55 protein-coding genes and 1 pseudogene (2 of these 56 running past the window's edge) are annotated in these 55,670 nt (G+C 70.3%); 28 read left to right on the forward strand and 28 right to left on the reverse strand.

The genetic code is table 11. The features are described from left to right. Both FHS13_RS09455 and FHS13_RS09460 read right to left on the reverse strand, forming a co-directional pair. Window positions 1–781: the 5' portion of a sugar porter family MFS transporter gene (locus FHS13_RS09455; protein WP_184290543.1), read on the reverse strand. 704 nt of this gene lie to the left of the window's left edge; the window shows 781 of its 1,485 coding nt (coding positions 1–781); its start codon is at window positions 779–781; its stop codon lies off the left edge, out of view. 85 nt (window positions 782–866) lie between these two features. Beyond that, window positions 867–1,394, reverse strand: coding sequence for a hypothetical protein (locus FHS13_RS09460; RefSeq protein ID WP_184290545.1), 528 nt, complete (start codon window positions 1,392–1,394; stop codon window positions 867–869). Between the two features lie 179 nt (window positions 1,395–1,573). Between FHS13_RS09460 and FHS13_RS09465 the strand changes: the two genes are divergently transcribed. Genes FHS13_RS09465 through FHS13_RS09475 form a run of 3 tightly spaced genes read left to right on the forward strand, consistent with a single transcriptional unit; the run spans window position 1,574 to window position 2,731 of the window. Beyond that, window positions 1,574–1,810, forward strand: coding sequence for a helix-turn-helix domain-containing protein (locus tag FHS13_RS09465; RefSeq protein ID WP_221442605.1), 237 nt, complete (start codon window positions 1,574–1,576; stop codon window positions 1,808–1,810). Between the two features lie 25 nt (window positions 1,811–1,835). Further along, window positions 1,836–2,234, forward strand: coding sequence for a hypothetical protein (locus tag FHS13_RS09470; RefSeq protein WP_184290547.1), 399 nt, complete (start codon window positions 1,836–1,838; stop codon window positions 2,232–2,234). A 44-nt stretch (window positions 2,235–2,278) separates the two neighbouring features. Then, entirely contained in the window at window positions 2,279–2,731 is a 453-nt protein-coding gene (locus tag FHS13_RS09475; RefSeq protein WP_184290549.1) for a DUF6292 family protein, read from the forward strand. 19 nt (window positions 2,732–2,750) lie between these two features. Here FHS13_RS09475 and FHS13_RS09480 read toward each other — a convergent pair whose 3' ends face one another. Next, entirely contained in the window at window positions 2,751–3,875 is a 1,125-nt protein-coding gene (locus FHS13_RS09480) for an NAD(P)/FAD-dependent oxidoreductase (protein ID WP_184290551.1), read from the reverse strand. A gap of 129 nt (window positions 3,876–4,004) precedes the next feature. Beyond that, complete coding sequence (locus FHS13_RS09485) at window positions 4,005–5,036, reverse strand: Gfo/Idh/MocA family protein (protein ID WP_184290553.1); 1,032 nt, start codon at window positions 5,034–5,036, stop codon at window positions 4,005–4,007. Window positions 5,037–5,157: 121 nt separating this feature from the next. On the opposite strand from FHS13_RS09485, the gene FHS13_RS09490 reads away from it, so the two are divergent. Beyond that, window positions 5,158–5,565: a hypothetical protein gene (locus tag FHS13_RS09490; RefSeq protein WP_184290555.1), complete on the forward strand. Its 408-nt coding sequence runs from the start codon at window positions 5,158–5,160 to the stop codon at window positions 5,563–5,565. Here the strand turns inward: FHS13_RS09490 and FHS13_RS09495 are convergent. Continuing rightward, entirely contained in the window at window positions 5,542–6,513 is a 972-nt protein-coding gene (locus FHS13_RS09495) for a DUF4097 family beta strand repeat-containing protein (protein WP_184290557.1), read from the reverse strand. The genes FHS13_RS09490 and FHS13_RS09495 overlap by 24 nt on opposite strands. Window positions 6,514–7,209: 696 nt before the next feature. On the opposite strand from FHS13_RS09495, the gene FHS13_RS09500 reads away from it, so the two are divergent. Further along, the gene (locus FHS13_RS09500) at window positions 7,210–8,025 is read left to right on the forward strand and encodes a class I SAM-dependent methyltransferase (protein ID WP_184290558.1); all 816 of its coding nucleotides are present in this window, start codon (window positions 7,210–7,212) and stop codon (window positions 8,023–8,025) included. A 58-nt stretch (window positions 8,026–8,083) separates the two neighbouring features. Further along, window positions 8,084–8,503 (forward strand): MarR family winged helix-turn-helix transcriptional regulator, encoded by a 420-nt coding sequence (locus FHS13_RS09505; protein ID WP_184290560.1) that lies wholly within the window; start codon window positions 8,084–8,086, stop codon window positions 8,501–8,503. 4 nt (window positions 8,504–8,507) lie between these two features. On the opposite strand, the gene FHS13_RS09510 is transcribed toward FHS13_RS09505, so the two are convergent. Both FHS13_RS09510 and FHS13_RS09515 read right to left on the reverse strand, forming a co-directional pair. Beyond that, a complete protein-coding gene (locus FHS13_RS09510) occupies window positions 8,508–9,071 on the reverse strand; it encodes a GNAT family N-acetyltransferase (protein WP_184290562.1) in 564 nt (187 codons plus the stop codon). 103 nt (window positions 9,072–9,174) lie between these two features. Further along, on the reverse strand, window positions 9,175–9,807 hold the full coding sequence (locus tag FHS13_RS09515; protein WP_184290564.1) for a TetR family transcriptional regulator: 633 nt from the start codon (window positions 9,805–9,807) through the stop codon (window positions 9,175–9,177). Between the two features lie 70 nt (window positions 9,808–9,877). On the opposite strand from FHS13_RS09515, the gene FHS13_RS09520 reads away from it, so the two are divergent. Both FHS13_RS09520 and FHS13_RS09525 read left to right on the forward strand, forming a co-directional pair. After that, window positions 9,878–10,573 carry a GAP family protein gene (locus FHS13_RS09520; protein WP_184290565.1) on the forward strand — a complete coding sequence of 232 codons (696 nt, stop codon included), beginning with the start codon at window positions 9,878–9,880 and terminating at the stop codon, window positions 10,571–10,573. Window positions 10,574–10,726: 153 nt separating this feature from the next. Beyond that, on the forward strand, window positions 10,727–12,625 hold the full coding sequence (locus FHS13_RS09525) for an ABC transporter ATP-binding protein (RefSeq protein WP_184290567.1): 1,899 nt from the start codon (window positions 10,727–10,729) through the stop codon (window positions 12,623–12,625). Window positions 12,626–12,674: 49 nt separating this feature from the next. Here the strand turns inward: FHS13_RS09525 and FHS13_RS09530 are convergent, their stop codons facing one another. The 5 genes from FHS13_RS09530 to gdhA form a co-directional block, all read right to left on the reverse strand. Continuing rightward, window positions 12,675–13,205: a sugar O-acetyltransferase gene (locus FHS13_RS09530; protein ID WP_184290979.1), complete on the reverse strand. Its 531-nt coding sequence runs from the start codon at window positions 13,203–13,205 to the stop codon at window positions 12,675–12,677. A 366-nt stretch (window positions 13,206–13,571) separates the two neighbouring features. Further along, window positions 13,572–14,714 carry an acyltransferase family protein gene (locus FHS13_RS09535; RefSeq protein WP_184290569.1) on the reverse strand — a complete coding sequence of 381 codons (1,143 nt, stop codon included), beginning with the start codon at window positions 14,712–14,714 and terminating at the stop codon, window positions 13,572–13,574. 510 nt (window positions 14,715–15,224) lie between these two features. Beyond that, the gene (locus FHS13_RS09540) at window positions 15,225–15,836 is read right to left on the reverse strand and encodes a class F sortase (RefSeq protein ID WP_184290571.1); all 612 of its coding nucleotides are present in this window, start codon (window positions 15,834–15,836) and stop codon (window positions 15,225–15,227) included. 204 nt (window positions 15,837–16,040) lie between these two features. Next, window positions 16,041–16,631: a hypothetical protein gene (locus tag FHS13_RS09545; RefSeq protein ID WP_184290573.1), complete on the reverse strand. Its 591-nt coding sequence runs from the start codon at window positions 16,629–16,631 to the stop codon at window positions 16,041–16,043. Between the two features lie 370 nt (window positions 16,632–17,001). Beyond that, window positions 17,002–18,360: an NADP-specific glutamate dehydrogenase gene (gene gdhA, locus FHS13_RS09550; RefSeq protein WP_184290575.1), complete on the reverse strand. Its 1,359-nt coding sequence runs from the start codon at window positions 18,358–18,360 to the stop codon at window positions 17,002–17,004. 363 nt (window positions 18,361–18,723) lie between these two features. Here gdhA and FHS13_RS09555 point away from each other — a divergent pair, with 363 nt between their 5' ends. The 4 genes from FHS13_RS09555 (at window position 18,724) to FHS13_RS09570 (ending at window position 22,703) form a co-directional block, all read left to right on the forward strand. After that, a complete protein-coding gene (locus FHS13_RS09555; protein ID WP_184290577.1) occupies window positions 18,724–19,683 on the forward strand; it encodes an EamA family transporter in 960 nt (319 codons plus the stop codon). A gap of 129 nt (window positions 19,684–19,812) precedes the next feature. Continuing rightward, on the forward strand, window positions 19,813–20,817 hold the full coding sequence (locus FHS13_RS09560) for a DUF2804 domain-containing protein (RefSeq protein WP_184290579.1): 1,005 nt from the start codon (window positions 19,813–19,815) through the stop codon (window positions 20,815–20,817). A gap of 228 nt (window positions 20,818–21,045) precedes the next feature. After that, window positions 21,046–22,590: a sodium-dependent transporter gene (locus FHS13_RS09565; protein WP_184290581.1), complete on the forward strand. Its 1,545-nt coding sequence runs from the start codon at window positions 21,046–21,048 to the stop codon at window positions 22,588–22,590. Further along, window positions 22,590–22,703, forward strand: a complete 114-nt coding sequence (locus FHS13_RS09570) for a methionine/alanine import family NSS transporter small subunit (RefSeq protein ID WP_184290583.1) — start codon at window positions 22,590–22,592, stop codon at window positions 22,701–22,703. Before FHS13_RS09565 ends, FHS13_RS09570 begins: the two co-directional genes overlap by 1 nt. A 64-nt stretch (window positions 22,704–22,767) precedes the next feature. Here FHS13_RS09570 and FHS13_RS09575 read toward each other — a convergent pair whose 3' ends face one another. Together FHS13_RS09575 and FHS13_RS09580 are read right to left on the reverse strand one after the other, a co-directional pair. Continuing rightward, window positions 22,768–23,313, reverse strand: coding sequence for a type 1 glutamine amidotransferase domain-containing protein (locus tag FHS13_RS09575; RefSeq protein WP_184290585.1), 546 nt, complete (start codon window positions 23,311–23,313; stop codon window positions 22,768–22,770). A 144-nt stretch (window positions 23,314–23,457) separates the two neighbouring features. Continuing rightward, complete coding sequence (locus FHS13_RS09580; protein WP_184290587.1) at window positions 23,458–24,828, reverse strand: FAD-linked oxidase C-terminal domain-containing protein; 1,371 nt, start codon at window positions 24,826–24,828, stop codon at window positions 23,458–23,460. 253 nt (window positions 24,829–25,081) lie between these two features. Here FHS13_RS09580 and FHS13_RS09585 point away from each other — a divergent pair, with 253 nt between their 5' ends. Then, complete coding sequence (locus tag FHS13_RS09585; RefSeq protein ID WP_184290589.1) at window positions 25,082–25,504, forward strand: DNA-binding protein; 423 nt, start codon at window positions 25,082–25,084, stop codon at window positions 25,502–25,504. A gap of 130 nt (window positions 25,505–25,634) precedes the next feature. Next, the gene (locus FHS13_RS09590) at window positions 25,635–26,363 is read left to right on the forward strand and encodes a Mut7-C RNAse domain-containing protein (protein WP_184290591.1); all 729 of its coding nucleotides are present in this window, start codon (window positions 25,635–25,637) and stop codon (window positions 26,361–26,363) included. A 203-nt stretch (window positions 26,364–26,566) separates the two neighbouring features. Here FHS13_RS09590 and FHS13_RS09595 read toward each other — a convergent pair whose 3' ends face one another. Beyond that, the gene (locus tag FHS13_RS09595) at window positions 26,567–27,055 is read right to left on the reverse strand and encodes a GNAT family N-acetyltransferase (protein ID WP_184290593.1); all 489 of its coding nucleotides are present in this window, start codon (window positions 27,053–27,055) and stop codon (window positions 26,567–26,569) included. 223 nt (window positions 27,056–27,278) lie between these two features. Here FHS13_RS09595 and FHS13_RS09600 point away from each other — a divergent pair, with 223 nt between their 5' ends. Beyond that, window positions 27,279–27,653 (forward strand): VOC family protein, encoded by a 375-nt coding sequence (locus FHS13_RS09600; protein WP_184290595.1) that lies wholly within the window; start codon window positions 27,279–27,281, stop codon window positions 27,651–27,653. 81 nt (window positions 27,654–27,734) lie between these two features. Here the strand turns inward: FHS13_RS09600 and FHS13_RS09605 are convergent, their stop codons facing one another. After that, complete coding sequence (locus FHS13_RS09605; RefSeq protein ID WP_184290597.1) at window positions 27,735–28,274, reverse strand: MOSC domain-containing protein; 540 nt, start codon at window positions 28,272–28,274, stop codon at window positions 27,735–27,737. A gap of 223 nt (window positions 28,275–28,497) precedes the next feature. Between FHS13_RS09605 and FHS13_RS09610 the strand changes: the two genes are divergently transcribed. After that, complete coding sequence (locus tag FHS13_RS09610; protein ID WP_184290599.1) at window positions 28,498–29,160, forward strand: class I SAM-dependent methyltransferase; 663 nt, start codon at window positions 28,498–28,500, stop codon at window positions 29,158–29,160. 32 nt (window positions 29,161–29,192) lie between these two features. Here FHS13_RS09610 and FHS13_RS09615 read toward each other — a convergent pair whose 3' ends face one another. Further along, the gene (locus tag FHS13_RS09615) at window positions 29,193–29,666 is read right to left on the reverse strand and encodes a peroxiredoxin (protein WP_184290601.1); all 474 of its coding nucleotides are present in this window, start codon (window positions 29,664–29,666) and stop codon (window positions 29,193–29,195) included. A 353-nt stretch (window positions 29,667–30,019) separates the two neighbouring features. On the opposite strand from FHS13_RS09615, the gene FHS13_RS21865 reads away from it, so the two are divergent. Next, window positions 30,020–32,695 (forward strand): AAA family ATPase, encoded by a 2,676-nt coding sequence (locus FHS13_RS21865; protein ID WP_184290603.1) that lies wholly within the window; start codon window positions 30,020–30,022, stop codon window positions 32,693–32,695. A gap of 3 nt (window positions 32,696–32,698) precedes the next feature. Continuing rightward, window positions 32,699–33,577, forward strand: coding sequence for an alpha/beta fold hydrolase (locus FHS13_RS09625; protein ID WP_184290605.1), 879 nt, complete (start codon window positions 32,699–32,701; stop codon window positions 33,575–33,577). A 166-nt stretch (window positions 33,578–33,743) separates the two neighbouring features. Here the strand turns inward: FHS13_RS09625 and FHS13_RS09630 are convergent, their stop codons facing one another. Then, window positions 33,744–35,708 carry a heavy metal translocating P-type ATPase gene (locus FHS13_RS09630; protein ID WP_184290607.1) on the reverse strand — a complete coding sequence of 655 codons (1,965 nt, stop codon included), beginning with the start codon at window positions 35,706–35,708 and terminating at the stop codon, window positions 33,744–33,746. Then, window positions 35,701–36,084: an ArsR/SmtB family transcription factor gene (locus tag FHS13_RS09635; RefSeq protein ID WP_184290609.1), complete on the reverse strand. Its 384-nt coding sequence runs from the start codon at window positions 36,082–36,084 to the stop codon at window positions 35,701–35,703. The genes FHS13_RS09630 and FHS13_RS09635 overlap by 8 nt, the downstream gene beginning before the upstream one ends. A gap of 110 nt (window positions 36,085–36,194) precedes the next feature. On the opposite strand from FHS13_RS09635, the gene FHS13_RS09640 reads away from it, so the two are divergent. The 3 genes from FHS13_RS09640 (at window position 36,195) to FHS13_RS09650 (ending at window position 39,002) form a co-directional block, all read left to right on the forward strand. Further along, entirely contained in the window at window positions 36,195–36,803 is a 609-nt protein-coding gene (locus FHS13_RS09640) for a methyltransferase family protein (protein ID WP_184290611.1), read from the forward strand. A gap of 817 nt (window positions 36,804–37,620) precedes the next feature. After that, complete coding sequence (locus FHS13_RS09645; protein WP_184290613.1) at window positions 37,621–38,319, forward strand: class I SAM-dependent methyltransferase; 699 nt, start codon at window positions 37,621–37,623, stop codon at window positions 38,317–38,319. A 107-nt stretch (window positions 38,320–38,426) separates the two neighbouring features. After that, the gene (locus FHS13_RS09650) at window positions 38,427–39,002 is read left to right on the forward strand and encodes a DUF4334 domain-containing protein (protein ID WP_184290615.1); all 576 of its coding nucleotides are present in this window, start codon (window positions 38,427–38,429) and stop codon (window positions 39,000–39,002) included. Window positions 39,003–39,198: 196 nt separating this feature from the next. On the opposite strand, the gene FHS13_RS09655 is transcribed toward FHS13_RS09650, so the two are convergent. Beyond that, on the reverse strand, window positions 39,199–39,984 hold the full coding sequence (locus FHS13_RS09655) for a MerR family DNA-binding transcriptional regulator (RefSeq protein ID WP_184290617.1): 786 nt from the start codon (window positions 39,982–39,984) through the stop codon (window positions 39,199–39,201). Window positions 39,985–40,246: 262 nt separating this feature from the next. Between FHS13_RS09655 and FHS13_RS09660 the strand changes: the two genes are divergently transcribed. The 6 genes and pseudogenes from FHS13_RS09660 to FHS13_RS21940 form a co-directional block, all read left to right on the forward strand. Then, on the forward strand, window positions 40,247–41,380 hold the full coding sequence (locus tag FHS13_RS09660; RefSeq protein WP_184290619.1) for a serine hydrolase domain-containing protein: 1,134 nt from the start codon (window positions 40,247–40,249) through the stop codon (window positions 41,378–41,380). A 4-nt stretch (window positions 41,381–41,384) separates the two neighbouring features. Beyond that, entirely contained in the window at window positions 41,385–41,789 is a 405-nt protein-coding gene (locus FHS13_RS09665) for an HIT family protein (RefSeq protein ID WP_246405000.1), read from the forward strand. A gap of 245 nt (window positions 41,790–42,034) precedes the next feature. Next, the gene (locus tag FHS13_RS09670) at window positions 42,035–43,282 is read left to right on the forward strand and encodes an MFS transporter (RefSeq protein ID WP_184290621.1); all 1,248 of its coding nucleotides are present in this window, start codon (window positions 42,035–42,037) and stop codon (window positions 43,280–43,282) included. A 284-nt stretch (window positions 43,283–43,566) separates the two neighbouring features. Beyond that, window positions 43,567–44,340, forward strand: coding sequence for a dienelactone hydrolase family protein (locus FHS13_RS09675; RefSeq protein ID WP_246405002.1), 774 nt, complete (start codon window positions 43,567–43,569; stop codon window positions 44,338–44,340). Window positions 44,341–44,572: 232 nt separating this feature from the next. Continuing rightward, entirely contained in the window at window positions 44,573–44,755 is a 183-nt protein-coding gene (locus tag FHS13_RS09680; protein ID WP_184290623.1) for a hypothetical protein, read from the forward strand. A gap of 138 nt (window positions 44,756–44,893) precedes the next feature. Then, window positions 44,894–47,309, forward strand: a pseudogene (locus tag FHS13_RS21940) (Tn3 family transposase); the annotation flags it as partial. A gap of 92 nt (window positions 47,310–47,401) precedes the next feature. Here FHS13_RS21940 and FHS13_RS09690 read toward each other — a convergent pair. The 7 genes from FHS13_RS09690 to FHS13_RS09720 form a co-directional block, all read right to left on the reverse strand. Beyond that, window positions 47,402–48,028: a LysE family transporter gene (locus FHS13_RS09690; RefSeq protein WP_184290625.1), complete on the reverse strand. Its 627-nt coding sequence runs from the start codon at window positions 48,026–48,028 to the stop codon at window positions 47,402–47,404. A 46-nt stretch (window positions 48,029–48,074) separates the two neighbouring features. Next, entirely contained in the window at window positions 48,075–49,028 is a 954-nt protein-coding gene (locus FHS13_RS09695) for a quinone oxidoreductase family protein (RefSeq protein WP_184290627.1), read from the reverse strand. A gap of 8 nt (window positions 49,029–49,036) precedes the next feature. Further along, complete coding sequence (locus FHS13_RS09700; RefSeq protein WP_246405011.1) at window positions 49,037–50,128, reverse strand: pyridoxal-phosphate-dependent aminotransferase family protein; 1,092 nt, start codon at window positions 50,126–50,128, stop codon at window positions 49,037–49,039. A gap of 68 nt (window positions 50,129–50,196) precedes the next feature. Beyond that, a complete protein-coding gene (locus FHS13_RS09705; protein ID WP_184290631.1) occupies window positions 50,197–50,571 on the reverse strand; it encodes a cupin domain-containing protein in 375 nt (124 codons plus the stop codon). A gap of 16 nt (window positions 50,572–50,587) precedes the next feature. Next, the gene (locus tag FHS13_RS09710; protein ID WP_184290633.1) at window positions 50,588–51,451 is read right to left on the reverse strand and encodes a hypothetical protein; all 864 of its coding nucleotides are present in this window, start codon (window positions 51,449–51,451) and stop codon (window positions 50,588–50,590) included. Between the two features lie 28 nt (window positions 51,452–51,479). Then, window positions 51,480–52,727: an MFS transporter gene (locus FHS13_RS09715; RefSeq protein ID WP_184290635.1), complete on the reverse strand. Its 1,248-nt coding sequence runs from the start codon at window positions 52,725–52,727 to the stop codon at window positions 51,480–51,482. Window positions 52,728–52,872: 145 nt separating this feature from the next. Continuing rightward, a complete protein-coding gene (locus FHS13_RS09720; RefSeq protein ID WP_184290637.1) occupies window positions 52,873–53,325 on the reverse strand; it encodes a VOC family protein in 453 nt (150 codons plus the stop codon). Between the two features lie 157 nt (window positions 53,326–53,482). Here FHS13_RS09720 and FHS13_RS09725 point away from each other — a divergent pair, with 157 nt between their 5' ends. Beyond that, on the forward strand, window positions 53,483–54,997 hold the full coding sequence (locus FHS13_RS09725; protein ID WP_184290639.1) for an FAD-dependent oxidoreductase: 1,515 nt from the start codon (window positions 53,483–53,485) through the stop codon (window positions 54,995–54,997). Between the two features lie 25 nt (window positions 54,998–55,022). On the opposite strand, the gene FHS13_RS09730 is transcribed toward FHS13_RS09725, so the two are convergent. After that, on the reverse strand, window positions 55,023–55,670 hold the final stretch of the coding sequence (locus FHS13_RS09730) for an ATP-binding cassette domain-containing protein (RefSeq protein WP_184290641.1). The gene runs 1,728 nt beyond the window's last position; 648 of the gene's 2,376 nt are visible here — the last part of the coding sequence; its start codon lies off the right edge, out of view — the gene reads right to left on this strand; the stop codon is at window positions 55,023–55,025.

The raw sequence follows: 55,670 nt of genomic DNA on the forward strand, positions 1-55,670 counted from the left end.
TGCGCTGGTCGATCCTCCGCTCGCCTCCGCCCTCCACGTCGGCCAGGATCTCGCGGGCCCGGTCGGCCCTGCCCACCCGCACCAGGTAGCGGGGCGATTCGGGGATGAGCAGGCTCAGCATCAGGTAGACCAGGGCGGGCACGACCTCGGCGCCCAGCATCCACTGCCAGGCCTGGAGGGGGCCGATCGTGTTCTCGGCACTGCCGTCGGCGATCTGGGCGATGCCGTAGTTGACCAGCTGGGAGGCGGCGATGCCCAACACGATGGCCAGCTGCTGGAGCGAACCCAGGCGCCCCCGGTAGGAGGCCGGGGACACCTCGGCGATGTAGGTCGGCGCGATGACCGAGGCCAGGCCGATGGCGGCTCCGCCCAGGATGCGCCAGAACGTCAGGTCCCACACGGTGAAGGGCAGGGCGGAGCCGATGGCGCTGATGGCGAAGAGCACGCCGGCGATCTGCATGACCCGGATGCGCCCGAGCCGGTCGGCCAGCGAACCGGCTGCTGCCGCACCGACCACGCAGCCGAGCAGGGCCGAGGCGATCGTGAATCCCAGGACCGCCGCGTTCACGTCGAACCTGTTCTCGATGGCTCCGACGGCGCCGTTGATCACCGCGCTGTCGTAGCCGAAGAGGAAGCCGCCCATGGCCGCGGCCATGGCGATCATCGTCACGTGGACGATGTTGGCCTCTCCCTCCGGAGCACCTCTGCTGTGACTGGCCTGGCTCACGCGTGTCCCCCCGGCGAAGTGATCGACGTTCGTTTCCAGGGTGACCACGGTCATGACAGCTAGTCACGGACAAAACGCCCACAGTCCCAAAGATGTTCGCTTTTTGGCTCACAGCAGGCCGTGTCTGTACCTCCGGACCTCAGGGCTCGTCATCGGTGACCAGTTCCAGGGTCTCGCGCAACTGCTCGTGCGCGGCCTGGACGCTGCGTCGCAGGGAGCGCAGGTAGAAGCGCTCCAGGCGCTGTTTCTGCTGGGGACTCAGGGAGGTACGGCGTATCTCCTCCACACCCTGGGTGAGGATCTGCAGGATGTCGGCGCCGGGGGCGGCGGTCCGGTCGCCGTCCCGGCGCGGGGCTAACGGGCTCTCGCTGCTCTGCCGGCGGTGCAGCAGCATGGCGGCGTCGGGGCGTCCGGAGTCCTGGAGCTCGTCGGCTCCTATGCCCAGGGCCTGGGCGAGGGCGACCAGGGTCTCGGCGCGCGCACTGGTGCGCGCGCCGGTCTTGGTGCGGCCGTGCTCGATCTCCCGGATGCGTTTGCCGCTGAGCCGGGCGCCGTTCTCCCTCAGCAGGCGCTCCAACTGTTCGGGGCTCATCTTGAGGGCGAGTCTGCGACAGCGGAGCAGGGTTGCCTCGGGTGGGGGCGCCGCATCGGTGGGCTCGTCGCGCATACCGCTGCCTCTCCTTTTTCTCTTTCGAATCTCGCAAAGGCTCGCAGCCCCTGCAAAGGTTAACACCTCCATGACCTGTACTACCAAAGTCCTGAATTAGTACATATAACGTTCGCTATGTTGAAGAAAGTTCAGAGAAAGTCTTGCACTTCGTTCACACCTGTTGCTAGGTTCACCACATGACCGAGTATCGGGAAACGCGCGTCACCGAATTGCCAAAACTGCTGGTCAGCGTGCGCAAGGCCGCTGAAATACTGGACATTTCCGAACGAGTTGTCTACGAGCTCTGCTACGCCAATGAACTCGAGTCGGTCAAGGTCGGACCCAAGAAGTGGATCCGCCGCATCACCTGCGAGTCCCTCAACAAATACGTCGAGAAGGCGCGCCTGGACGCGTACGCGCTCGACTCCGAATGAGGAAGAACCGAGAAAGGACGCCTCTGTGAGCGCCATTTCCGCCGCCGGCGGCACACTTTCCCTGCCCAGGAACAGGGCCGCCGCCGAACCTCTTCTCCGCGGTCCCCGCAAGGTGATCGCCGGCGCGCGCAGCGTGGCAGGCCTGCTGGAACAGGACCCGGCCCTGTGGCCCTGCCTGACCACGTGCGTGACCGACACCGACGGCCGCGTGATCGTCCACTACGCCGCCAGCGGTGACAGCGGCGAGGCCGCCTGCCTGTTCGGACCCGACGGCGTGGTCGCCCGCTGGAGATCGGTGCTGACCCAGGACCGCGAGGCCCGGCGCGAGCGCGACAAGGGACGTGAACGCGTGGTCACCGTGCACGGCCACCACTGCGGCCACCCCGTCACCGTCCTGTTCACCGTCATCGGCGCACATCCCTGAACCGCCGCACCAGAGCAACACCCCGGCAAGAGACAAGGAAGACGATGCACAGCCCACGGCGCGACACCAGATTGGTCTACCCCGACGCCAACACGGTCCCCTGGCCGCTCAACCACCATGCCTACGTGCGCATCTGCGCGGCCCGCCTCAGGAAGGAGGTCAGCCACGAGCCCCAGATCCTCCTTCCTCAGTGCCACGTCCAGCGCGGCGACATCCGCAGGGCCCTGCTGCGCCTGCAGGCCACCGAGGAGACGCCCGGCCTCGTCCTTGCCTGGAACGAGGTCCACGGCTGGTCCCGCCAGGACGAGACCGGACGCCAGGCCCTGGTCCTGGGAGCCGAACCGCTGCTGCCCCCCGACGCCTTCGCCCGCGCCGTGACGGCACTGCTGGCCCCCGAGAACCAGAGGATGATGATGGTCCAGGACCGCAGCCGGGGCAGCGCCCACCCCGCCGACCCCCGCTTCGAGCGGCGACTGGCCGCCTACCGGGAACTGTGAGAGCGCTCCCGGACCGGGCCTATCCGCCGCCCGCGCGGGTGTCGCGGTCGGGGCGAAAGGCCGACAGGTCCACACCGGGGTCCTCTCCCAGGGCCAGACGCGAGGCCACCAGCCCCTGGAAAGCGCCCAGCGTGAGCCCTTGGGATCCCAATCCGGTGGCAACCACCGCCCCGGGGGCGCTCTCCACCTCCCCCAGGAGCTGCCTGCCGTCTCCGGTCCCGGGCCGCAGGCCCGCACTCGCGCCGGCCACCGTGGCCTCCCCCAGCCCGGGCATGGCCTCCAGTGCGGCAGTGAGGTTGCGGGCCTGCCCCGAGGCCGTCACCCGGCAGTCGAACCCCGCCTCGGGTTCCTCCGTGGCGCCGAAGACCACCCGGTTGGGCCCGAAGGCCACCGCGTAGCGGTCGCGCTCACCGAAGCGCACCACGGGCCAGGGCCGGGTGTCGGTACCGGGCAGCGCGAAGTGGGTGGCCTGCCCGCGCACGGGCAGCACGGGCAGCGCCACCCCGGCCCCGGCCAGCACCTGGGCCGACCACACCCCCGCCGCCACGATCACTGAGGAGGCCTCCATGTCCTGACCGCCGACCCGGACCCCTCTCACCCGGCGGCCGTCCCACAGCAGGCGCGCGTCCCCCGGGAAACGGCGCAGCCCACGTTCCAGGGCCGCTTCCAGCAGCGCCGCCCGCGCCATACTTCCGTTCAGGCGCGCCATTTCCTCGATGTACACCCCGCCGTATTCCTCGGGCACCAGGGGGAACAGCTCCCGGGGCCGTCCCTGCCCCAGGCGCTCCACCCTGCCCATGCCTTCGAATCCCGGAAGGCGGGAGAGGGTCTCCATCAGTTCGTGGCCGGCGTCGTCGCCCTCCCGGTCCACCGACATGCCCCCGCACACCTCGTACCCGGTGGCCTGCCCGTCCTCGTCCAGTTCGGCCATCAGCGAGGGCAGGTGCGCGGCCGCGGCCGCCTTGAAATCCTGGACCGGTGGCTCCTCCCAGGGCAGCGGCCAGGGAAAGACCACCCCCATCCCGGCCCCGGTGGCCCCGCCGGTGTGCGAGGAGTCCACCAGAGCGGTGGACACGCCCCTCCTGGCCAGGTGGAACGCCGCACTGGTCCCCACGATCCCGCCGCCCACAACGATCACGTCCATGTCCCCACCCTGCCCCCGCCGGCCCCGCGGTACAAGCCGCTCGCCCCGGTCGGGGCGAGCGGGTCCGAGAATTCCTGCCGGGGACCGGCAGCCGCCGGCGGAACCGGTCGGCGGGCGGGAGCCCGGGGCTCAGTCCTGGGAACTGTCGGGAAGCGGGACGGCCTTGACGGTGGGCGGGCTGTAGACGAGCCCGCCCATGTCGCGGATCCGGTCCGTCAGCGTCGCCAGGTGCAGGCTCTCGGACCACGGGATGTCGGGGCTCTCCGGCAGGCCGGCGGCCACGCACCGGGCGACCTCCTCGGCCTCGTACTCGTAGCCGTTGGCGCGCAGGGGCCGGCGGATCTCCTCGGGCTCGTGGCCGTTGCGGTGCAGCACCGCGCTGGTCCCCGCCCAGAACTGGGGGATCTCCAGCCAGCCCCGGGACCCGGCCAGCACCGCCCGGCCGGGGGTGGAGGTCAGCGAGGCGCACGAGAGCAGCCCCGCGGCGCCACCGGAGCCGCGCACCAGCACGGTCGTCTGCGTGTCGACCATCCGGTCCGGTGACAGCCGGCGGGTGGCGCCCACCACGGTCAGCTCACCCAGGTACCAGGAGGCCAGGGCCAGCGGGTAGACACCCAGGTCCAGCAGGGCGCCGCCGCCCAGGTCGGCGTTGAAGAGCCGGTGGTCGGGGTCGTAGGGGGCACTGACTCCGAAGTCCGCCGACAGCTGGTGCAGTTCGCCGATGGCCCCGTCGTCGACCAGTTCACGCACCCTGCGGTGCAGGGGGAGGAAGCGCGTCCACATCGCCTCCATCAGGAAGCGGCCGCTCTCGCGGGCCGCGGCCGTCATCTCCGCGACCTGCAGGGCGTTCATCGCCATGGGCTTCTCGACCAGCACGTGCTTGCCGGCTCGCAGGCACAGGAGCGTGTGGGGGTGGTGCCAGGGGTGGGGGGTGGCGACGTAGACCACGTCCACGTCGGGGTCGGCGGCCAGGGAGGCGTAGTCGCCGTGGCTGCGGGGGAGGCCCCAGTCCTTGGCGAACTGCTCGGCCCGCTCGGGGGTGCGCGAGCCCACCGCGGTGACCTGCGCCGTCGGGGTGGCGCGCAGCCCTTCCATGAAGGAGTGCGCGATGCCTCCGGTGCCCAGGATGCCCCAGCGCAGCACGCCGTTCTCATCTGTCATGGAACTCATCCTAAAAAGACAGCCATGGTGCGGTCGAGCGGGGCAAAGTACTCGGCTTCGGGGACGGAGCCGCCTACGGTGGCCACAGGTACCGAACACGGACGGCGACGGAGGGGAACACATGACTCTCGCCCACAGGCTCGGGGTGCGCCCCGGGGACAGGCTGCTGCTCCTCAACGCCCCCGAACGCTACCTCCGGCTCCTGGAACTGCCGCCGGAGGTACACATCGACCTGGGGCCTCTCCCGGGCTCCCGCTACGACCACGTCCACCTGTTCGCCCTGGACGAGGGCACGGTCAGACGCGAGGCCGGCCCCACCCTGGGGCTGGTGGGGCCGGACACCCTCCTGTGGATCTGCTACCCCCGGCGGGGCGGCACCATCATCACCGACCTGAGCGCGGACAAGGGATGGGACGCGGTCACCGAGCAGGGGTGGCGCAGCACCGCCCAGGAGATGGTCGACTCCGACTGGGCGGCGCTGCGTTTCGAACGCTTCCGGCAGACGTCAGAAGGCGTCGATCGAGAGTGATCCGCTGACGGTGTCGGCGGTGATGCGCGGCCCCTCGGGAGAGGTGCCCACCCCGATGTCGCGTCCCCCCGAGACCGACTCGCCGCCGATGTCGTAGGAACCCTCGGGCACCTCCAGGTCGATGTCGCCGCTGACGGTCTCCACCGCCAGCGTCTCGAAGGAGGTGTCGGTGACCGCCTCCACCTTCCCCGAGACCGCCGATATCTCCGCGGTGGCAAAACCCGGGCCCACCCGGATCCGGCCGCTGGTGGTCTCGGCGGTCACCTCCTGGGCCGCGAACTCCGCCGCGTCCACCTCACCGGAGGTGGACGAGACCGACAGGTGCTCTCCCTCCCCGGCGACGGTGATGCCCCCGCTGGTCGTGTGGGCCTGCACCGATCCGGTCACGTCTCCCAGGGAGATGTCCCCGCTGGTGGTCTCGGCCGCCACGGGACCGTCCGCGCCCTCGACCTCCACGCCGCCGCTCAGGGTGGACAGCTCCAGGCTCCCCTCCAGGCCGACCACGCTGATCTGCCCGCTGCTGGTCTCGACCTCCACGGACACCCCGGCGGGTACCGCGACCTCGTAGTCGACGCGGCAACCACCGAAGAGGGCCAGGCCCCGGCAGCGCGCCTCCACGTCCAGGGTGCCGTCCGAACTCTCGACCTCCTCGCCGGGCTCGCTCACGGGAGTGCCGTGCATGGTGCGCTCCAGCACCACCTGCGGGCCCTCGGCCGCGAACACGTGGACCTGCCCACCGGTGAGGTTGTCGATCTCCACCGTCTCCACCGACGCGAAGGCGTCGCTGTGCGCCCCCCGGTCCACGTTCGTGTTCCCCAGGACCAACAGGACGGCCGACGCGACCGCGCCCAGGACCAGGACCGCGCCCAGGACGAGCCAGGGGCCCCGGCGCGACCCCCTGGACTCCTTGCTCGACGAGGCGTACAGGCCCCGCGTCTCGAATGTCACTTCTCTTCCTCTCGGGGTCGTCTCGGCAGGCCGGGAATCAGGCCTGGTCGGTGCCGCGCAGACTGCGCGGGACCGCCTGCACACTGCGGTGTTCGCGGCCGTCCCGGCCCAGGTGGCTCCGGTCACCACCAGCGGGGCGGGTACGAGGCAGAACAGGGTGAGGGAGGCCATCAGGTGCACGACCTCGACGAGTCGGGCATGCCGGGCCGCCCCGGATCTCCGGGGCAGGACGGCGGCGGAGGGCATCGCACCTGCGAACGGGGTGTGGCCGGCCACACCCTCCAACCTAGGTTCGACCGGGTCGATGCCGCGAGGCCGCCAACACGTGAGGTGGAGGTGGTGCTGCCACCACCTCCCGCAGGTTCCGGCTGCCGACGCTGTCCCAGGCCTCGCTGGAGAAAGGGGACGACTCCGGGTCCCACCACGCCCAGGGGCGGGAGGAGCGGCTGCCGGACAACCCCGGCTTTCCCGGTGCGGACGAGATGCGTGCCAGGGCCGATCGCCACCGGACCGCCCGCATCGGCGGTCGGCGCAAGGTGGCGGACTTCGCCTACCTGCCCCTGATCCACGTTCGAGTCGGCGCCCCCACCAGTGGTTTCCCATATTCTGATACTCGAATCTCAACTTCAGAGACGATGGGTGTAATGTCGGGGGACGCTGCGGACCCGCGGCTCCTCTTTGCGGAAAGGGCTCTTCATGGCGCACTACCCCCACGGACAGCATTCCTCGGTCACTGACTCCTACCGGTGGCGCAACGCGGAGAACTCCGCCGCCTACGCCCTGGCCGAGATCACCCCCGGGCGGAGGCTGCTGGACGTGGGCTGCGGGCCCGGCACCATCACCGTCGACCTGGCCAGGCGTGTGGCCCCCGGACGGGTCACCGCGCTGGACGCCTCCGCCGAGGCGATCGACCTGGCCCGGGCGAGCGCGCGGGAGGCGGGGGTCGACAACATCGACTTCGTGGTCGGCGACGTCTGCGCCCCCGACCTGCCCGACGGCGCCTTCGACGTCGTGCACGCCCACCAGGTGCTGCAGTACGTCGCCGACCCCGTCGAGGCCCTGGCCCGGATGCGCAGGCTGTGCGCCCCCGGCGGGGTCGTGGCCGCCTGCGACAGCGACTACTCGGCGATGTACTGGTACCCGCACCTGCCCGAACTGGAGGCGTGGATGGACCTGTACCAGCGACTGGCCCGCGCCAACGGCGGCGAGCCCGACGCCGGCCGGCGCATGGTCGCCTGGGCGCGCGCCGCCGGCTTCACCGACATCACCTACACCGCCGAGGTCTGGAGCCACTCCGACCCCGAGCAGCGCACCTGGTGGGGGTCGATGTGGGCGCGCCGCATCCTGGAGTCCGACCTGGGCCGCCAGGCCCTGGCCCGAGGACTGGCCACGCGCGAGGAGCTGGAGGAGATCTCCCGCGGCTGGCAGGCCTGGAGCCGCCGGGAGGACGGGGTGTTCGCCATCCCCCGAGGCGCGATCCTGTGCCGGGTCCCGGCCGGAGCGGGTGACTGACACGGAGCGGGCGGGGCACCTATCGTGGGTGGGGCCGTGCGGGACTTCTGGAGGAACCATGTCCGACCTGCCGATCGGGTACTGGCTCAAGCACCTGGACCGGCTCATCGAGAACGACTTCGACCAGGTCCTGGCCGGCGAGTCGCTGGGACGCCGCCACTGGCAGGTGCTCAACTCCCTGTACACCCAACCCGGGACGATCGCCGACCTGGACCGCAGGCTCGCCCCCTTCATGGACGAGGGCGAGCTCACCGCCGCGCCCGCCTTGGAGGAGCTGCGGCGCCGGGGCTGGGTCCAGGGCCTGGTCGCCCTGGAGCTGACCCCGGCCGGCAGGGAGGCGCACCAGGCCCTGTCGGAGAAGGTCGGCCGGGCCCGCGAGCGCGTCTCGCGCGGCATCAGCCCCGAGGAGTACCGGGCGACCGTCGACGTCCTGGAGAGGATGGCGGCCAACTTGGAGCCCGGCCCGCAGGTGCCCTGACCTGTCAGGCGGTCAGGTCCCGGGTGAGTTCGACGAAGGCCAGGTCCTCTCGCTTGGGCAGGCCGAAGGACTTGTCGCCGTAGGGGAAGGGCTCGGTGCGGCCGGTGCTCGTGTAGCCGCGCCTCTCGTACCAGGCGATCAGCTCGGGGCGCTGGGCGAGCACCTTCATCCGCATCAGGCGGCACCCCCATTCCCGGGCGGCCGTGTGTTCGGCCCGGGCCAGCACCTTCTTGCCCAGGCCGCCGCCCTGGACGGCGGGGCGCACGGAGAACATGCCGAAGTAGGCGCTGTCGGCCTCGTGCTGGAGTTCGCAGCAGGCCACGATGCCCTCTTCGTCCTCGGCGATCAGGACGATCGTGTCGGTGCGCTCCAGCAGGCGTGCGAGGGAGTCCTCGTCCACGCGCCGGCCTCCCAGCAGGTCGGCCTCGGTGGTCCAGCCCTGCTTGGAACCCTCACCGCGGTAGCAGGAGTTGACCAGTTCCACCAGGGCCGGGACGTCCTCGGGGTCGGCAAGGCGGTAGGAGAGCCCGGGATCACGCGGCGGGGCGGCGCTCTGGTTGGTGGTCACGGGTACCTCCCTGTGAATCCTGCGATTGGGGTGAAACCAGTATCGGTCACCACCAGAGGAAGAGGACACGGCGCCCCGTCCCGAAGAGAGGGAAAGCGGCTGTTCAGCGGCCTGTGCGGTACTCGTGTGCCTCGGCCGCCCTGGCCAAAAAGGCCCGGAGCCTGCGCCGCACGTCGTCGGCGTCGGTGGCCCCGGGGGTGACCATCAGCTGCAGTGCGAGCCCGTCCACGACGCTGTGCAGGTGGGCGGCCCATTCCTCCACCCACGCGTCGGGGTGGGGCGTGTCGGGGTCGGCGCCGGCCTCCTGGCCCGCCAGGGCCGCGATCAGGTTCCGGTAGAGCAGGCGCTGCAGGTTCCAGCGCCGGTCCCGGCCGCGGTCCAGTTCCCCCAGGATCCCGGCCGACTCCCAGGCCCGGAACTCGGCCCGCCGGGTCGCGTCCAGGGGCAGCAGCTGCTCGGCGTACCGGGCCGCCCGCTCCAGCAGGGGCATGTCGCCGGTCAGCTCCCGGTCCAGCCCGACGATGCGTTCGGTGGCGCGCCGCTCCGACAGCTCCGTCGCGAACACCAGCAGGTCCTCGCGGGTGCGGAAGTAGTGGCGCAGGGCTCCGGGGGACCAGCCGGCCTCGGCCGCCACCGAGCGGATGGACACGGCCGCGGGGCCGGAGGCGGCGATGACCCTCCACAGGGCCTCGGCCAGCTCGCGGCGGCGCTGCTCGTGGTCGACGATCTTGGGCACTCCCTTTTTATAGCACGGCCGTGTTATTTTGATTTGACACAGCCGTGCTAAATAGAACGGAGGTACCGCCGTGCCCTCCTCGGGCCTCCTGCTGTCCGTCGCCGGCCTCGCCCTGCTCGACATGCTCAGCCCCGCCGTCATCGCCACCACGCTCTACGTGCTGCTCAGCGGGGCCCGCTCGACCGCCCGCCCCCTGCTGGCCTACCTGGCCACCGTCGCCGCCTTCTACTTCGCCCTGGGATGCGCGCTCGTCCTGGGCCTGGGCCTGGTGCTGGAGCCGCTCTCCGGCCTGGTCTCCAGCCGCCCCGCGGGCTGGGCCATGGCCGCCCTGGGCGCACTCATGCTGATCTGGGCCCTGTTCGCCCCCACCAGGGCCGCTCCCCGGCGCACTCCCCCGGCCCTGCGCACTCCGGCGATGATCGCCCTGGGCCTGGCCACCGGTGTGCTGGAGGCCGGCACCGCCCTGCCCTACTTCGGCGCGATCGCCCTCATGACCACCGCGCAGCTGCCGGCTGCCGCCTGGCTGCCGATCCTGGCCGCCTACAACCTGGCCATGGTGCTCCCGGCGATCGTGCTCCACCTGCTCCACCGCACCCTCGGGCAGCGGCTGCGCCCCCGTCTGGAGCACTGGCGCGCCAAGGCCGAATCCGGCTCACGCGAGGCGGCGGCCTGGATCGTGGGCATCGCCGGCTTCCTCCTGCTGCGCCACGGGCTGTCGACCGCCGACCTGAGCGAGATCACGATCAACCTGTCCGGCGGCCTCTGACGTCCCCCGCTCCGGCACCGCCACCCGACCCGCACAGTCTCCGGACACGGCCGCGACATCCTTTCCCGTCCGGCAGCGACCGGACATTGACCTCAACATTCATTGAGGTTCTACCGTCGGGGTACACCGACACCGAACGGACGGCGGCCGCCCATGAGCATGGAGATGACCGCGTGGAACGCGCTCTACCACGCCACACACGCCCACGAGGACCAACGCCCCTTCTCACTGCCCCTGCTGCGCAGAATCGCCGCCTTCGCCCGCCCCCACCGGCGCCACCTGGCCTGGTTCCTCGCCCTGAGCGTGTTCACTGCCGCCCTGGCCGTGGCCGCGCCCCTGCTGGCCGGCCGCACCGTCGACGCCGTCGTCTCCGGAGACGGCTCCGCACGCGTCCTCACCCTGGCTGCCGCCATCGCCGCCGTCGCCATCGCCGAAGCCGCCCTGGGCCTGATCGTGCGCCGTCTCTCGGCCGGCCTCGGCGAGAACCTCATCCTGCAGCTGCGCACCGCCGTCTACGACCACGTCCAGCGCATGCCGGTCGCCTTCTTCACCCGTACCCGCACCGGCGCCCTCGTCAGCCGCCTCAACAACGACGTCATCGGAGCCCAGCGCGCCTTCAGCCAGGTCCTGTCCGGCGTGGTCGCCAACACCGTCACCCTGGTCCTGGCCCTGGGCGCCATGCTCACCCTCTCCTGGCAGATCACCCTGTGCGCGCTCGCACTGCTGCCCGTGTTCGTCCACCCTGCCCGCCGCACGGGCACCCGCCTGGCCCGCATCGAACGCGAACGCGCCCTGCACAACTCCGCCATGAGCACGCAGATGGCCGAACGCTTCTCCGCTCCCGGCGCCACCCTCGTCAAGCTCTTCGGCGACCCCGCCGCGGAGTCCGCCGAATTCGCCCGCCGCGCCGGACGCGTCCGCGACATCGGCATCCGCACCGCCATGCTCCAGGAGTTCTTCTTCACCGCCCTGACCCTGGTCTCCGCACTCGCCCTGGCCCTGGTCTACGGCCTGGGCGGCCTCCAGGCCCTGGCCGGACACCTGGACGCCGGAACCGTCGTGTCCATGGGCATGCTCCTGACCCGCCTGTACGCGCCCCTGACCGCACTGGCCGGAGCCCGTGTGGAAGTCATGAGCGCCCTGGTCAGCTTCGACAGGGTCTTCGAGATCCTGGACCTGCGCCCCCTGGTCGTCGAAAAGCCCGACGCCCGCCCCGCCCCCGGACGGCCCGTGTCCCTGGAGTTCGACCGGGTCGACTTCACCTACCCCGGAGCCGAGCAGGTGTCCCTGGCATCCCTGGAAGAGGTCGCCGTCCTGGACACCTCGCAGCACCGGCAGGTCCTGCACCAGGTGGACTTCCGCATCGAGCCCGGCCAGACCTTCGCCCTGGTCGGCTCCTCGGGAGCCGGCAAGTCCACCGTCGCCCAACTCGTCTCACGCCTGTACGACACCGACGCCGGAGCCGTGCGCCTGGGCGGCACCGACGTGCGCGACCTGAGCTTCCAGGCCCTGCGCAGCACCGTCGGCACGGTCACCCAGGACGGGCACCTCTTCCACGACACCATCCGCGCCAACCTCACCCTGCCCGCCCCCGAGGCCACCGACGAACAGATCTGGGACGCCCTGCGCCGCGCCCGCCTGGCCGACCTGGTCGCCTCCCTGCCCCAAGGCCTGGACACCGTCGTGGGCGATCGCGGCCACCGCTTCTCCGGAGGCGAACGCCAACGCCTGACCATCGCCCGCCTGCTCCTGGCCGACCCCGAGGTGGTCGTCCTCGACGAGGCCACCTCCGCCCTGGACTCCACCTCCGAGGCGGCCGTCCAGGAAGCCCTCGCCGAGGCCCTGTCCGGACGCACCGCCCTGGTCATCGCCCACCGCCTGTCCACCGTGCGCGACGCCGACACCATCCTCGTCCTCGAACAGGGCCGGATCCTCGAACGCGGAACCCACACCGAACTGCTGGAACGAGGCGGCCGCTACGCCCGGCTGTACCGCACCCAGTTCGCCCCCGACCTGCCCGTCTGCGAACCCGACCACGCCGGCACCGCCTGACGGAAAAGCCCCGTCCCCCGGTGGCGCCACACCGGGGGACGGCCCCTGCTCACAGCTCGCGGATCACACGCGCCGGGTTGCCCACCGCCACCACGTTCGCGGGCAGGTCCCGGGTCACCACCGCACCCGCGCCCACCACCGTGTTCTCACCGATGCTCACCCCGGGGCAGACGATGACACCGCCGCCCAACCACACGTTGTCGCCGATCGTGACGGGCTCGGCCGCCTCCCACTTCTGGCGCCGCTTGTCCGGGTCAAGGGGATGCGTGGGCGTCAGCAACTGCACATTGGGGCCGATCTGGACGTCGGCGCCGATACGGATGGGCGCCACGTCCAGCATCACCGCGCCGCAGTTGACGAACGTGCGCGCCCCCACCGAGATGTTGTAGCCGTAGTCCACCTGCAGCGGCGAGCGGATCCAGGCGTCCTCCCCCAGCTCGCCCACCAGCTGGGCCAGTACCTCTTGGCGGGCGTCATCGTCCACGTCCAAGGCGTTGAACCGCGCCGTGAGCTTGGATGCGTGCACGAGCTCGGCCTGGAGCTCGGGGTCGTCGGCGAGGTAGAGCTCACCGGCGAGCATGCGTTCCTTCTGACTGGCCACAGGGGCCCCTTTCCGTCCGCGAATCCACCCCGACCCTAGACCCTGTTTTCCGGATCATCTCGGGCTGTACGGCCGCCAGGCGCCCCCTTGCCGCGTCGGAGAGCTTGCCAAGCCCACCGGGCCGAGCTGCGCTCCCCGCCTCGCAAGGGAACACCTGGCCGACCGTTCGCCGGAGGATCGGCTCCGCCGATACGGCGAGAGCATCCACACAACAGGCCCTGGATCTTCGTCGACGCAGCGGCGGACGCACCCCGGCACGTGCGCCGGAGACGAACGCACCCCCCTGCAGGGCAGGCCTCCACCGGGAGCCGCGCCCCCGGCCCCCGAAGCCGGGGACGCGGCCGCTCACAGGACACGCCGGACCGCGGGAAGCGCACGCACCGCCCACGCCAGCGCCCAGCAGCAGGGCACGGCCAGCACACCCAGCACCGCGAACTTGGCCACCGCCGGAGCTTCCCACCCTGCCAGGGCCAGCCCTCCGGCGACCAGCACCAGCGGGTGCAGCACGTAGACGGCGAAGGCGTTGTCGGACAGGAACCGCGCCAGGGGCCCGCCGCCGTCGACGAAGCGGCGGAAGAACACCACCAGCGCCAGAACGGCGCCCACCGCCAGGAACATCTCCAGGACGATCGCGGCCATCACCGCGACCGACCCCGGATCGGCCATCTGCCCGCCGGTCAGCACCAGCAGCGAGCCGTAGCCCGCCAGCGCCGCCAGGGCCGTCGCCATCCCGTACCAGCCCGCACTGCCGGGCAGGCGCGCCGCCCAGTTGCGGCGGAAGGCCACCGCACCCACCGCGAACAAGGCCGCGTACTGAGGCACGTAACCAGGACTGGGCAGGCCCACCACCGGCCAGTACGGGGCGGGGAAGGCCCACCGCCACAGGAAGGTCACCACACCCAGCGCGACGGTGAAGGCCACCACGGGCCACAGCCACCGCAGCGGCTCGCCGTCGGCGGGCCGTTCCACCGCAGCGGGGGCCCGGCGGCGCCCACGCACGGCGCGCACCGCCGCATGGACCAGGGTGAACAGCAGCAGCACCTCCACGAACCACATCGGTCCGGGGTCGTAGGAGAGCACCAGGTACAGCCACAGCGGTCCCTCCTCGTGGCCGGGAAGTACCAGCAGCGGCCGCAGCAGTACCACGAACAGCAGGAACGGGACACCGAGCCGCACCAGGCGCTCGCGGACATGGCCCGCGACACCGCGCCGGTCGGCCGAGGCGGGCACGAAGAAGCCCGCGAGCAGGAAGAACAGACCCATGAAGTAGGTCTGGTTGAGGATGACGAACACGTCCAGCAATCCCGCGGAGGCGTCCTGGGGCGTCTCCAGGTAGTACCAGACCGGGATGTGGCTGTAGGTCACCGCCGCGTGGTGCAGCACCACCAGGACGGTCAGTGCCACGCGCAGGTTGTCCACGTAGTGCAGCCGGCGTCGGGGAGGAGGGGCGGTTCCGGGAGAGTCGTCGGACGGTCTCTGCTGCGGCATCTTCTCTCGCAAGGGGGGCGGGCCCGAGCCTCGGGCACAGGGGAAAGGGGGGACTGCTCTCCCAGCATCGGCGTTCCGGTTCCGCACAGCCATGGGGAATGTCCCTGGTTCCACCCCTGCGGGTCCCGGCCCCCTTACCGGGGGCAGCACCCTGGTGGAGCGGCCCCGGACAGAAGCGGTGCCTGCTCGCAGGGGGTGTGCCCGCTCAGGGTGCGCGGTGGGGGCATGAGCGCCTTTTCCGGCCCCGGTGTGTGCGCGTGCCGTTCACGGCAGTCACCTTCCCGTCAGGTGATGGAGAGGCGACCGGAACCCCGGTTCGATGCTTGCCCCGTCACCGGGGCCTGTTCTCCCCGGAAGGAGAGGAGCGCGTCGAGCACGGGCCTGTGCGATGTGGGGACGCTTTTCTGGGAAAGGATCCTTTGTCTGCGGCTTCCCTTTCCGAACACCTTCGAAGCCGTCTTCGCGCATGCCTCGACCGCTTTCCGGGCGCGGCGCCGCATCCGAACTCTTCTACCCCGAATTACCGGGGGCTTCGGTAATGCGCGCATAGACGACCACGTTGTCCTCGTAACTGTGCCCGACGTCGTCGAAGTCCCCGCCGCAGGTGATCAACCGCAGTTCCGGCTCCTGTGTGTCACCGTAGACCCTGTGCGTGGGGAATTCCTCCTTGGCGTACTGCTCCACCGCGTAGACGGCGAAGTGCGCCACCGCTCCGTCGGCGCGCGCCACCGAGACCGTGTCACCGACCTCCAGCTGCTTCAGACGGTGGAAGACCGCCGGCCCCGTGTCCGAGTCCAGGTGCCCGGCCAGGACGGCCGCTCCTGTCTCGCCCGGGGCCTCGCCCAGCGCGTACCATCCCACCGCTTCCCACGGCTCGGGGGCCTCCAGGCGCTTCTGGTCGGTCAGCCCCAGTTCCACTACGTGGGAGGAGTGCAGCCCGATCGCCTCGGCGGACAGGGCCACCGGGGCCAGGCCCGGGAAACGTCCGTCTTCCGGCGCGACCTCCGAAACCGCGGAGGAGACCGGGACAGGTGTGCGCTCGGGCGTGAGCAGCCGCTGCCTCCCCTCCGGCCCGGCCAGCGCCAGCCCCAGCAGGAGGACGGCGGTGAACGCGCACACCATGGCGGCCGCCGCGGCCGCACCGCTGCCGCGGCGGCCCGGCAGTCCCCTCGCCGTGTTCCCAACGCTCGGCGGGGAACCCCCCGGGGCCCCCGCTGTACGACGGTGCCGGCCTCGCGCCACCGGCACAGCGGGGGCATTTCTTCTCCGGTTCTGCCCAGAACGCACCGGTGACCTGCTCGCGGCGGACGGCATCCGGGACACGCTCTAGTTCTCCCGCCCCAGCCTTCGGCTGATGACGAACCCGCCCGCGGCGGCCGCGGCGAAGGCGCCCGCCCCGCCCACGAGCCAGGCGCTCAGCGCCTCGCCGGCGGTCGCGCCGCCACCGGTGTCGACACCGCCGACCGGGACGGGATCCCCGTTCTGCTCCTGGGGCTCGTCGTCGCCCGAGGTCGTGCCGTCCTCCGTGTCGGTGTCGCCGTTGTCGGAGGAAGCGTCGCCCTCCTCCCCTGCCGGGGTGAAGTCGTCGTACTCCTCGCAGCCGATTCCGTCGCCGTCGGCGTCGAAGTTGTTCGGGTCGCCCGCCTCCACCTCGAAGTTGCGGTCCGAGATGTCGGGGCAGTCCAGATCGTCCTCGTCGTACTCCTCACAGCCGATCCCGTCGCCGTCGGCGTCGAAGTTGTGCGGATCGCCCTCGCTGACCTCGAAGTCGCGCTCGGAGATCTCCGAGCAGTCCACGTCCGGCGGGGGCGGCGGAACCGGGTCCTCGGCCAGGGCCGGGGAGGCCGCTCCCAGAGCCAGGGCGGAGCCCAGGCCCACGGCCGCGGCGGTGGCTGTCGCCGTACGGATCTCGACCATGCTTCCTCCACATGATTGCGACCGGGACCTGCCGCTGTACGCAACCGCGCACCAGATCCCCAGAAAACATCATCCGAAGGGACAAAATCCCGCGAATAACGCGAAACCCACATTCCCGACAAGGTGGAGGGCCAACCCCGCGTCCGCCAACCATGGACACCGCAAGGAACAACCTTTTCCCGCGAAGAAAGGGAAGCCCGAACGCTCCCCCGGCGAGGCAACAGAAGGATCAAGACCACCTGCTCCGCCCACAAAAGACGGGCCGGACATGGAACGGCAAAAAAGGGAGGCCCGCAGGGGCCTCCCCTTCATGCTCGTACGTCCGGACCGTGTTCTTCGGACGCTCTGCAACGACGCGCTACAACAGGGCCTAGATGAGACCCTGGGCCAGCATCGCGCCCGCCACCCGCTCGAAACCGGCCACGTTGGCGCCCAGCACGTAGTCACCCGGAGCGTCGTAGCGCTCGGCCGCGTCCCGGCAGCGGTCGTGGATGTCGGCCATCACCCCGGCCAGAGCGGCCTCGGTCTGCTCGAACGTCCACGAGGTGCGCAGAGAGTTCTGCTGCATCTCCAGGCCGCTGGTGGCCACCCCGCCCGCGTTGGCGGCCTTGCCCGGTGCGAACAGCACGCCGGCTTCGCGCAGCACCTTGACCGCCTTGGGCGTGGTGGGCATGTTGGCGCCCTCGGCCACCGCGATCACACCGTTGCGCACCAGCCGGCTCGCCGCATCGGCGTCCAACTCGTTCTGCGTGGCACAGGGCAGCGCGATCTCGCACGGCACCTCCCACACGTCACCGCCCGGCACGAAGCGGGCCGAGGGCCGCTGCTCGGCGTAGGTGCTGATACGGGCCCGCTCCACCTCCTTGACCTGCTTGAGCAGGGCCACGTCCAGGCCGGCCTCGTCCACGATGTAACCGCCCGAGTCCGAGCAGGCCACCACGGTGGCGCCCAGCTGCTGGGCCTTCTCCACCGCATAGATCGCCACGTTGCCCGAACCCGACACGACCACGCGTTTGCCGTCCAGGTCCTTGCCGACGTTCTCGAGCATGCGCCGGGTGAACATGACCAGTCCGTAGCCGGTGGCCTCGGTGCGTACCAGGGAACCGCCCCACTCCAGGCCCTTGCCGGTGAGCACACCGGCCTCCCAGCGGTTGGTCAGGCGCCGGTACTGGCCGAACATGTAGCCGATCTCGCGGGCGCCCACACCGATGTCACCGGCCGGGACGTCCGTGTGCTCACCCAGGTGGCGGTGCAGCTCGGTCATGAACGACTGGCAGAAGCGCTCGATCTCGGTGTCGGAGCGGCCCTTGGGGTCGAAGTCGCTGCCGCCCTTGCCGCCGCCGATGTTCATACCGGTCAGGGCGTTCTTGAAGATCTGCTCGAACCCCAGGAACTTGATCACGCCCAGATTCACACTGGGGTGGAAGCGCAACCCCCCCTTGTAGGGGCCCAGGGCGCCGTTGAACTCGACGCGGAAACCGCGGTTGACATGGACGCGGCCCTGGTCGTCGCGCCAGGGCACCCGGAAGATGATCTGGCGCTCGGGCTCGCACACCCGCTCCAGGATTCTCTGCTCGTCGTACTCGGGGTGCTTGACCAGCGCCGGGGAGAGTGTGTCCAGGACCTCCAGCACCGCCTGCTGGAACTCGGGCTCGTCCGGGTTGCGGCGCACCACGTGCTCGAAGGCGGAGCGTACTCCGGGGTGGTGGACATCGGCAGACAAAGGCATGGGTGGTCGTTCCTTTCGACACGTTGGAACGGGCACCCCACACGCCGTTGTGTCGGGAACCTCAGAAGAAGCGCATGATGGCTGACCCGAGGCTGCGCGCATGCCGTCAGGTCGTGGCTGTGCCAGCAGTGTATTACCTCGATGTGAACATAAATATTCGCCCCTGTAGGCATACCCCGTGCCAAGGCCGCACCATCACCCCAGCTTGTGGCCGCACGCCGGCGCCGCACCCCCTTCCCCTCCGTGTTCCCCTTCCTCCGCATCGCTGCCCCGCCCCAGGTCACCCCGCCTCCGCACCCCGGCGCCGGCGGCCCCTATGCTCGTCGAAGATCTCACCTCTCGCCCACCGCCTGGAGCAGTGACGTGTCCGCTTCCCCGCGCCACCGGCCCTCGGGGCTGGCCTTCGCACTGGCCTCCGCGCTGGCTTTCGGCGGCTCGGGCGTCTTCGCCCGCCCCCTGCTCGACGCCGGCATGGACTCTCTGCACGTCACCTGGCTGCGCCTGGCCGGGGCCGCGCTCCTGCTGCTGCCTGTCGCCCTCGCCCACTGGCGTCTCCTGAGGCGCAGGCCTTTGCTGATCCTGGCCTACGGGGTGTTCCCCATGGCGGGCGTGCAGGCCCTGTACTTCGCCGCCATCACCCGCATCCCCGTCGCCATCGCCCTGCTCATCGAGTTCCTGGGACCCGTCCTGGTGCTCCTGTGGCTGCGCGTGGTGCGCCGCACCCGCGTCTCCCCCGCCGCGGTGGTCGGCGTCATCCTGGCGCTGGCGGGCCTGGGTCTGCTCCTGCAGGTATGGACCGGAACGGGCCTGGACCCGGTGGGTGTGGCCCTGGCCCTGGGCGCGGCAGCCACCCAGGCCGCCTACTTCCTGCTCTCGGACCGCATGGGCTCCGACACCAGCCCTGTGGCGGTGATCGCCTTCGGGTCCTTGACCGCCGCGCTGCTGCTGGGCGTGCTCGCCCGCCCCTGGGACCTGCCCTGGGAGATGCTCGCGCAGAACCTGCACCTGGGTGCACTGCCCCTGCCCGGCTGGGTGATCGCCCTGTGGCTGGGGCTGGTGTGCACGGCCCTGGCCTACGCCACCGGAGTGGCCGCGGTGCGCCGCCTCTCCCCGCAGGTGGCCGGCGGTGTGGGATATCTGGAGGTCGTCACCGCCATCATCCTGTCCTGGATCCTGCTGGGTGAGGTGCTCACCCCTCTGCAGGCCCTGGGTGCGGCCGTCATCGTGGCCGGCGCGTTCATCGCCCAGACTGCGGTTCCCTCCACCGCTCCGGACACCGAGCCCGGCACGAGGGCGCGGACCGGCGACCCCGCCCGCACCTGAAGCCGCCCCGGGCCGCTTCCCCACCCCGCGCAGAATCGGGTCCTGTGTGCCAACCGTCGCCAAGACGGTACGAATCCGGCACCGCATGGCACTTATCCACCGACTTCGGCGCGGCCTATGCTGCCCCTCATGTCCACTCATGAGCGGGAGATCACCTCCCCTGTCGACCTGTGCACCCCCGACGGCCGCCTCAACCCCGAGGCCGTGGGCTGGTCGCGCACCCCTGTGCACCACTGCGCGATGCCCGGCTGGGGCCGCCGCAAGAAGTGGGAGTACTGGTGCGTGTCCACCCCCACCCATCTGGTCGCACTCACCGTCGCCGACATCGACTACCTGTCGCTGGTCGGCGTCTACCTCCTCGAGTACGGGGGCCGCGAGGTCTCCCGCACCGTTCTGCGACCGCTGGGCCACGGCGTACGCCTGCCCCACAGCCTCGGCGCCGGTCCCACCGCGGCTGTGGGAGCGGTGCGCGCCCTGGTCCGCGACGAGCCCGGCTCCACCCGGCTGGACTTCTCCTGCGACACCCCGCACGGCCGCCTGCACGCCGACCTCACCGTCGACCTGCCCCAGGACCACGAGACGATGAGCGTGGTCATCCCCTGGAGCGAACGGCGCTTCCAGTACACCTCCAAGCACACTGCCCGCCCTGCCCGCGGAACCGTGCGCCTGGGTGCCGACGTGCTGGACTTCTCCGGCGGCTGGGGCGTGCTCGACCACGGACGCGGACGCTGGCCCTACAACACCACCTGGAACTGGGGCGCGGCCGCCGGGGAGACCGACGGGCACGTGGTGGGCCTGCAGTTCGGCGGCAAGTGGACGCAGGGCACCGGCCTGACCGAGAACGCCCTGTGCGTGGACGGGCGCCTGCACAAGATCGGCGAGGAACTGGAGTGGGTCTACGACCGCTCCGACCCGCTCACCCCCTGGTGGGTGCGCACCCCCGGCTCCGACCAGGTCGACCTCGTCTTCACGCCCTTCCACGAGCGGGTGGACCGCACCGACACCGGCGTGATCGTCAACGACACCAGCCAGTGCTTCGGCCACTACACCGGCACCGTCCGCACCGACACCGGCGAGCAGATCACCGTGGACGGCCTCACCGGGTTCGCCGAACACGTGCGCATGCGCTGGTGACCCCGCCTCCGCCCGGCACCGGAGGCAAGGGCACCTGACGGTGCCGGGCAAGCTCCGCTAACCCCGGCCGGTTCGAGTCATCCGACGTCCCACCCCTGGACACCAGATGACAAAAAGGTCGCATGCGCAGAACAGAACACACAACAGAAGACCCAGGACAATGACGTGAAGACCAGATACTGCTAGCGTGCGGATCGCGAACACCTGGACGATTGAGGAGACCTGAACATGGCCCGACAGACGCGCGAGCAGTGGGGCACACGCGCGGGCTTCCTGATGGCGGCGATCGGATCCGCCGTCGGCCTGGGCAACATCTGGCGATTCCCCTACGTCGCCTACGACAACGGTGGCGGCGCCTTCCTGCTGCCCTACCTCATCGCCCTGCTCACCGCCGGAATCCCGCTGCTCATCCTCGAGTACTCGATCGGGCACAAGTACCGGTCCTCCGCGCCCCTGTCCTACCGGCGCATCAGCCGCCCCGCCGAGGCCATCGGCTGGTGGCAGGTGGCGATCTGCTTCGTCATCGCCATCTACTACGCCGCCATCATCGCTTGGGCCGTGCGCTACACCGGCTTCTCCCTCACCCAGGCCTGGGGAGAGGACCCCAACACCTTCTTCTTCGCCGACTTCCTGAGCATGAGCGAGGCCCCCGGCGCCGTCTCGGGCTACGTCCCCGCCGTCCTGTGGCCGCTCGTCGCGGTCTGGGCCGTCGTCCTGCTCATCCTGGCCCTGGGCGTGCGCAACGGCATCGAGAAGGCCAACAAGGTCTTCATTCCCCTGCTGGTCGTCCTCTTCCTCGTCCTGGTCGTGCAGGCCCTGACCCTGGACGGCGCCACCACCGGCCTCGACGCCTTCTTCAGCCCCGACTGGAGCGCCATGCTCCAGGGCAGCGTCTGGGTCGCCGCCTACGGGCAGATCTTCTTCTCCCTGTCCATCGGCTTCGCCATCATGGTCACCTACGCCTCCTACCTCAAGCGCAAGAGCGACCTGACCGGCACCGCCATGGTCGCCGGCTTCGCCAACAGCTCCTTCGAGCTCCTGGCCGGCATCGGCGTCTTCGCCGCCCTGGGCTTCATGGCGACCACCGCCGGCACCGCCGTCGACGAGGTCGCCACCTCCGGCATCGGCCTGGCCTTCATCGCCTTCCCCCAGATCATCTCCACCCTGCCCTTCGGCAGCGCCCTCTTCGGCGTGCTCTTCTTCGCCTCCCTGGTCGTGGCCGGCCTGACCTCCCTGATCAGCATCGTCGAGGTCATCGTCTCGGCCGTGCAGGACCGCACCGGCCTGGGACGCGTCCCCACCGTGCTGATCGTGGGCGGCACCACCGCCCTGGTCTCGACCCTGCTCTTCCCCACCCCCCAGGGCCTGCACTTCCTCGACGTCTTCGACCGCTTCATCAACCAGTACGGCATCGCCCTGGCCGCCCTGGTCATGCTCATCGTCTTCGGCTGGATCCTGCGCCGCCTGCCCGCCTTCCAGGCCCACGCCAACAGCGTCTCCTCCATCCGCCTGGGCACCTGGTGGAAGGTCGTGCTGGGCATCATCACCCCGATCCTGCTCGGCTTCATGATGTGGGACAGCCTGCGCACCGAACTGACCGAGAACTACGGCGGCTACCCCAGCGACTTCCTCCTCCTGGCCGGATGGGGCCTGGCCATCGGCGCCCTCGTCATCGGCATCGCCGTCTCGGCCCTGCCCTGGAAGCGCGCCGACGCCCTGGCCGCCCACGACACCGAACAGACTCCCGCGGCTTCCGAGGAAGGAGAGCGCTGATGTCCACGAGCGCGATCATCATGCTCGTCGTCTCCATCACCCTGGTCTGGGGAGGCCTGGCCGCAGCCATGCTGCACCTGCACCGCCACCCCGAAACCCCTGACACCGAATAACCAGGACACACGCCAAGGGGCGGCGGGCCACGGCCCGCCGCCCCTTCGTCCTCCTGACCCGAGGTCAGGAACGCGCGATCTCCTCGATCACACGCTCGCAGAACGCCGGAAGGTCATCGGGACCCCGGCTGGTGGTCACATTCCGGTCGGTGACCACCTCCTGGTCCACCACCTGCCCCCCGGCATTGCGCAGGTCCGTGCGGATACTCGCATAAGAGGTCAGGGTGCGCCCGCGCACCACATCGGCCTCCACCAGCACCCACGGCCCGTGGCAGATGGACGCCACCGGCTTGCCCGACTCCACGAACGCGCGCACGAACCGCACCGCGCCCTCGTCCGCGCGCAGATTGTCGGGGTTCGCGGTTCCCCCGGGAATCACCAGGCCGTCGTAGTCCTCCACCGACGCCTGCGCCACAGACCGGTCCACCTCGAAGGTGTCGGCGGGCTCGATGTCACCGTTCATCGCCTGGATCCGCCCCTGCTCCAGCGAGAGCAGCTCGGTACCGGCGCCGGCCTCGCGCAGCGCCTCCCACGGCTTGACCAGCTCCACCTGCTCGACCCCGTCCGCAGCCAGGAACGCGACCCGCCGTCCGGTGAGCGTAGCGACCATGCTCTTCCCCCTTGTCCTCTCGGCCACGGCACCCCGCGGTGCCGTGGTGGCCGCCTACCCACACACCCGCCCCACCTCACCCCGACCGACCCGGGAGCGGCCCTTGGCGCAGGCGCCCCGCTCCCCCGCCCCGGGCGGGCTCCCTCAGAAGACCTTGCCCGGATTGAAGATGCCCGCCGGGTCCAGGGCCGCCTTGACCGCACGGTGCATCCCCAGCACCTCCGCCCCCAGCTCCTTGGCCGCACTGTCCTTCTTGAGCAACCCCACGCCGTGTTCACCGGTGATGGTGCCGCCCAGCTCCAGCGCCTGCTCGACCACCACGGCAAAGGCCTTCTCCGCCCGTGCCCGGGCCTCCTCGTCCCCGGGCGCGACCACGAACAGGGGATGCAGATTGCCGTCCCCGGCATGGGCGATGTTGCCGATGGGGGTGTCGAAGCGCCGACCGGCCTCCTCCACCCGCGCCAGCATCTCGGGCACCGCCGCCTTGGGCACGCACACGTCCTCGGTCAGGACCGACCCCAGGCGCGCCAGCGCCGGATAGGCCAGGCGGCGCGCGGCGAAGAGCGCCTCGGCCTCCTCGGCATCGGTGGAGCGCACCGCGTAGACGGCCCCCTGGGCGCGGAAGCACTCCAGGATGTCCTCGGCCTCCTGCTCCCCGGCGCCGCCGGGCCGGTCGCTGCGGGCCAGCAGCAGCACCTCGCCCTCGGCCGACAGACCCATGTTCTTCCAGGAGTCGACAGCCTGCAGGCAGAACCGGTCGATCAGCTCCAGCGCCGAAGGCGTGATACCCGCGGTGGCCACCGCGGCCACCGCCTCCCCCGCCCGGGCCAGGGAGTCGAAATAGCCCACGACGGTGTGCTCACCGCCCCGGCGCAGGGGTCGCAGTCCCAGCGTCACCTCCGTGACCAGGCCCAGGGTGCCCTCCGAACCCACCATGAGGCCGCACAGGTCGTAACCGGTCACCCCCTTGGCGGTGGTACGCCCCAGACGCACCACCTCACCGGTACCCACCACCGCCTCCATGCCCAGCACGTAGTCGCGGGTGACCCCGTACTTGACACAGCACAGGCCACCGGCGTTGGTGGCGACGTTGCCGCCGATGGTCGACCACGGCGCCGAGGACGGGTCGGGCGGATACCACAGGCCGTGGCCGGCCACGTGCTCGCGCAGATCACCGTTGACCACCCCCGGCTGCACGGTGGCGGTCTGCTGGACGGGGTCCACCGACAAGATCCGGTCCATGCGCTCGAAGGACACCACGACCCAGCCGTCGGAGGCGTTGGCCGCCCCCGCCAGGCCGGTGCCCGCACCGCGCCCCACCAGGGGAACCCCCATCTCGGCGCACACCTGCACCACCGCGCGCACGTCCTCGGTGTGGCGAGGCCGCACCACCGCGGCCGGCAGCCCCGAGGGTGCCCACTCGGCATGGTCGCGTGCGTACCCGGACGTGACGTGCGTATCGGTGTACACCTGCTGTGCACCGATACGGGCCGCCAACCTCTCTGCGACATCCACCTGACGCCCTCCTCGCAACCTGCGCCGCAGCCCTGATGCGCCGACGCTGGCAGAACCCTAGCGGCGCCCCCGCTCCCGACCACAGGCCCGCCCTGCGAAAACGACCGAACGTTCGGCAAGGAAGGCCGACCGACCGCCGCAGGGAGGACCGGGCAGCACTTGCGCCCCTCCGCCTCCGAACCCGAACGCCTGGAAACGCTATATTGAAAATAATTGGTTGACAACACATTGTTCAAATACGCATGGTGGGGGCATGGACCAGCACAACGACTCCTTCACCCGCCCCGACCCGGGTACCGCCCGCACCCTGCGCACCCACGACGCACTCCTCCACATCACCCGGCGCCACGCCGACGGTGACCACCGCACCCGCTGGGCCGATCACGGCATGCCCATGCCGCCCCTGGACGCCCTGCGCCGCGTCGCCGACCTCGCCGCCGGCAGCGCCCAACCCCACGAGGGCGAACCGCCCGTGGACACCGACGACCTCACCGCGGCCCTGACCCTGATCCCCTGGGCCCGGGCCGAGTTCGACCAACTCGAGGCAGGACTGCTCCAGATGGCCAAAGGGCGCGGCATGACCTGGCAGGACATCGCCTTCGGCCTGGGCCTGGGCTCGGCCCAGGCCGCACGCCAGCGACACGAACGCCTCCTCCGCCGCACCGACCGGCCCTGAGACCGCGGGGCCGCGCCCGCCTCCGGGCACGGCCCCGCCCCGGACCGCCTGCGGCGCTTTCCAGCCGCGACCCGGCCGAAGCACAGCGGCGCACAAGACACGCACCGCGGCACCGTGGCATTCTGAACACATGGAACAGGTCCCCCTGACCCTGCACGTGGCGCCCCCGCTGCGCTTCTTCCTGCCCTCCCGCTCACGGAACCAGGACACCCTCCGGATCGACCACGACTCCGGCTCCTCCCTCGTGCACATCGTCCAGTCCCTGGGCATCCCCCTCACCGAGGTCGGCCGCCTGCGCGCCAACGGCCGCGACGTCCCGCCCACCCACCGCCCCGGACCCGGCGAGAGGATCGACGTCGAGCCCCTCGCCCTGCCCCAGCAGGCACCCACCGACCCGCCGCGCTTCCTGCTGGACGTCCACCTGGGCACCCTGGCCCGCCGCCTTCGCCTGCTGGGCATCGACACCGCCTACGACAACGACCGCGACGACCCCTCCCTGGTCGCCCAGGCCAACGCCGAACAGCGGGTACTGCTCACCCGCGACCGCGGCCTGCTGTGCCGACGCAACCTCGTCAGCGGTGCCCACGTGAACTCCACCCGCCCCGACGAGCAGCTGCGCGAGGTGCTCCAGCGCTTCGCCCCCGGGCTGCGGCCCTGGACACGCTGCCCCGCCTGCAACGGCGTCCTGGTCCCCGCGCCCCTGGACGAGATCGCCCGCTCCCTGGAGCCGGGCACCCTCGCCACCCAGCAGACCTTCGCCCGCTGCGTGACCTGCGACCGGGTGTACTGGCCCGGTGCCCACCACTCCCACCTGGCCCGGATCGTCCACCAGGCCGAGCAGCTCCTGTCCACCCGCTGACCCGCAGCGGCTCCGGGGCGCCGGAGCGGGAACCCGGGGCCGCTCCGAGAACGCCCGGCCGGTCCTGCCGAAAGCTTCGGCACGAGCCCCAGGTCCTGTGGAACCGAGAGGCCCTGCTGTCTCCGGAAAGCGGAAGGACTACCGCCAGGACCCGGACCGCCGACTCCGTCCCAGTCGGCCGCACGGACCGGAGGCCGCAGCGATCACAGCTTTCGGTACATGATGTGCAGGCCGACATAGCCCGCGGTGGGATGGGCGAACCCCTCGGGCAGGGTGCCGAGCACGTCGAACCCCAGTGATCTGTACAGCTGCACCGCGCGGGTGTTGGTCTCCACCACAGCGTTGAACTGCATGGCCCGGTAGCCCTTTCCGCGTGCCCACTCCAGGGTGTGGTCGCACAGGGCCCGGCCCACTCCGCGACCTTCATGGGCAGGGTTGACCATGTAACTGGCGCTCGCGACGTGGCCGGCGTTGCCGAGATGGTTGCTGTTCATCTTCGCCGTGCCCAGAACGGCGCCGCTCTCGTCCAGGGCCACCACCGTCCGGTGGGGTTCGGAGAGCAGCCACCAGGTACGCCCCTCCTCCTCGTCGAGGTCCACGGGGTAGGTGAACGTCTCACCTGCGGCCACGATCTGGTGGAAGAAAGGCCAGATGGCGGGCCAGTCGGCGGTGGTGGCGGTACGGATGTGCATGGCCGCCATCCTGTCGGGCCGCACGGCCGCACGGCCACCCCTTTTTCCGGCAAGTGGTCCAGGCCGTGCCGCGAAAAGACGACAGCGGCTGGTCACGGGCTCCCCATGACCCCGCTCCCCACAACCTCCTGGACTGCAGGGGTCGGCTCCGAAACACTGGGCCCTGCGGGCCTCACCGACCCGACGTCCCCCGCACGGCAGAGATTCCGAAGAGGAGACGCAGATGATCCGCAGGCTTCAGGCGGTCGCCCTGGACTGCTCGGACCCCGTAGGCCTCGCAGAGTTCTACGCACGCATGCTCGGCGGACAGGTCGTGGCTGACCCGCAAGAGCCGAACTGGGTGGAGGTGCACGGCTTCGAGGGGACACCACTGGCGTTCCAGCGGGTCCAGGACCACCGCCCCCCGCAATGGCCCCGGGGAGAAAGGCCCCAGCAGATGCATCTGGACTTCGACGTGGACGACCTCGACGCGGAAGAGAAAAGGGTGTTGGAGCTCGGTGCGACCGTGCTGGAACGCACCGACCAGCTGCGCCCGGGAGCCAACTGGCGCGTCTACGCAGACCCCGCGGGACATCCCTTCTGCCTCTGCCGTCACTGAGGCGGCGCCGGTCGAGGCAGGAGCGCCGGTCCGTGCGGACCGGCGGGCACACCCTGGTGGCGGGCACGGCGGCCGGAGGACTCAGACCCGCTCCAGGGGCACGTGTGCCCCCTCGGGCGCGTGCACACCCACGGGCATGCCCGGTTCGATCACACCGCCCTCGACCACCACACCCATGACGCCGGCCAGGAACACCGGCCGCCCGTTCCCGTCGCGCCGCACCATCTGACCCAGCAGACCGTCGGCAAGCCCGTTGATCTGTGCACACGGGTTGCGCAGACCGGTGATGCGCACCCGCGCCTCACCGACGGCCAACACCGTGCCCGCCGACAGACCCAGCAGGTCCAGGCCCCGCGTGGTGATGTTCTCCCCCATCTGTCCGGGTCCCACCTCGAAACCTGCCCGGGCGACCTCCTCGAACAGTTCCGCATGGATCAGGTGCACCTGGCGCAGGTTGGGCCGGGAAGGATCGGCGGCCACCCGTGAACGGTGCTTGACCGTGGCACCCATGTGGGCATCGCCCTCCACACCCAGACCGGCCAGGAGCCTGATGCGGGGAAGGACGTCCTTGCTGAACGTATGTCCGGGGGAAGCGCTGACCGACTCCACGACAGGACTCATCGCAGTGGCCTTTCCATGCAGGGGGTAGAGGGCGCAGCCCAACTTTTTCCGTTCGGGCCGAAGAAGTACGGTACGCAGATTCAGGCCCTGAGTCGACCGTGCGGCGCCTGTGAGGGCGGTACGCCGACCGCTACAATGCCGTGTCCGCGCAGGAACACGTCCCCACTCCACGCCCGAAAGGACAGGGCCCGCGCTTTCGCGAACGCGGGCCTGCGAACACCCGATGCCGGAATCCGCCCCCTGGACCGCCACCCGCGACGCGTATGACGGTATCGCCGAGCACTATGCCGCCTTCGCCGCCGAACGCTTCCTGGCCGATCCCCTCGACCAGGCGATGCTCCCTGCCCTGGCAGCGCTGATCGAAGCAGCGGGCGGCGGTCCGGTGGCAGACGTGGGGTGCGGTCCGGGCCACCTCACCGCACATCTGGACTCCCTGGGAGCACGTGCCTTCGGCCTCGACCTGTCACCGGCGATGGTCGCCCTGGCCCGCCGCACCCATCCCGGCCTGCACTTCGCGGTGGCGGCGATGGACCGGCTCCCGCTCGAGGACGCGTCCCTGTCCGGCCTGCTCGCCCACTACTCGATCATCCACACCCCGCCCCGGGGCCTGCCCGCCGTCCTGGCCGAGTTCCACCGGGCGCTGGCCCCGCAGGCGCTCCTGCTCCTCTCCTTCCAGGCCCACGACCGGCCCGGACGGCTCGCGGAGCCCTTCGACCACAAGGTGGCCCCTGCCCACCGGTACTCACCCGACGAGGTGGCCCGCCTCCTCGGCCGGATCGGGATCGACGAGGTCGCCCGACTCGTCGTCGCCGCAGGAGAGGACCCCGTGCGCGGCTTCCCCCAGGCCCACCTGCTGGCACGGCGAAGGGCGCACGCCGTCGCCTGACATCCGAACGGCGCGCGCGGAGCCGTCGAAGGTCAGCCCTGCTCGTCCTGCAGGCCCCGGACGACCTCCAGTGCCTCCTCGATGTGCTTGTCGACAGCCGTCATCGAGTTGAAGACATGGCGGACCACGCCCTTGCGGTCGATCACGTAGGTGACCCGGCCCGGCAGCAGCCCGAGCACACTCGGAACCCCGTAGCTCTTGCGGACCTTTCCTCCCTGGTCGCTGAGCAGCAGGAACGGAAGCCCGTGCCGCTCGGCGAAACCGGAGTGGCGCTCGGCGGAGTCGGAGCTGATCCCGATCACCTCCGCTCCTGCCTCGGCGAACACTTCGTGGCTGTCACGGAAGGCGCATGCCTGCGCGGTGCAACCGGGGGTGTCGTCCTTGGGATAAAAGTAAAGGACGACCACCCGCTCGCCGAGGCGTTCGTGGAGTCTGACCTGCTCCCCGGTCTGGGAGGGGAGGGTGAAGTCGGGGGCGGTGTCCCCGGCCTGGATGCCCTGTGCCATGTCGTTCCTGCTTTCGAAGAGCGCCGGCCCCATGGCCTGGGGCGGCTGCACCGGCGACCCTACCGCTCAGGTGAACGGCGCAAGGAGGCAGGAAGCAACGACTCCACTCGCCGACTCCTGGCACTGGTTTCCACCTGCCCGTCCGCCCGTGCCGACCTGCACGAAGTCCGGCCGGCGCCGTTCCCGCCCCCCGGTACGGAAGGCTCGGCTGCGCACCGGTGCGGAACCGACAGGTGAACGAAAGCCAATGAACACCTTGTACCGGGAAGGTGCCACCGGCTCAGGCCTGAAGTCGCGATTCGGGCCTCGGCCGCCAGGCGAACACCGGGACGCCCCCTTTACAGTAACTTCCTGTGCTCTACGGAAGATCTGCGGAGATTGGTGCGCTCGACGAAGTAACCGCACAAGCCCGCCACGGCTGCGGCGGGGCAGTGGTGCTGCGGGGTGAGGCCGGCGTGGGCAAGACCGCCCTGCTCGACGCAGCGGTCGCACGGAGCGGCACGATGAGGGTTCTGCGGACCTGTGGTGCCGAGTCCGAGTCCGACCTGGCGTTCGCAGCGCTGCACCAGCTGCTGAGGCCGGTGGCCGGTCTGCTCGACGCACTGCCCGGGCCGCAACGCAACGCCTTGCGAGCCGCTCTGGGGCACGCAGCCGACGGCACGGGGGAACGCTTCCTGCTGGGAGCCGGCGTGCTGTCGTTGCTGGTCGAGGCCGCCACCCCGGAGGGCCTGATCTGCGTGGTCGACGATTTCCAATGGATCGACCGGGCCTCGGCCGACGCGCTGCTGTTCGCCGCCAGGCGGCTGGGCACCGAACAGGTCGCCATGCTGCTCGCAGTTCGCGGCGACACTCCTGTCAAGGGCGTGCCGTCGACAGTGGATGTGGGCGGCCTGCCCGAGGACGCCGCGATCAAACTGCTGGAGTCCCGGCACGGGCTGCTGGCCGCCTCTGTGAAACGGGAACTCATCACGCTGACCGGGGCGAACCCTCTGGCACTGGATGAGATCGCTGCCCGGTTGACGCCCGCGCAACTCACCGGCCGCGCACCGCTGCCCGAACCACTGCCCGGCGGCACCCGGCTTTTCGGCGACCAGGTGACCGGGCTGTCGGCCCCCGCCCGGCTGGTCGCCCTGCTCGCCGCCGCCGAGACCGACCTCGAGGTGGTCCTGCGTGCCGCCGAGCGGTTGATGAACGGACCGGCGGGGGCGGAGGCGGCAGCCTTCACCGAACTGGAGGAGAGCGGGTTGACCCAGCTGTCGGGCAACAGCATGCGCTTCCGTCACCCGCTCATGCGATCCGCGGTCCACGAGACAGCCGCCCCCGCCGAACTCCGCAGCGTGCACGCCGTCCTGGCGGAGCTGACCACGGGAGATCGCAGGGCCTGGCACCTGGCCGGGGCCGCACTGGGCCGGTCAGAACCGGTCGCGGTCGCGCTGACCGAAGCCGCCGAGCAGGCACGCAAGCGCGGCGGGTACGGTGCCGCCGCCACCGCTTTGACCAGAGCTGCCGAGCTGACCCCCGAGCCGCACGCCCGCGCCGTCCGACTGAAGGACGCCGCCGTGGCGGCCTGGCTCGCCGGCCGACCTGGCCAGGCCGAGTCCCTGCTGGCCGAGGCACGCGAAGGGACCGGCGAAGACAGCACACTCTCGATGGAGATCGCCCAGCTCCGGGGCCGGTTCGAACTGAACGCGGGCAACGCCGCCGAGGCCGTGCGCATCCTGGCATCGGGCGACAGCCTGGACATGCTGGCCGACGCCGTGGAGGCGGCCTCCCACGTCGGCGACACGGCAGCCATCATCGAGCTCGGCCGACGGGCGGCGTCGCACCCCGAGGGATTCCTACGGGACACAGTGGTCGGGATCGGGCTGACTCTGAACGGCGACGCCGCCGGCCCGGCCCTGCTGAAACGGGCACTGACGCGGGCCGACGACCTGGAGGACGCGGCCGGCCACCTGTGGGCGACGGCCGCAGCCAGCGCTCTGGGCGAGTCGGGCCTGGCCGCGGAGATGGCCGAACGGGCCGGGCGAGTGGGCAGGGTGTCGGGGATGGCCGGGCAACTACCGGTCGTACTGGAGTTCGCAGCGACCGCTGAGCGCCTCGCCGGACAGCTCGCACGCAGCCAGGCCGTCTCCGAGGAGGGCCTGGCACTGGCGCGGGAGGCCGGGTACGAGAACACGGCGGCCGCGCACCTGGCCAACCTGGCGGTGCTGGCGGCTCTGCGAGGCGAGGAGGAACTCTGCGAACGACAGGCCCGCCAGGCGCTGGCCATCGCCCTGCCACACCGAGTGGGACTGTGCGCGGGAGTGGCCGCGTACGCGCTGGCGATGCGCGAGCTGTGCCTGGGACGCCACGCGCCGGCGCACGAACGTTTCCGGGCGATCGCGGCGGCGGGGCCGGGTGCGGGACATCGGACCGTGACATGGCGGACCCTGCCGGACCGGATCGAGGCCGCGGTGGGCGCAGGCGACACGGCCGACGCCCGAACGGCGCTCTCGACCTACGAGCGGTCGACCGAGCACGCCGCGACGCCTGAATCACGCGCGCTGCTGGCCCGCTGCCGAGGCCTGGCCGAGTCGTCGGAGGAGGCTTTCGGTGAGGCGTTGCGACTGCACACCAACCCGTTCGAGGCCGCCAGGACCGCTCTGCTGCTGGGTGAGCGTCTGCGCCGCGCGCAGCGGCCGGGCCAGGCACGGGCGCATCTGCGGACGGCGTGGGAAGTTTTCGAACAGGCCGGAGCCCGACCGTGGGCGCGGCGCGCGCAGCAGGAGCTGCGGGCGGCGGGCGAGAACGCGAGCCCCCCGACCACCGGCGTGCTCGACGCGCTGACCCCGCAGGAACTGCGCATCGCGGGTCTGGTTGCCGACGGGTTGTCGAGCAAGCAGATCGCCGCCCGGCTCTTCCTCAGCCCGCGTACGGTCGAGTACCACCTGTACAAGATTTATCCGAAGCTGGGCATCGGCTCCCGTACGGACCTGGCGCGGCTGGTAGTTCTACAGAAGGCTCAAGCATTCGGGGACGGCATGCTCTGAGGTATGCAGAACGTAAGCATCTGGAGCGAGGAGTTCGGTGCCGAGACGGACGCGCCGATCCTGTTGATCATGGGTTCGATGTCGCAGAGCGTCCTGTGGCCCGACGAGTTCGTCGGCCGCCTGACCGCCGGAGGGCGCCGGGTGATCCGGTACGACCACCGCGACACCGGCATGTCGGGCACCGTCGACTTCGCGACCGATCCGTACACCTGGAACGACATCAAGAACGACGTCTACCGCGTCCTGGCGGCCCACGGCCTGGACAGCGCCCATCTGGTGGGCCACTCGGCGGGCGGGCTGCTCGGCCAGCTCATCGCCGTGGAGGCACCGGAGCGGGTGCGGTCACTGACCGTCATCGCCTCCTCGCCGCTCGGCGGCGGCGAGGGTCAGGTGCTCATGCGGGCACTGACGGGCCGGCCGCAACCCGAGGGCAGCCTGCCGGAGCCGGAGCCGGAGTTCGTGGAGTTCTTCCGCGCGCTGATGACCACTCCGCCTGCCCAGAACCGCCGTGCGCTGATCGACAGCATGATCGCCGAGCAACGTGTGCTGCACGGCACCGGGCTGCCTTTCGACGAGGACGCGGCGCGCCGACTGCAAGAGCGCGTCTACGAGCGGGCCCGCGACCTGCCGGCTGCGGCCAACCACCGGCTGGCCGCAGGGGCTGATCCCGACTTCGAGCCGGTGGACGCGCTGCATCGGGTGCACGCTCCCACACTGGTCATCGAGGGCAGCCACGAACCGGTCAAACCGGGGCACGGTGCGATCATCGCCGAGCAGATCCCGGGAGCGCGACTGATGATCATGGCGGGTATGGGGCATACGCTGCCGCCGGAGCACCACCAGGAACTGGCCGACGCGATCCTCACGCACACGGCCGGTTGAGGGGCCCTGGTGCAGAGTCTCTGCGTTCCCGCCGCCGAAGTGACAGGCCCCGATCAGCGCTTCGGCGCCCTGCCCGCCGTAGAGCGGCCCGGTCCGGGCAGCCCACCAAGGATGCCGGGGTGCCGTCCTGTCGGCCCGCTTGCGGCTCACCGTGCCTTCAACAACCTCAGGCCGCCGCACGCTGCGACTCGCGCACGGGAGGTGCTGCGGGGGAGACCACGCCCAGCGAGCGGGTGCGCCCGGCGCGGATGCCGTTGCCGATGACCACGACCTCGGCCACCTCGTGCACCAGCACGACCGCGGCCAGGCCCAGGACACCGAACAGCGCCAAAGGCATCAGACCGATGATGATGGCCAGCGACAAACCCACGCTCTGCCACATGATGGCCCGGGCACGCCGGGCGTGCGCCAGTACGCGGGGCAGGTGGCGCAGATCCTCGCCCATCAGCGCGACGTCGGCGGTCTCGATGGCCACGTCGGTGCCCATCGCGCCCATGGCGATGCCCAGGTCGGCGGTGGCCAGGGCGGGCGCGTCGTTGACCCCGTCGCCCACCATCGCCACCGGACCGTGTTCCCGGAGTCGGCCGACGAGGCGGGATTTGTCCTCCGGGCGCAGATCGGCGTGCACATCGCCCGCTTCGATGCCCGCCTCGGCCGCCACGGCGGCGGCGGTCGCCTGGTTGTCGCCGGTGAGCATCACCACCCGGTAGCCCGCCCCACGCAGGGAGGCCACGGCCTCGCCCGCTTCGGGGCGCAGTTCGTCGCGCACCGCGACGGCGCCCAGCAGCGCGCCGCCGTCCTCCACCAGGACGACGGTGGCTCCGGCGCGCTGCATCCGCGTCACCTCCTCGGCCAGGGGGCCGGCCTCGATCCACCCCGGGCGGCCCAGACGCACGCTGCGGCCGTGCAGGGTGCCGATGACTCCGGCACCGGTGACCGCCTCGACGTGCTCGGCCCGCTCCGGGGCGGGGGCGGCAGCCAGGATCGCGGCCGCGAGGGGGTGTTCGCTGCGTTCCTCCAGCGCGGCGGCCACCATCAGCACCCGCTCGGCGGTGCACCCGGGTGCGGGGACTGTCCCGAGGACGACCGGGCGGTTGCGGGTCAGGGTGCCGGTCTTGTCCAGCGCCACGGTCCTGATGCGGCCCATGGCCTCCAAGGCGGCTCCGCCCTTGACCAGGGCCCCATGCCCGGAGGCGGCGCCGATCGCGGCGACCACGGTGACGGGAACGGAGATGGCCAGTGCGCACGGGGAGGCGGCCACCAGCACGACCAGGGCGCGTTCGACCCAGGTCAGCGGATCGCCGAACAGGGACCCCACGACGGCGATGAGAGCGGCGGCGACCATCACCCCGGGCACCAGCGGTGTGGCGATCCTGTCGGCCAGGCGCTGTCCGGCGCCCTTGCGGGCCTGCTCGGCCTCCACGATGGACACGATGCGGGCCAGGGAGTTGTCGGAGGCCGTGGCGGTCACCCTCACCTCCAGCACTCCGGTGCCGTTGACGGACCCGGCGAACACTTCGTCGCCGGTGACGGCCTCGACGGGAACGGACTCGCCGGTGACGGCCGAGGTGTCCAGGCTGGTGTGCCCGGAAGCGATACGGCCGTCGGTGGCCACGCGCTCCCCCGGACGCACCACCAGTGTGTCGCCCACCATCAGTTCGGCCGGGTCGAGGGTGTGCTCCACACCGTTGCGGAGCACCCGGGCCTGATCGGGGACCAGGTCCAACAAGGCGCGCAGGCCGCGCCGGGTGCGAGCGACGGAGTACCCCTCCAGTCCCTCGGCGATGGTGTAGAGCACCGCCAGCATCGCGGCCTCGCCCACCTCACCCAGCAGCACCGCGCCGATGGCGGCGATGGTCATCAGCGTGCCCACGCCGATCCTGCCCCGGGCCAGTCGGCGCACGGTACCGGGCACGAACGTCCAGGCGGCCACGGCCAGGGCGGCGGCCTTGAGCACCAGTCCCACCAACGCGGGGGCTTCGACCCAGCCCGCGCCGTACCCGGCCAGCAGCAGCGCCGCGGCGACGGCGGCGAAGCGGATCTCGCTCACCTGCCACAGTGTTTCCGGCCCGTGCTCCTTCCCCTCTGCGCCGGGGTGAAGCTCCTCGCCTCCGCAGCACGCGTCACTCATCGCGCGCCTCCGCCGCCGGGCGGCTGTCGGTTCCGTAGTTGGGGCACAGTGCGACCGCGTTCCCGGTCGCGGCCAGCAGGACCTCGGCCGAGGCCAGCAGGTCCAGCAGTTCGGGGCGGGCCAGGGAGTAGAACACCTGCCGGCCCTCGGGGCGGCCCTGGACCAGGTTGCAGTCACGCAGGCACGCCACATGTGCCGAGACCGTGGACTGTGCCAGTCCCAGCTGCGCCACCAGGTCGGCCACCCGTGCCTCACCCCCGGCCAGGCGGCGCACGATCGCCAGCCGGGTGTTGTCGGAGAGGCTGTGGAAGAGTGCTGCGGCCGCGTCGAGGCCCGTGGTTGTGGCCGGGCACCCGCCCATGCTATTAATCGCCATGAGGCGATTATATCCCGTTGTGTCGATGGTAGAAGTGCGGAGTCGACCGCACCCCCACCACCCTCCCCCAGGGCAACGCCACCCCAGCCCCTTCGAAGCGGAGATCTTCCATGGCACCGGCCGCACTCGTCCTGTACCTGCTCGGCCTCGTCCTGGCCTTCGGTGTGCGCACCCTGATCGCCTGGCGGCGTACCGGCGACACCGGGTTCCGACGACCGGACACCACCGCCTTCTCCGCCCCTTGGTGGGGCGGCCTGCTCTTCACCTGTGCCCTTGTCCTGGGCCTGACCGCACCGATGGCCGCTCTGCTCGGCCTGAGTACGACCGCTCCGCCACCGGGTGTGGAAAGCGCCGGTCTGGCCCTGATGGTGCTCGGCCTGGTCCTGGTGCTCGTCGCCCAGGCCGAGATGGGCACCTCCTGGCGCATCGGTGTGGACGAGGGAGAGCGCACCGAGCTCATCACACACGGTGTCTTCGCGCTCGTGCGCAACCCTGTCTTCACCGGCATGGGGGTTCTGCTCCTGGGACAGGTGCTCGCCGTGCCCTCGGTGCTGTCCGCCGCGGCGCCGGCGGTGTTCGCCGCCGCCGTGCAGGTGCAGGTCCGCATCATCGAGGAGCCCTACCTTCTACGCACACACGGCGTCGCCTACCGCTCCTACGCCGCCCGCACCGGGCGCTTCCTACCTCTGATGGGCAGGCTGCGTTCCGCACACGGGTAAGAGTCGCCGGTCGCCGCCTGGGCCGACGGCAGACCAACAAAGCAGATCGCGTCGAGCTTGCGGACATCCCGCGGCTTCGGCTTCGAACCGCTGTTGCCCGACATCGCCTTGACCAGCCCCGGCGCCGTCCCGGTGCCCTTGCCGGCACCGGTTTCCGGGTCCTGCTCCACCAGACCCAGTACCCGCGCGCAGCTCAGGCGCCAGGCAGGCCTCGGTCGTGGCGCACCAGGCCCTAGCGGCAGTGCTCAGCGCCGAGCGCACCATCCGCATGGCCGGCCCCGGATCCGGCGGTTCGATGCGTTCGGTGAGCAGTGCTCGGGCACCTCCTCACGCACCCCGCCAGCGCTGTGCCCTCAAAACCACGGCGCACCTACTCGAACCCGGGCGGCATGGCCCTCTCTAATAACGTTTCGTTGGTAACGTTATGTATAAACGTAACTGGTTGCGTTGGTCTACGGGCGTCAAATCGAGCCCTGCAACCTGACCTCCGATAAGTGGGCCTTATCGGAGGTCAGGCGAGAAAGGGGGTCCGCGAGGCCCCCAAGCACCCACGCCGGGCCGCAACGTTATTCACCGCAGGCCACGAGTCCCGAAAACGCGACAGGTACAGCCGCCGATGTACAGATGGGGAGAGAGGCGCCCCGACGGCTCCGGCAGTACCGGCCGCCACCTCCGCAAGGCAGGAAGATCGTCGCTCCGCCGTACACGGCGACATCCGCACACCGTCCACACGGCCTTGGCACACCGGCTCCGGTCTCCGCTACCGTCGTCCCTGTCCCGGCACCACGCCGCAACGCCCCCCGACACCAAGGACTCCATGACAGCCACCGACTACGACGCCTTCGCCCTGTCCTACTCGGCCGACAACGACGTCAACCTCCTGAACAACTACTACGAGCGCCCCGCGATGCTGGAGCTCGCAGGCGACGTCGACGGCCACCGGATACTCGACGTCGGCTGCGGATCGGGCCCCCTCTCCGCCGAGCTGAGCGGCCGAGGCGCCCTGATGACCGGGATCGACTCCAGCGCACGCATGATCGAGCTGGCCAGGAAACGGCTCGGCGACGACGCCGATCTGCACGTCCTCGACATCAGCGGGAAACTCCCCTTTCCCGACGGCCGCTTCGACGACGCCGTGGCATCGCTCGTACTGCACTACCTCGAGGACTGGGAAGGTCCGCTCCGGGAACTGCACCGGGTCCTGCGACCCGGCGGCCGCCTGATCCTGTCGGTGAACCATCCCGCGGCCTACAAACTCGCCAACCCCGGCGCCGACTACTTCGCGACCACGCAGTGGTCGACGCAGCACATCTTCCAGCAGCAGGAAGCCGTTCTGAGGACCTGGCACCGGCCCCTGCACGCGATGGTCGAGGCCTTCACCGAAGCCGGCTTCCGCATCACCCGCATCGACGAACCGCCGGTTGCGGCACACACCCCGCGGGAACTGCTGCCCCCGCATCTGAACGGACGCACCCGCTTCATCGGCTTCCTCTTCTTCGTCCTGAGTACCCGCTGACCGACACCCGGACCCGCACGCGGGCCACGCAGCAGCGCCGGACCTCAGCCGGGCCCGCTTCTGCGATCCTTGACGCAAGCACCGGCGTTTCGACACGAGGTGACGTGATGTCCCCGCACGACCACGAGGCACGACGCAACGAGCTGCGACATCTGCAAGAGCAGCCGAGCAGCGTCCAGGAGGCGCTGGCCTTCTTCGACACCCTGGCATCCGTGCGGGTGGAGGAGCTGCCCGGCCTGTGGAAGGGCTCGGGGCTGGAGACCGGACACCCCTGGGACGGCATGCTCGAGGAGTTCGGCTGGTACGGAAAGCGGTTCGACGACGCGGAACGCGCGCACCCGCTGGTCTTCCGCAACGGCAAGGGCCTGTTCTGCGTCAACCCCTCCCTCGTGCCCCTGGATCTGCTCAGGCGCACCTCGAACATCCTGCGCACACCGCCCCTGGCGAGTACGGCCCGCCGCTCACTGCGACTGCTGCGCACCAGCAGGCCCGCAGCACGGCTGCGGATGGTCGAGTACCGCGGCACGGCCTCCGCGACCATGACCTACGACGCGCTCCCCATCAACGACCACTTCCGCAAGGTGGACGACGACACTCTGGTCGGCGTGATGGACATGCGTGGTGACCGCGCCCCCTTCTTCTTCGTGCTGCGCCGGGACAGGTCCACCGCGGCAACGCCCTGACCGCGCCCGGTACGTCCGAGGCTGCGATCCGGGCCAGGGGGGACACCGGTGCGGGGCCCGGCGCCGAGGGCCCTGCCGCCAAGGCTCGGCGGTCGGTGGAAGAACCGCTCTTCTCCTTCGGAGAAGAGCGCCCCGGGCGGGTCGGGTCACAGCTCCGGACACGGTGGATCGTCCGGGGCCGACCCGCAGTCGGCCGTCAAGGGTCTGGGACGGGCACACCCGCAGAGCGGAGTTCGGCCTGGATCAGAGCGTTGAGCCGGGCCCAGACCGGCGACCGGTCTTCCCGGTGGTGGTCGACCAGCCCGTACCGGGTGGCGGTGTCGGGCCCGATCCTGAAACCTGCCGGCAGTGCCAGCAGTTCGCGATCGGCCAGCAGGTTGGCGGCAATGGCTCTGGCGAGTTCCTCGATCTGCGGGTCGTCGGGTTCCCAGGAGGCCGCTGCCACGCTGCGCTTGATCAGGTCGACGTACTCGGGGTCGTCCAGCCGCTGTTCGAGGCTGGTCAGGAAATGATCCAGGCCCTCCGGCAACAGCGCACGGAACAGCACCAGGGCCTCGCGTTGACCGGCCACGTAGTCGGGGCTGAAACCGAGCTCGGTCATCCGGTCCAGGACCGCGAGGGCGCGATCGGGCAACAGGGCCCGGTCGTCGGCGAGCCGGTGCAGCGCGTCCCGCCGAGCGACCAGATCCGTGATCCGATCGGTCAGACGCCGTTCGACGTCGGCGAGGGCGGCGGCGAACTGCTCGGGGCCGGCGCCGAGCAGGGACGCGATCTCCGACAGCGGTACACCGGCGGTGGCCAGTGTCCGAACCTGGACCAGCCGCAGCAGATCGTCCGATCCGTACCGCCGGTAGCCGGAGCTGTCACGTCGTGGTTCGGCGAGCAGACCGAGCCGGTGGTAGTGCCGCACGGTCTTGACCGTGACACCCGCGAACGCCGCCGCCTGCCCGATCGTGATACCGCCGACCCGGTTCCTCGTCACCGTCTCGACCCGACCGCGTGATCGCCGTCGGGAGCCGTGCTCCGAGCCGCGTCCGAAGATCTCCTTGAGCAGGGCGGGTTCGCTGTAGTCACATGGCGAGTGTGCACCCTGCCCCAGGGGCAGGGTCAACCCGCCCGGCTTCGGAGCGAAGGGTTGCGCACGGTCCCGTTGTCCAACACGTCGCCCTTCGGCAAGGAGCCACCGAAGTGGCGCGAAAACCGAGGGTTGACCTTGACCCGAGGGCAGGGTCGACGCTCAGGTCATGAGCGAAACGAACAGTGCCGACCGAGACGATGCCGCTACTGGCGGGCAGGGCCGCCCCGAACTGCAGAAGGCCGTCCAGGAGATCGTCGACTCGGGTTTCTCCGGGATGCAGCTGCGGGTGAACGATCGGGGCCGGGAGTGGGTCGGCAGCGCCGGGGTGCGCAAGCTGGGGGAGACCGCCGAGCCTCCGATCGACGGGCACTTCCGGATCGGCAGCACGACCAAGACCCTGGTCGCGACCGTGGTGCTGCGACTCGTGGCCGAGAACAGGCTCGGGCTGGACGACCCGGTGGCCGCCTTCCTGCCCGGGTTCGGGCTCGACGGGCGGATCACGGTGCGGATGCTGCTGCAGCACACCAGCGGAATCTTCAACTTCACCGGCGAGTTCGACCCTGACGGGACCCTCCTGCCGGGGATCCCGGTGCAGGGCCAGGAGTACGTGGACAACCTGTCCCGCACCTACCAGCCGCAGGAGCTGGTCCTGCTGGCGCTGTCCGAGCCGGCCCGGTTCGAACCGGGAACGGACTGGAGCTACTCCAACACCAACTACGTGCTGGCCAAGCTGCTGATCGAGGAAGTCACCGGCTGCTCGCTCGCCTCCGAGATGCGGCGGTTGGTCCTGGAGCCGCTGGGGATGTCGAACACCGTGGTGCCGGACGCCTCGCCGGAGATCCCCGAGCCGCACGCCCACGGCTACTACCGCTACGAGGACGCCGGCCGGTCGAAGCTGGCCGACGTCACCCGCATGAACCCCTCGTGGGTGTCCAGCGCCGGTGACATGATCTCGACCACCAGGGATCTCCACACGTTCGTTTCCGCACTCATGGGAGGCGAGCTCCTGCCGGCCCCACTGCTGGCCGAGATGTGTACACCCCACCCCAAGAGCGGCGACTTCCGCTACGGCCTGGGTCTGTTCGTCGAGGACACCGACTGCGGGGGCACGGTCGTCCACCACAACGGCGGCTTCGCCGGTTGGGCGGCACTGATGTACAGCACACCCGACGGCAGCACGACCCTCACCGCATCGCTGACCACCGGGGACACCGAGTTCGACTTCGGTGCCATGGCCCAGGTGTTCGAGAAGGCGAAGCAGCGGCTTGTCACGGAGGTCTTCTGCAACAGGCCCACATGACGGCTTGAGCGCCCCTGCTCTGAGCCCCGTCTGCTCCGATGACCTGGTGCCGGCGTTCATGGACCTATATCCCGTCACGCCGGGGCACGTGCTGGTGGGTCTGGGCGAGATCGGTGACGAACTCGGCGGACGGCTGTGGAGCGTGGCCCGCCGCGTGGGAGACGCCCTGTGCAGGAACACCCTGGACACAGGGGACGCGGACACAACCACCGGCGGGTCGATGCGCTGCGAGGGCGTCAACCTGTTCCTGGCCGACGGCGAGGCTGCCGGCCAGGAGATCTTCCACGCGCACCTGCACGTCTTTCCGCGCTATGAGGGTGATGCCTTCTCGGTGCATGCCCTGTGGCAGGAGGCCCCGCGCACCGAACTCGACGGCCACGCGGCCAGGCTGCGCGCCCTTCTGTCCTGACCGAGGGGAGGACCGGTAGGAGCCGTTGATCCAGCATTGCCCGTGAACCCCGTCCGCCGGTCACGGTATGTGACCGGTGGAGACACAGTGGTGCCACCTTCCTCCGATCTGCGTGGAGACCTGTGCGGTGGCCCTGCCGTGGGACCCCAACGCTTGAGCGATGACCGGTGCGAGAACCTGGAGCACGGGCCGGCGCCGAGCAGCGGCCCGCCTCACCCTCCCCGACAGCAAGGTCTCCTCCTGCCATGAACACCACCGCAACCGCAATCGCACCCCATCCCGCGCAACGGCGCATCCTGACCGTGCTGGTCACCGCCCAGATCCTCAGCGGCGCCGGACTGGCCGCCGGGATCACCGTGGGCGCCCTGCTGGCCCAGGACATGCTCGGCGGCGCCGGGTGGGCCGGCCTGCCCAGCGCCTTGTTCACCATCGGTTCGGCCGCAGCCGCGGCCCTGATCGGACGCACCTCCCAACGCCTGGGGCGGCGCACCGGGCTGACCGCCGGATACACCGCCGGGGCCTTGGGGGCCGTGGGCGTCGTCGCTGCAGCCGCAGCCGACAACGTCGTGCTGCTGTTCGCGTCCCTCTTCGTCTACGGGGCGGGCACCGCCACCAACCTTCAGGCCCGCTACGCCGGAGCCGACCTGGCCGTTCCCCGGCACCGGGGCCGGGCCCTGAGCACCGTCATGGTCGCCACCACCCTGGGCGCGGTCGCGGGACCCAACCTGGTCACTCCGCTGGGGAACCTGGCCCGCGCGGTGGGGGTACCCGAGCTGGCCGGTCCCTTCCTGCTGGCAGCCGCCGCCTACGCCTCGGCCGCCCTGGTACTGGGACTCGCGTTGCGTCCGGACCCGCTCACCACCGCCCGCGCCCGCGCCGCCGCAGATACCCCCGCGAGTGCAGTGAGCGCTGACGGCGGGGCCGCGGACACGCGGATGCTGTTCCTGGGCACTGTGGTGATGGTCCTGGCTCAGCTCGTCATGGTCGCCATCATGACCATGACCCCTGTCCACATGACCGGCCACGGCCACTCCGTGGGCGCCGCCGGACTGGTGATCGCCGTGCACGTGGGCGCGATGTATCTGCCCTCTCCGCTCAGCGGCCTGCTCGTCGACCGTTGGGGCCGCCTGCCGGTGGCCGCCGCCTCCGGGATCACTCTGCTGGCTTCCGGGCTGCTGGCCGCCCTGGCCCCACCCCATTCGGTGGGACTGCTGGCCCTGGCACTCGCTCTGCTGGGCCTGGGCTGGAGTTTCGGCATCGTGTCGGGGACCGCGATCATCACCGATGCCGCACCGCCGGCCACCCGTGCACGTACCCAGGGGCTGGTGGATGTGGCCATTGCGGTGGCCGGAGCCGGTGGAGGTCTGGCCTCGGGGATGGTCGTGGCCGCCGGGAGCTATGCCCTGCTGTCCCTGCTCGGCGGGCTGCTCGCTCTGGCGGTCCTGCCCGCCATCGCCTGGTCCGCCCGTCCGCTGCCTGTCACCGGGAGTTGACCGACCCGCAGGTAGGAACGGCCCTCGCCTCTCCCTGTCGGTTTTTGCGCGGGGTTCGGGAAGACCGTTGCGCGGTCCGGTGCGGAGGCCTCCCGGTCCTCGGCAGGCGCGAAAACCGCCGGCCGATCGCTGCGGCCCTTGCCAGCCTTCTCGTGACCGTGGAAGAGACCGAGGAGGTGGTACCCGTGAACGCAGTATCGACATGGGTGCTCCCCTGCGGGGTCACGGTCGGGCGATAGGTCGTCCGGGAGCGCCGTTCACACGCACTCCCGAAGGACACGACCATGCACTTCACCTTTGAACAGCAGCTCGATGGCGGCGTCCTCGAGCGCACCTTCATTCTCGGCGATGTCCCCGGCATCCTGTGGGCACCCGCTCCGGGGTCGGCACCGGCACCACTGGTCCTGCTCGGCCACCCCGGCGGCTTGCGCGGAATGTACCCCCGCCTTGTGGACTGGGCCCGGCGGTGCGCGGCGGACGGCTTTGCCGCGGCCGCCGTCGAGCTCCCCTGGAGCGGTGGCAGGCCCCGGTCGGGCGAGGCCGAACAGGCCCGCGCCGACCTGCGCCGGGTGCTGGCGGCAGGCGGGCGTCCAAGTGACGACATCATCGACCGGCTGGTTCTCCCCGTGGTGGAGGAGGCGGTCCCGGAGGGGCAGGCTGCTCTGGACGCCCTCCTTGCGCTGCCCGGGATCGGCGGCCCCGTCGGCTACTCGGGTGGGATCGTCGCCGTCGGTGTCCGGCTCGCGGTGGTCGAACCGCGCATCGCCGCCGCTGTCCTCTTCGCCGGCAGCTTCGTACCCCGCTTCGTGTTCGACGAGGCCCGCCGGGTCACCATCCCGCTGCACATGCTGTTGCAGTGGGACGACGAGGGCAACGACAGGCAGTCGGCCCTGGAACTGTTCGACGCCTTCGGGTCCCGGGAAAAGGCACTCAACGCCAACATGGGCGGGCACACCGGCGTCCCGGTTCCTCGCCCGGCACCTGAGGTGAATCCGGGCCGCCGGGGCGGTGTCCGCTCCGGGGTGGACGGCACCGAGACGACCGCGCACAGTACATGACCCCAGGTCCCGGCTCGGACTTGAGGTGCAACAGCCGGTCGAGATTCCGGCGACCGTACCGGGGGAGCCGTCCTCCGGTACGGCCCCGGCCTGCCTCGGCAGGCACGGGCCGCTCCCCCGGAAGTTTCCCGCCGTCGCACGGATCCGCCCACCGGTCGACGTATGCGAGGCCATCGTCCGGGGGTGGCATCTCGGCCTCGGCCGACGCCCCCGGGAGCGGTAGGCTCCCGGAATGAACGACGACGAGTGGAATGACATCATCCTTTCGGTGAAGCAGGGCGATTCCGGTCCCTGGATGTGTCCTGAGTGCGACGAGTACACCGTCGAGCTGGGGCAGCGGTTCGAGCAGGGCGAGGTGGTGGAGCACGCACTGCTCTGCCTCGCCTGCGAGGCAGAGGTCGTTGCGCCCGCCTGAACTCGCCCGTCCGAGGACGCGGCGCCTCTACCGGGCATCACCTGGTGGTCGCTCGCCGGTGACCTCCATCGAGCGCACTGCCTACCAGTTCAAGAAGCTGACCTCCGCGCGGATGCTGCACGTGTCCTTCACCCCTAACGCCGACGAGATCGGATGGGCGAGGAGGGCCAAGCCCGCCTTCACGCCCTGGTGGCGATGGCCGAGGACGGGTACTCGATGTTCAACCGGCTCAAGAAACCCGCCAAGCGCGCCACCTGGTCGCGGTTCAAGGCCCAGGCCGCCTACATGGCCGAGGTGGACGCGATCGGTGACACCCACGCCTGGCTGGAGGGGGTGGCACCGACCAAGGTCACCGATTTCGCCGGGGAGGCCGCTGCTCAGGACGCCGACACGCTCTCGCGCTACGACCCCGTCAAGCGCTTGGCGTTGGTGGTGTGCCTGGTGCACACCGCCCGAATGCGCACACGCGATGACCTGACGCAGATGCTGTGCAAGCGGGTGGCGGCCAACACCAAGAAGGCCAAGGACGAACTGGAGGAGATCCGCCACCGCCAGCGCGCGGTGAACGAGCACCTGATCGGCACCTACCGCGGAGTGCTGGAACGTTTGGACCCCAACGCCCCGGAGGCCGTGGAACAGGCGGGCGAGTTCGCCGCCCAGTTCGCCGACATCGAGGAGGTGTCTGCCTTCCACGGCGACAACTACGAGGTGCTGGTGCACCGCTTCTTCAAAAAGGACCGGGCGGTGATGTTCGACCTGGTGGGCCACCTGGAATTGAAGGCGACCTCCTCAGATGGCTCGGTGCTGGTGGCGTTGGAGCACGCCCGCGAGTACGCGGCCAAGCGGCGCGACTTCATCCCCCTACCGCCGCCGACCGAGGAGGATGATCCGGGGTCGGGCATCGGCTTCGCCTCGGGCAACTGGCGGCGCGTGGTGTGCGATCGCAGGTACCCGGGCATGGTGGAGCGGCGCACCGGAGACATCGCCGTCGTCGGATCCGGCGAGTATGCCGACTGGTCGGAGCACCTGCTGTCGTGCTCCGAGTGCGAGCAGCGGTTGGCGGCGTTCTGCGCGAAAGTCGGCCTGCCGAAGACCGCTGAAGGGTTCGTCGACCACCTCAAGCACCAGCACCTGGACGCCTCCATGGAGCTGGAGTCGGGCTATGCCGACAACACCGACCTGTTCATCGATGACGGGGTACCCCGGCTGCGCAGGCGCCGTGTGCCCGGTGCTCCGCAGGCGGCGGAGAAGCTGTTCGAGGCGATCGAGGCGCGCATGCCTGAGCGGTCGCTGCTGGGAATCGCAGCGCGTACCGCCTACTGGCTGGGCTGGCACCACTGCTTCGGCCCTGCCTCTGGGGCGGACCTCAAGATTCGGGACGTGTTGGGCCGCTATGCGTTGGCGGTGTTCACCGGCGGCATCAACCTCGGCCCTTACGAGGCGGCCAAGCACATCGCCGGGGTCTCGGCCCGGGAACTGTCGATGGTGCGTAACCGCCACATCGACCTGGCCAAGCTCAACGCGGCGATCGCGGCGGTGGTCAACGCCTTCAACGGCCTGGACGTGGTCAAGGCTTGGGGGGACGGCACCTCGGTGGCGGCGGACGGTACGTAGGTGGCTACCTACGTCGACAACCTGCTCGCCGAGACCTCGATCCGCTACGGCGGGGGGCGGGATCGCCTACCACTACGTCTCCGACACCTACGTCCCGCTGTTCCCCCGGTTCATCCCCTGCGGGGTGTGGGAGGCGATCCACCTGATCGAGGGGTTGCTGTCCAACGACTCCAAGGTGCAGCCCTCCACCGTGCACGCCGATACCCAGGGCCAGTCGGCGCCGGTGTTCACCCTGGCCACGCTGTTCGGGTTCGACCTGATGCCCCAGATCCGCAACTTCAAGGACCTGACCTTCTTCCGTGCCTCGGATCAGGTGCTCTACCCCAGCACCGATGAGCTGTACGGGGAACGGGGCCGAGGCGTCATCGACTGGAAACTGATCGAGCGGCACTGGCGCGACCTGATGCAGGTCGCCATCTCCATCAGCCAGGGACGACTGTCCTCAGCGACGCTGATGCGCCGGCTGCGCTCCAACTCGCGCAAGAACCGCATCTACAAGGTGTTCCGCGAGGTCGGCCGGTCGGTGCGCACCGTGGCTCTGCTGCGCTTTCTGGCCGACCCCCAGTTACGGGCGCGCATCATGGCGGCCACCAACAAGGTCGAGTCCTACAACGCCTTCTCGGCGTGGCTGCGGTTCGGCAACAACGGGATCCTGGCCGACAACGACCCCGACGAGCAGAAAAAGCTCATCAAGCTCAACACGTTGCTGGCCAACCTGGTCATCTTCCACAACGCCCTGGACATCGCCGAGGTGGTGCGCGGCCTGATCGCCGAGGGATGGACCATCACCGTCGAGGAGATCGCCGCACTGTCCCCCTACATCCGCGCCCACATCACCCGGTTCGGCGCCTACGCCACCGACGTCCTCGGAATCGAACCGGAGGCGTTCAACCCCGCCTTGGACGAGATCGACTTCACCGTCCTGGATCTGGCTGCCTAAGCGGCAACCGCTTTGCCGAGGAGGAGTTCGCAGATGGTGCAGCGCTTCGCTGGTCCTGCGGGGCACGCCTGTTCTTGTCGGCTATAACGATGTCACGGAGCCAGGACCCGCCAAGCCAGGACGGCGGCGAACAGCAAAAGCCCGATCGCCGCTGCCATGTCCACCCCACGATGAAAGCGAGGGTCGGTGAAGCGCCCCAACACGGACGCGGCCAGGGACAGCAGCGCGAACCAGGTGAAGGTCCCCGCGCCCACACCGGCCAGCATGGTCCACGGGGTGAGGGAACCCATGTCGGGTGTGGCCGAGGAGACGGCGGCGAAGACCGCCGCCCAGGCCAGGATCGTCAGTGGATTGCTCGCTGTCGCGGCCAGCCCTACCACAAACGCCGCCCGGGGCGAGGTGAGTTCTCGGTTGGTCTGCTGCTCCGTCGGTCGGGACAGGGCGCTGCGCAGGGCGCGCAACGCCAGCAGCACCAGGACCAGCACGCCGAGTATCCCGACCACTGTCCCTAGGGCTTCCCAGGTGGTCAGTAGGGCGGCCACTCCTGCGATGCCCAGGAGGGCGTATCCAGCATCGACCAGGGCCGCCCCCGCACCGATGGCCAACCCCAACGCGATGCCGCCACGCAGAACACTGCGCAGGCACAGCAGCCAGATCGGGCCGACTTGGGCGGCGACCATAAATCCGAAGCCGAAGCCAGTGACCAAAGCGGTCGTCACGATTCCGATCCCTTTCTAAGGGAGGAGAACGAGTGAACGTCGATGCTCAGTCGAGGCCCACATCGACGATGGTCTTTCCGATGGCATCCCGTCGGCGTTCGGGTTTCAGCACTGCGGGAAGTGCGCTCAGGGATACCCGGTCACTCACGGGGATTCGCATGTTCCCATCCGCTAGTGCGCGCAAGGCGTCACTGATACCGGAGCGGACCTCGTCATGTCCTTCCATGACGCCTCCGTAACCCAGCGCCCGGATGTTCCTGCGGTAGAAGGATCGCACATCGAGCTCGGTCTGCGCTGCGGATGAGGCCCCGTAGATGACGAGGGTGCCGTATGGGGCCAAGAGTTGGGTGGCGGCCGTGGTGTAGTTTCCGCCGAGCGGGTCGAGCACCACGTTCACTCCCAAGTCCTTCGTGGCCATGATCAGCTCTTCCGGTGAGCGGGCGATCACGGTCTTGGCACCCATCTCGGCCACTGCTTCGGCCTTGTTCGGGTCACCGGTCTGACCCCAAACCGTCGCTCCTGCGCTCAGGGCGAGCGACGTCGCGGCCGTGCCCACGCCCCCCGTCGCACCCAGGACCAGGACGCGGTCTTCGGCCGTGACTTCGGCGAGCTCGTACACCACGCGGATCGCGGTCCGGCCGCATACGGCCGCGCAGGCCGCCTGGACCGGATCGACGCCTTCGGGTACCCGGATAAGCGAACCACTCGGAACGACGGCTCGCTGGCTCCAGATACCGTCACGGGACAGACCAACGCCGTGGCCGTGAACCACGAACAGATCGTCACCCCAGCGTCCAACCCCTTCCACACCCAGTGTGCGAGGCACAGGGGCCTCACCGGCCACCTGCCCGGCGAGCACATAGGTGTCCAAAGGGTTGATCGATGCATACATCATGTCGATCACGACTTCATCGGCCGCCGGGGGTCCCTGCTTGGTTTCCTCGACACGAAGGACACGGTCGGGGCCGGTCAGGCGTGCGGCTCGGACGGTCTCTGCCATGGTCTTCCTCAGCGGTTCGGGGGAGAGAGCAGTCGGCGGAGCACGCCAACGGTCCTCTCGATGTCCTGTTCGTCGACGTTGCCAAGGTGACCGATGCGAAAGGTCTCCCCGGCCGCGCTCGGATGGGTGCCTGCTTGGAGGAGCACACCGAGCTCGGCGGCACCACGGAGCAGTTCTCCGGCGGTCAGGTGGGGCGGAGCGCGGTAGACACTCACCCCGTTGGCACGGTCGCCGTCTGCGGCGACGAAGTTGCGCAAACCTTCTGTTTCCAGGGCCGATCGCAGTCGCAGCGCCAGGCGTCTGTGTCTGTGCACGCGTTCGGTACCCTCCTGAACGACCAGTTCCAACCCCTGGGTCAGAGCGCCGATCAGGTTTCCGGGGAGCGTCTGGTGGTAGACGAAGCGTGCCTCCAAAGCGGCACGCATCACCGGGAGCCAATCACGAAGGTCCAGGCTGAAGTGTCGCGGTGTCCACACTCGTGATGCGAGCACGTCCACGGCCCGGGGTCCGAGTGAGGCGAGGTAGAGACCGGCGGGGACTCCCAATGCCTTGGGAGTGGAGGTGAGGTAGGCGTCTACCCCCCATGTTTCTTGGTGCACGGACTCCGCTCCGGCTGCGGACACCCCGTCCACCAGCACCAGCGCGCCGTGTTCCTTGGCGACCTGGGCCAAGTCATCGATTCTGGCTCGCACGCCACTGCTGGAATCGACATGGGTGATGAGCAGGGCCTGGTGCTGCTCTGCCCCCAAGAGCTGATCGATCTCTCCTGGATCAGGTGGGTATCCCGGCTCGGAGGTGTGCACATGCACCGGAAGGCCGAGTTTGACGCAGATATCGCGCCAGCGGTTGCCCCACATCCCCGTGGACACCACCAGCACGGGCGTTTGCGGTGCGAGGAGACTAGCGGCCACGCTCTCCATTCCCGCCGTTCCCGTCCCGGGGAGTACAAAGGGGACGGCTGCGGGAGCATCGAGGAGCTGCCTGGTCAGCAGCAGTGCTCGTTGCAGGTCCTGCACGGACGCCGGCGCGTCGATGGGGCCCGCAACCTGCGCCAGACGGCGTAGGACCGAGGGGTGGGGCCGAGTGGGTCCTACCACCATGGGCAAAGGATCAGGGTGAGGACTCGAACCGGAGTCATCAGAAGCGGTAACGGTACTCGAAACGTCCCTCACTCGTCGCTCGCCCACTCCACGTAGTCCTCCCGATAGGGGGTGAAGATGTCGAGTGCCACGGACTTCTCCAGCGCCCACACCTGGTGTTCCACGCCTCCCTTGACGACGAAGCTGTCTCCAGGACCGGCTTCGAAGGTCTGGTCTCCGGCAACAACACGGATGTGCCCTGAGACCAGATAGGCAAGCTGTTCGTGCGGGTGGCTGTGACGGGGAAAGACCGACCCCTTTTCCATCACGTGCTCGACGAGCATGAGCTTGTCGTTATGGGCGAGAACCCTGCGGGCCAGGTCCGGAAACGCGGTGCGCGGCTCGACATCGGCCGAAGCCACGATGACCACGTCGTCGGTTCGGGGGGACGCGTGCTGGGACATAGACGTGCTCCTTGGCCTATCGGGTGGGACGAACGTAGAGGGGAAGAGGGGTGATGTCGGCGTTCAAGGTTCCGGCCGCCGCCTCGGTGGTGGGGAAGTGGGCGCGATCGAAGACCTGGTGGAGACTGGAGGTGCATCCGCTGGGGACCGCGACCACCACCCCGGTCTCGTCACTGAAGGACTCCGCGCTGATGAACCGGTAGCTCTCTCGCGGCGCCAGGGCGATCCTCGTCCACCCCGTGTCGGGGTTGTCCCTGCGGACACGGCGGTGGAACACTTCCTGCGGCCTGTCGCTGGTGTTCTCCACCTGGACGTGAACGGCGCGGATGTCCCCGTACCAGTCGAAGTGGGCCGAGTCATAGGTTTCGTGCGCGGGGAGTTCGTCCAACGGGGCCTGGGCCGCCACGGGATTCGGTACGCGCTTGATGTGCGCGTCGAGTCCACACCCCGAGCACCTGCCGTCCGGCGTGACCCCGACCAGTTGCGCGTTCAGGCCGTACCGGGTGATCTGGAGCAGCCCGCAACCGCGACACCAGGTGTTGGTGGATTCAGTGTCGTAGACGTTACCGAGGTAGACGTGCTCCAAGCCCATGTCCAGGGCCACACGACGTGCGTGCTCCAACCGTTCCACCGGCGTGCGGATGGTGTCCCTCATCTTGTAGTCGGGGTGGAACCTCACGAAGTGAGTGGGAACCTCCGGCCCGAGGCGTGCACCAACGAACCTGGCCATGTCCCTGGCGTTCTGCTCACTGTCGCTCAGATCCGTCACCATGAGCGTGGAGACCTCGACGTGACGCCCTGCGCGGTAGACCTGCTCCGTCGCTTCGAGCACCGGCTCGATCCACCCCTTGGTGATCTTCCGGTAGTACTTCGGATCCATCGATTTGATCGACACCGACCGGTACGCGTCAGCCGGTCTTCCCCTCGTGCTCGGGCGGCCGAGCCCGGTGGTTCGGTACCGCCGCGCGCAAGGGGCGCGCGAACAGGGCCGCCATCCCGGCCACCCCCGCCCCGGCACCCCACACCACCAGCAGGAAGGTCACGGAGCGGGCCTGTGCGATCAGGCCGATCAGCGGGTTGGCCCACAGCAGCGGCAGCCACTGGGCGAGGGTCACCACCGCCTGGGCCCGCCCGACCACTTCCCGAGGGCAGGCGAGCAGGAACAGAGGGCCGGCATGGGTGGAGAAGACACCGGTACCCAACCCCACGACCAGGGACATCAGGCACAAGGCCGCGGGCCCCGGAGCGGCCGCGGTGGCCGCGATCCCCGCAGCGGCGGTGATCATCCCCCAAGCCGCGACCGCTCCGGCACGTGAGGCGGTTCCGCGCCACAGCACCAACGCGGTCACGCAGGCCATACCGGCGCCGAAGGAACCCGCCGCCGCTCCCGTGGCCACCGCGTCCCAGCCCCGCGCGGCGGAGACCACCGGCACCACGAGCGGGGAGAAGGGGATGACGAACATGGCGAAGGCCCCCGTGAGCAGCACGACCGCACGCAGCAGCGGCGTACCGAACACGACCGCCACCCCCTGCCGGACCTGGCGGTTCAGGCCGCGCCCCGGACCGGTGGAGGACGCGGACCGCGCCCGGGAGCGCACCCAGCACAGTACGATCACCGTCACCAGGTAGCACGCGGCCCCGGCGCCGTAGAGGGAGGGAAGCCCGAGCACGGTGATCGCGGCCCCACCCAGCGGCGGACCGCACAGAACAGAGCCGTGGAGGAGCACCTGCCGGGCCGCCATGGCGCGCCCCAGGGCGGTGGAGGACACCAGCAGCTTGGGGACCGACGCCGACGCCGGGATGTCGACCGCGTCGACCGTGCCCAGCGCCAGGGCGATCACGATCATGGCGACGGCGCCGGGGCCGGTCCCGGACATGACCACCGCACCCGTGAGCGCCACGGCGCACAGGACCGTGTTCGCGACCGCCATGACGGGCAGGGCACCGACCCGGTCGCTCAGCGCACCCCCGTGCAAGGTCAGCAGCACGCGGGGCACCACCTGTGCCGAGAGCACCGCCGCGGCCGTACCGGGACCGGAAAGGGCCGCGTGCCACACGAGCCCGAACACCAGCATCTGGGTACCGAGCGCGCTCGCCCCGGTCCCGGCCAACCAGATCCAGTAGAGCCGCGGAGGCCGGTGTTCGCTCGCAACCATGGACGCGACCTCCGTTCGGCCCAGGACGCTAGCGCGCGCCTACGACAGAACAGGCTCCATCCCATGGAGACACCCGGGTGCGGCAGACCACCGGGACCACCGGGGGACTGCTCCCAGCAGAAACCGCCCCGGGAGAGCGGTGCCTCTAGGAGACGCAGAACTCGTTGCCCTCGGGGTCGAGCATGACCCACCAGTGCCCGGCAGGGCCCTTGTCGACCTCGCGTACCCGCACGGCCCCCAGCCCCTCCATGCGGGACACCAGCTCGACCAGGCCGCCCGGTTCGCTGTGGACGTCGATGTGCAGTCGGTTCTTGACCGTCTTGCCCTCGGGTACGTCCTGGAAGAGGAGCCGCCGGCCCAGGCCGACACCGCTGATGCGGTCGAAGGGGTCGTCGGGGTGGCGGACCGCGGCGAAGCCGCGGAAGTACGTGCGGCCGCGGTGCTCGACCACCGCTTCCTTGCCGATGTGGCCCTCGGTCAGCAGCTGCTCGATGAGGGCGCCGGGATCCTCCACCTCGTAGCCCAGGGCCTGGGCCCAGAAGTCCGCGATCGCGGGCGCGTCGGTGCTGTCGATGACGAGTTTCCAACCCAATGCCATGCAACCAGTATTAATGGTTACAGGTGTTGCCACAAGACCCGACCCGCCCGCGCCCCAGCCTTGACGGTAACGGGACCTGACCTTGGGTAGTGGCTCGACCACCATCACAAGAGCACCCCGGGCACACCCCGGAGCGGATCCACCGGAAAGGGCACAGATGCGACACCAGAGCGTGTGGGCACCGGCAGAGGACAGGCCCGCCTTCCCCACCCTGCAGCAGGACCTGGAGGTCGACGTCGCGGTGGTGGGCGGCGGCCTGGTCGGCATGACCACCGCACTACTGGCGCAGTCCGCCGGCATCGGCACCGTCGCACTGATCGAGGCCGGCCGCCTGGGCCGGGGCACCACGGAGAAGACCACCGGCAAGGTCACCTCCCAGCACGGCCTCACCTATGCGCAGCTGATCGACCGCCACGGACCGGAAGCGGCCCGCATGTACGCCGACGCCAACCAGGCCGGCATGGAACTGGTCGCCGCACTGACCCGCGACTGCCGCATCGACTGCGACCTCACCCGCGCCCCCTCCCTCGCCTACACCCGCGACCCCGCCCGCCGCCGGGAACTGGAAGAAGAGGTCGACGCGGCCCGCAGCCTGGGGCTGCCGGCAACCCTGACCGAGACCAGTGCCCTGCCCTTCGACATCGAGGCCGCCGTACGCTTCGACCACCAGCTGCACCTGCACCCGGGCCGCTACGCGGCAGGACTGGCCGCGGCACTGCTCAGAACCGGAACCGGCGTCTTCGAGAACACCCGCGTCTCGGAGATCGACGAACAGCGCGACGGCACCGTCCTCATCCGCACCCCGCAGGCGACCGTACGCGCCGGTGCCGCGGTCGTGGCGACCCTGCTGCCGATCAACACCATCGGAGGCTACTTCGCCAAGACCCGCCCCACCCGCTCCTTCGGCCTGGCGGCCCGCCTGCGCCACCCCGCCCCCCAGGAGATGGCGCTCTCGGTCGACTCCCCCGGCAGATCCACACGCCCCTGGGCCGACCGTGGCCCCCGCGGACTGGTCGTCGTGGGCGGCGGCCACGAGACCGGAACCGGACAGGACACCCGGCACCTGTTCGAGGAACTGGAGCAATGGACCAGGACCACCTTCGACGTGGAGGAGATCGAGTACCGCTGGTCCGGCCAGGACTACACCACACCCGACCAGGTGCCCTACATCGGCCGCTCCCCCATGAGCGACCGGATCCTGGTGGCGACGGGCTTCAGGAAATGGGGCCTGAGCAACGGATCCGCCGCCGCCCTCATCCTCACCGACCTCCTGGCCGGACGCGACAACGCCTGGCTGCCGGTGTTCGACGCCACCCGCATCGGGGACGCCAAGGCCGTGGCCAAGCTCGTCAAGGACAACCTCAAGGTCGGGGCCGACCTCGCCGGCGGGCACCTGGCCCGGCTGCTCCCCCACCACTCCCACCACCTGGAGCCCGGCCAGGGCGCGCTGATCGACGTCGACGGCGACCCCGTCGGCGCCTACCGCGACCCCGACGGCACACTGCACGCCGTCACACCCACCTGCACCCACATGGGCTGCCGACTGGCATGGAACCCGGCCGAGACCAGCTGGGACTGCGCCTGCCACGGGTCGCGCTTCGACCCCGACGGGCGCATCCTCAACGGCCCGGCGGTCGAACCCCTGCCCACCGTCGACACCGACGGCGACTGAGGCCGACCGACGGGCCCCGGCCCGCTCACCCGCCCGCGTAGGCCGCCAGGTGCTCGCCGGTGAGGGTGGAGCGGGAGGCCGCCAGGGCGGCGGGCGTGCCCTCGAACACGACACGGCCGCCGTCCTGCCCCGCACCGGGACCCAGGTCGACGATCCAGTCGGCATGGGCCATGACCGCCTGATGGTGCTCCACGACGATCACCGACGTCCCCGAGTCCACGAGCCGGTCCAGCAGCTCCAGCAGCCGGCCGACATCGGCCAGGTGCAGGCCCGCGGTCGGCTCGTCCAACACGTAGAGGCCGCCCTTGTCGGCCATGCGGGCCGCCAGCTTGAGCCGCTGGCGCTCACCGCCCGAGAGCGTGGTGAGCGGCTGCCCCAGCGCCAGGTAACCCAGCCCCACGTCGGAGAGGCGGCTCAGGATCCGCTGCGCGGCCGGCAGGCGCGCCTGGTCGGAGCCGAAGAACTCCTCGGCCTCGGACACCGCCATCGCCAGCACCTCGCCGATGTCGCGGCCGCCGAAGGTGTACTCCAGCACCGACGCCTGGAACCGCCGCCCCTCGCACTCCTCGCAGACGGTGGCGGCGCCGGCCATCATCGCCAGGTCCGTGTAGAGCACCCCCGCACCGCCGCAGGCAGGGCATGCCCCCTCGGAGTTGGCGCTGAACAGCGCCGG

This window comes from Nocardiopsis algeriensis (assembly GCF_014203695.1).
Lineage (GTDB): Bacteria > Actinomycetota > Actinomycetes > Streptosporangiales > Streptosporangiaceae > Nocardiopsis > Nocardiopsis algeriensis.

Bases quoted from the DNA above. Each gene is read 5' to 3' on its own strand.
- FHS13_RS09720 (WP_184290637.1), bottom strand. From the start codon at position 53,325: ATGGCATTGGGTTGGAAACTCGTCATCGACAGCACCGACGCGCCCGCG.
- FHS13_RS09585 (WP_184290589.1), top strand. From the start codon at position 25,082: ATGGACCAGCACAACGACTCCTTCACCCGCCCCGACCCGGGTACCGCC.
- FHS13_RS09595 (WP_184290593.1), bottom strand. From the start codon at position 27,055: ATGCACATCCGTACCGCCACCACCGCCGACTGGCCCGCCATCTGGCCT.
- FHS13_RS09475 (WP_184290549.1), top strand. From the start codon at position 2,279: ATGCACAGCCCACGGCGCGACACCAGATTGGTCTACCCCGACGCCAAC.
- FHS13_RS09485 (WP_184290553.1), bottom strand. From the start codon at position 5,036: ATGACAGATGAGAACGGCGTGCTGCGCTGGGGCATCCTGGGCACCGGA.
- FHS13_RS09530 (WP_184290979.1), bottom strand. From the start codon at position 13,205: ATGCTCGCCGGTGAGCTCTACCTCGCCGACGACCCCGAGCTCCAGGCC.
- FHS13_RS09660 (WP_184290619.1), top strand. From the start codon at position 40,247: ATGAGCGAAACGAACAGTGCCGACCGAGACGATGCCGCTACTGGCGGG.
- FHS13_RS09500 (WP_184290558.1), top strand. From the start codon at position 7,210: ATGGCGCACTACCCCCACGGACAGCATTCCTCGGTCACTGACTCCTAC.
- FHS13_RS09680 (WP_184290623.1), top strand. From the start codon at position 44,573: ATGAACGACGACGAGTGGAATGACATCATCCTTTCGGTGAAGCAGGGC.
- gdhA (WP_184290575.1), bottom strand. From the start codon at position 18,360: ATGCCTTTGTCTGCCGATGTCCACCACCCCGGAGTACGCTCCGCCTTC.
- FHS13_RS09675 (WP_246405002.1), top strand. From the start codon at position 43,567: ATGCACTTCACCTTTGAACAGCAGCTCGATGGCGGCGTCCTCGAGCGC.
- FHS13_RS09640 (WP_184290611.1), top strand. From the start codon at position 36,195: ATGGCACCGGCCGCACTCGTCCTGTACCTGCTCGGCCTCGTCCTGGCC.
- FHS13_RS09725 (WP_184290639.1), top strand. From the start codon at position 53,483: ATGCGACACCAGAGCGTGTGGGCACCGGCAGAGGACAGGCCCGCCTTC.
- FHS13_RS09570 (WP_184290583.1), top strand. From the start codon at position 22,590: ATGTCCACGAGCGCGATCATCATGCTCGTCGTCTCCATCACCCTGGTC.
- FHS13_RS09630 (WP_184290607.1), bottom strand. From the start codon at position 35,708: ATGAGTGACGCGTGCTGCGGAGGCGAGGAGCTTCACCCCGGCGCAGAG.
- FHS13_RS09490 (WP_184290555.1), top strand. From the start codon at position 5,158: ATGACTCTCGCCCACAGGCTCGGGGTGCGCCCCGGGGACAGGCTGCTG.
- FHS13_RS09505 (WP_184290560.1), top strand. From the start codon at position 8,084: ATGTCCGACCTGCCGATCGGGTACTGGCTCAAGCACCTGGACCGGCTC.
- FHS13_RS09695 (WP_184290627.1), bottom strand. From the start codon at position 49,028: ATGGCAGAGACCGTCCGAGCCGCACGCCTGACCGGCCCCGACCGTGTC.
- FHS13_RS09565 (WP_184290581.1), top strand. From the start codon at position 21,046: ATGGCCCGACAGACGCGCGAGCAGTGGGGCACACGCGCGGGCTTCCTG.
- FHS13_RS09625 (WP_184290605.1), top strand. From the start codon at position 32,699: ATGCAGAACGTAAGCATCTGGAGCGAGGAGTTCGGTGCCGAGACGGAC.
- FHS13_RS09645 (WP_184290613.1), top strand. From the start codon at position 37,621: ATGACAGCCACCGACTACGACGCCTTCGCCCTGTCCTACTCGGCCGAC.
- FHS13_RS09575 (WP_184290585.1), bottom strand. From the start codon at position 23,313: ATGGTCGCTACGCTCACCGGACGGCGGGTCGCGTTCCTGGCTGCGGAC.
- FHS13_RS09540 (WP_184290571.1), bottom strand. From the start codon at position 15,836: ATGGTGTGCGCGTTCACCGCCGTCCTCCTGCTGGGGCTGGCGCTGGCC.
- FHS13_RS09545 (WP_184290573.1), bottom strand. From the start codon at position 16,631: ATGGTCGAGATCCGTACGGCGACAGCCACCGCCGCGGCCGTGGGCCTG.
- FHS13_RS09615 (WP_184290601.1), bottom strand. From the start codon at position 29,666: ATGGCACAGGGCATCCAGGCCGGGGACACCGCCCCCGACTTCACCCTC.
- FHS13_RS09525 (WP_184290567.1), top strand. From the start codon at position 10,727: ATGAGCATGGAGATGACCGCGTGGAACGCGCTCTACCACGCCACACAC.
- FHS13_RS09700 (WP_246405011.1), bottom strand. From the start codon at position 50,128: ATGGTGGTAGGACCCACTCGGCCCCACCCCTCGGTCCTACGCCGTCTG.
- FHS13_RS09560 (WP_184290579.1), top strand. From the start codon at position 19,813: ATGTCCACTCATGAGCGGGAGATCACCTCCCCTGTCGACCTGTGCACC.
- FHS13_RS09600 (WP_184290595.1), top strand. From the start codon at position 27,279: ATGATCCGCAGGCTTCAGGCGGTCGCCCTGGACTGCTCGGACCCCGTA.
- FHS13_RS09480 (WP_184290551.1), bottom strand. From the start codon at position 3,875: ATGGACGTGATCGTTGTGGGCGGCGGGATCGTGGGGACCAGTGCGGCG.
- FHS13_RS09705 (WP_184290631.1), bottom strand. From the start codon at position 50,571: ATGTCCCAGCACGCGTCCCCCCGAACCGACGACGTGGTCATCGTGGCT.
- FHS13_RS09650 (WP_184290615.1), top strand. From the start codon at position 38,427: ATGTCCCCGCACGACCACGAGGCACGACGCAACGAGCTGCGACATCTG.
- FHS13_RS09715 (WP_184290635.1), bottom strand. From the start codon at position 52,727: ATGGTTGCGAGCGAACACCGGCCTCCGCGGCTCTACTGGATCTGGTTG.
- FHS13_RS09460 (WP_184290545.1), bottom strand. From the start codon at position 1,394: ATGCGCGACGAGCCCACCGATGCGGCGCCCCCACCCGAGGCAACCCTG.
- FHS13_RS09535 (WP_184290569.1), bottom strand. From the start codon at position 14,714: ATGCCGCAGCAGAGACCGTCCGACGACTCTCCCGGAACCGCCCCTCCT.
- FHS13_RS09590 (WP_184290591.1), top strand. From the start codon at position 25,635: ATGGAACAGGTCCCCCTGACCCTGCACGTGGCGCCCCCGCTGCGCTTC.
- FHS13_RS09610 (WP_184290599.1), top strand. From the start codon at position 28,498: ATGCCGGAATCCGCCCCCTGGACCGCCACCCGCGACGCGTATGACGGT.
- FHS13_RS09635 (WP_184290609.1), bottom strand. From the start codon at position 36,084: ATGGCGATTAATAGCATGGGCGGGTGCCCGGCCACAACCACGGGCCTC.
- FHS13_RS09670 (WP_184290621.1), top strand. From the start codon at position 42,035: ATGAACACCACCGCAACCGCAATCGCACCCCATCCCGCGCAACGGCGC.
- FHS13_RS09710 (WP_184290633.1), bottom strand. From the start codon at position 51,451: ATGGATCCGAAGTACTACCGGAAGATCACCAAGGGGTGGATCGAGCCG.
- FHS13_RS09605 (WP_184290597.1), bottom strand. From the start codon at position 28,274: ATGAGTCCTGTCGTGGAGTCGGTCAGCGCTTCCCCCGGACATACGTTC.
- FHS13_RS09465 (WP_221442605.1), top strand. From the start codon at position 1,574: ATGACCGAGTATCGGGAAACGCGCGTCACCGAATTGCCAAAACTGCTG.